Here is a 54,436-nt window from a genome sequence, read left to right as displayed (position 1 = left end):
CCACTGGTTCGGCACCGACGGTGCTGGTGCAGATGTTTTCAGCCGGGTCATCGATGCGGCCCGGATGGACCTGTCGCTGGCGCTGGGCGGCACGCTGCTGTCGTTGCTCCTCGGCGTCGTGCTCGGCCTGGCGGCCAGTACCAAGGGTCGCGGCAGCGAGTGGTTGGTGCGTGGCTTGGATGCCTTCCAGGCCTTCCCGCTGTTGATCCTGGCTCTGGCTCTGGTGTCGTTGTCCGGCAACAAGCTGTACATGGTGGTGGTGGCGATCGCCTTGATCAACATCCCTCGTTACATGCGTCTGCTCCGGAGCGAGGTGTTGGCGCTGCGCGAGTCCCGCTTCATCGAGGCGGCGATCGCGATGGGCGCCTCGACGCCGCGGATCACCTTCCGCCACCTGCTTCCCAATGTCTGGGGCGTGATCCTGGTCCAGACGACGTTGACCATCGCCAACGCCATCGTCGTCATCTCGTCGCTCTCCTTCCTCGGGGTTGGGGTGAGCGCGGACAAGTCGTCGTGGGGCGGCATGATCCGCGCGGGCTCCGGCAACATGTCCTCGGGTGAGTGGTGGATCGCGACCTTCCCGGGCCTGGCGGTTCTGCTCTGCGTCCTTGCTTTCAACCAACTCGCCGACGCGATCGGCGACACCACCTCCAGGAGCCACCGATGAGTGATCTGGTGCTCGACGTCGAGAACCTTGCGGTCTCGATCAATACCCCCGACGGCGTGGTGAACCCGGTCAAGGGGATCGACCTCCAGGTCCGACGAGGCGAGATCGTCGGCATCATGGGGGAGTCGGGATGCGGGAAGTCCACCACCATCAAGGCGATCCTGCGGCTGCTCGGTGCGAACAGCACGGTGACCGCTGACCGGATCGACCTTGTCGGTCAGGCCGATCTGACCGCGGTCAGCAAGAAGCAGATCCGTGCGATTCGAGGTCGACACATCGGCTTCGTGGCGCAGAACCCGTTCGGGTCGCTGAATCCGATCTACTCGATCGAGCGCCAGTTCTACGAGTTGCAGAAGGCGCACCGGACGGGAGTCTCGAAGCGGGAGTCACGTGCGATCGCTCTGGAGATGCTCGCCGGCGTCGGCATCGTCGCGCCCGAGCGGGTGCTGGATGGTTACGCCCACCAACTCTCCGGTGGGATGGCGCAGCGCGTGGTGATCGCACTGGCGACGACGCTGGGCCCTGGTCTGCTCTTCGCCGATGAACCGACCACCGGACTGGACGCCACCGTGCAGGCGCAGATCCTCGACCTGATCTCCGGGCTGGTCGCTAGCGAGAACCGGTCGATGGTGCTGGTCACCCACGATCTCGGCGTGATCGCCCAGTACTGCCACAAGGCGGTGGTGATGTACGCCGGCGAGGTGGTCGAGGCCGGCGATGTCCTCGACGTCATGGTCGATCCGCAACACCCGTACACCCAGAAGTTGATCGGGTCCGTGCCCAAGCAAGGGGAGAAGCTCCGTGTCGCTCGTTGAGGTCGAAGCAGCAGTCAAGACGTTCGCCCCGCGGCAACGCGGTGGCGACCCGGTAGGCGCCTTGCGGGAGGTGTCGCTCCAGATCGAGGAGGGGGAGACCCTCGCCGTGATCGGCGAGAGCGGTTCTGGGAAGTCGACATTGGGCCGGGCCGTGCTTCGGCTGCTCGACCTGGATGCCGGGGCCGTCCGGTTCGACGGGGTCGACCTCGGCGGGTTGGATACCCGCCAGCTCCGGGCGCGACGAGCCGACATGCAGATCGTCTTCCAGGAGCCCTACGAATCGCTGAACCCGCGGCTCGCGGTGGGGGCCATCGTTGCCGAACCCCTGGAGATCCATCAGCCGAAGCTCGGCACGACCGCTACCCGCAAGCTGGTCCACGAGACCCTCGATCGAGTGGGTCTGCCGGCGGACGCAGCGCGTCGGCTGCCGGGCGAGCTTTCGGGCGGGCAGCAGCAACGGGTGGGGATCGCGAGGGCGATCATCAACCGGCCGCGGTTCATGGTGCTCGACGAGCCGACGTCGTCGTTGGATCTCTCCGTACGTGCTCAGGTGCTGGCCCTGCTGGCGGAGCTGCAGGAGGACTACAACATCGCGTACCTGTTCGTCTCCCACGACATGCACACGGTCGAATGGGTCAGCGACAGGATCGCGGTGATGTACCTGGGCGAGATCGTTGAAACGGCGCCTACCCGCGAGCTGTTCGACACGCCCGGGCACGCCTACACCCGGACCTTGCTCTCGGCGCGGCTCTCTGCCGACCCACGGGAGAAGCACGCCTACCTCGAGTTCGGACAGCGATGAGGGTGCGCGCCGGGTACGTCGATACCCAGTGGGGTCAGGTGCACTACCGGGCAGTCGGTGGCGAGGGGCCGATGGTGGCGCTGTTCCACGAGTCGCCGCTCTCCTCGATGGTCTACCGCGACGTACTCGAACTGCTCGGCGGCGAGGTTCGGGTGGTCGCCTTCGACACGCCTGGTTACGGGAACTCTGCGCCTCCGCCTCGGGACGGCTTCGAGATCCCTGACTATGCCGCCATCCTGGCGGAGGCGATCAGTCACTTCGAGCCCACCGACCTGGTGGTCGCGGGGGTCCATACCGGGGCTTCTCTGGCCGTCGAGGTGGCACGGTTGCTGCCTGCGCAGACCCGCGGTGTGGTGGCCAGCGGGATCGCCCTGTTCACCCCTGAGGAACGGGCCGAGTACCTGCGCAGTTGGGCACCGCAGCCGGAGATCGATGCCGACGCCTCCCAGTTCGCTTGGGCTATCGAGCGCTACCGGCGGATCTGGCCAGGTCTGAGCCCGCAGATGTTGCACGACGCAGTCCTTCAGGTGAATGCGGTGCTGCCGCGTTACGCCTGGGGGTACCACGCCGCCTTCCGGCACGATCCGGCTCCGGCGCTGGCCGAGCTTCAGGTTCCGGTGTTGCTTCTGGACGCCGAACATGACCTGTTGGCCGAGAAGGATGCCGTGGCGCTCCAGATCGCTCAGGACGCCCGTTTGGTAGTGCTCGAAGGACTGGCCGGCCAACCTCATCTGCGGACGCCGCAGCGCTACGCGGCTGAACTGCTCGCCTTCGTCGCCGAGGTCGCTCAGTGACCGAGGTGCAGCACCTGGCGGTGGATCAGGTCCTCTACGTCGTCCTGGACGGCGAGGCGCAGATGAACAGTCTCACCCCGCAGGCGCTCGACGGTCTGGAGGCAGCGATCACCAGCGCCGAGCAGAGCGACGATCTGCGTGCGATGGTGATCACCGGAAGCGGTGACAAAGCCTTCTCCGTGGGCATCGACATCACCTACCTCGGTGCCTGCTTCGCGAGCCCAGGTGAGGTCTTCCTGCCGTTCATCGACCGGCTCCATCGGGTCCTGCGGCGGCTGGAGGAGCTGCCGATCCCGGTGATCGCGCGGGTCAACGGACTCGCCCGGGCCGGCGGTTTCGAGCTGATCCTGGCGTGTGACCTGGTCGTGGTGGCGACCGAGGCCCGGGTCGGTGACATCCACCTGGAGTTCGGTGTGCCGCCCGGTGCCGGTGCCAGTCAAAGGGCCGCGCGCAAACTCGGTGATCAGCGGGCGAAGGCACTGATGCTGCTGTCGCGGTGGCTGGTCGGTGCGGAGCTGGTGGAGTGGGGGTTGGCCATCGCCGCCGTCCCCCGAGCGGATCTCGACGGCGAGATCGAGTCGATGCTTGCCCTGCTTCGCGGACGCTCGCGACCGGCGATAGCGGTGACGAAGCGGACCATTTCGGCTGCCGCGCAGTTGCCCCTCGCCGAAGGGCTGGCCTACGAGCGTGCGTTGTTCGCGCAGCATCTCGTGGAGACGGAGTCGCCGGCCGAGGGGTATCTGGCCTTCGTGGAGAAGCGTTCGCCGAGTTGGGGGAGGGCCGATGTCGACCATCTTCGTTGAGACGGACGCCGTCGAACTGACCAGCGATGTGGTCAGCGGACTGATCACCGTCGGCGGCTTCACCCATCCGCTCTTCCGGCAGCCGGATGGGCTCGTGGTTGAGGATCCCCCGTTGCCCGGGCAGGCGGTCCTGTTGCTGGCTGGCGGCCTGGTCGAGCAGTGCGGCGTCCTCGACGACGCGGTAGCGATGGTCGAGATGCGTTCGGCGCGCTTCCACCGGATGGTGCGTGCGGGATCGAGGTTGCGGGTCCGCGTCGAGCCGGGCGAGGCGCGGGCAACGCGATCCCAACGATGGGTACAAGAGTTCGTTTGGCAGGTGCTGGACGATGCGGGCGCACTGGTAGCGACCGTTGATGTGGTGATGCTGATGCAGACGAAGGTGGAGGGTTCGACGTGGGAACCAAGCTGAACATGGCGAGTGGGATCCGGGAGTTCGCACGGGCAACGCCGCAGGCGATCGCAGCTGTGGACGGTGAGCGGTCGTTGACCTTCGCGGCGATGGACGAGCGCTCGGATCGGTTGGCTGCGGGGCTGATCGCCGCAGGTCTTGGGTTCGGGGACCCGGTTGCTGTGCTGTCGGGAAACCGGATCGAGTACTTCGAGATCGCGACGGCGCTGGCGAAGGTCGGGATGCCGATGGTCCCGCTGAACTCGCGCAACTCTGCAACCGACAACGCCTACATCCTTGGGCATTCTCAGGCCCGCGCGATCATCGTGGACCCGGTGTTGGCGCCCAACGTCGACCTGTCGTCGGGCGGCTTGGGGCTGGTGCTGTGCCTCGATGTGGCTCCGTTCGGCGAGGACTACGAGCACTTCCTGAGCAGTCACGCGCCGTACCCCGAGCACCCTGACGTCGGTGGCGATGACACCTTCTGTATTACCTACACCTCGGGCACCACGGGGCGACCGAAGGGCGTCGAACTGAGCCACACGGGCCGGGTACTGACGGCGTACGGAGCGGCGATCGATTATGGGCTGGGGCCGGGCAAGGTCACGATGGCGGTCGCACCGCTCTACCACGGCGCCGGGTTCTCCTTCGGCTTCGCGGGACCGCAGTTGGGAGGTCAGGTCCACGTGATGCGTTCGTGGGACCCCGAGCTCTTCCTGCGGATGCTGGAGGAGTCACGGACCAACACGGTCTTCCTGGTGCCGACCCACGCTCAGCAGATCCGGCGGGTCGTCGACTCTCCCGCCGACTCCTATGACCTGTCGGCGTTGGAGACGCTCTACTTCAACGCCGCGGCGCTTCCCGTGGAGCTGAAGGAATGGGTACACCGAGCTTTCCCCGGGGTGGGGATCCACGAGCTCTACGGTTCTACCGAGTGTTCGATCGTGACGGATCTGCGCCCGGGGTACTCCTTGGCCAAGGCCGGAAGCGTCGGGCACCCCTGGTTCATGACCGAGGTGCGGTTGCTAGATGACGCCGGCCAGGATGTTGCGGCAGGTGTCCCCGGTGAGCTCTTCGCCCGTTCGCCCTTGCTGATGAAGGGCTACCTGAACGATCCCGAAGCTACGGCGGAGGCCACCACCGCGGACGGTTTTGTCACGGTGGGCGACATCGCGGTCCGCGACGACGAAGGTTTTATCTCGATCGTGGACCGCAAGAAGGACATGATCATCGCCGGTGGGGTCAACATCTTCCCGCGGGAGATCGAGGAGGTGGCCGCGCGGCACGACGACGTGGATGAGGTCGCCGTCGTCGGCGTTCCGGACGCTACCTATGGCGAACGGATTGCGGCATTCGTCGTACCTCGTAAGGGGGCTACGGTGGACACTGGTCTCTTGGAGGAGCATGTGCGTTCCTCCGTGGCGCGCTATAAGGTGCCGCGCGAGTGGCACGTGGTGGAAGCGCTGCCGCGTAACGCAGGTGGCAAGATCTTGAAACGTCAGATCCGAGACGACTATGTACGTGTGGCACGTGGCGCCACCGAGGCAGGGGGCACGGCATGACCGAGCGGCTCACGAGTGACTTGACTGCCCGCCGTCGTGGTTCGTCCACCGACGCTCTGGCGGTGAGCAGAGTGCGCCCGGCCTATCAGCAGGTTGCCGATCAACTCCGCGAGCTGATCCTCAGCGGCTCCTTGACCTCGGGCGATCGCCTTCCGCCGGAGGCTGAGCTGGCCGCGACGTTCGGGGTGAGCCGGAGCACGGTGCGCGAGGCGCTGCGGGTGCTGGCGTCGCGGGATCTGATCCACACGACCCGAGGAACGACCGGAGGCACCTTCGTCAGCGAGGTTCAGCCGGGGAAGGTCAGCGACTACCTGGAGACCAGTATCGGTCTGCTCAGCGGCAGTGCTGGGGTGACGGTCACCGAGATGTTGGAGACGCGGGAGGTCTTGGAGGTGCCGGCCGCTCGGCTGGCCGCGCTCCGCCGCGGCGATGAGCACCTGGTCGCGATGCGGGAGGCGATCGAGCGGGAGACGTCGTCGCGTGGGCGGGCGGGCAGGTTCACCGAGCACCGTTCGTTCCATCAGGCGATCGTCGAGGCGTCCGGCAACGGCCTGCTGGCGATCGTGACCGAACCCGTCTACCGCGTGCTCCAGAACAAGTTCCTCTCCCCGGATGTCCCGGATTCGTTCTGGGCCGGTGTCGACCACGACCACGAGGAGATCCTCGCGGCGATCGAGGCCGGAGACGCCGATCGAGCGGCTGCGGCGATGCAGGAGCATCTGACCGGACTCCGCGGGGCCTACACCGACTAACGGTCCCGACGGCGTCTTGCGACGCCGCCAGGACCCGCCAGCCGCGTGCGCTGACATCCCTCCACGGCGAGGGAGGTCAGCGCAGCGCGGCTTCTCGGCGTTGTCGCGCGACGTCGAAAACTCGCCCGCCTACATTGGTCCAACCTTTCAGTCAAAGCGAGAAAAGATCTCCACTTTCACGCTTGACATCTCATATGTCTGACTTTTAGGGTCGTGGTGATGGGAGCCGAGTTGTTCGGCACTGGAGACGGTGGAGAGGCGGGCGCATGCCAGCGAAGGCAGGATGGACGGGGCGGTTCTTTGAGGACTTCGAGGTGGGCGACCTCTACCAACATCCGCTGGGGCGCACCATCACGGAGTACGACAACATCTCGTTCACGTTGCTGACGATGAATACGAACCAGATGCACTTCAACTCGGCCTACGCGGAGAAGTCCGAGTTCGGCAAGCCGCTGGTCGTCTCGACACTGACCCTCGCGATCGCGGTGGGGCAGAGCGTCACTGATCTGACCCAGAACGCCTTCGCCAATCTGGGCTGGGACGACATCAAGATGACCCACCCGGTCTTCGCCGGCGACACGATCTACAGCGAGTCGATCGTGCTGGAGAAGCGCGAGTCCTCGACCCGCCCGCACGCCGGCATCGTCACCGTCCGGACCCGGAGCCTCAACCAGAACGGTGACGAGGTCTGCGCCTTCAAGCGCACCTTCTACGTCTACAAGCACGGTGCGGCCCAGTTGGAAGGGATCTTCCCCGAGGCGAAGGAGCCGCTCACCCTTGAGGCCGAGGCGACTCGATGAGGATCACCTACCAACCCTGGGGAGAGACACTCGCGGAGTTGGTCGACGCCGGGCGGCGCGCGGAGCAGGCCGGCGCCGATGTGCTCTGGGTCTCCGAACTGCACCGTAGTGCCACGATCACCGCCGCGGCGCTCGCGCACGGCACCGAGACCGCCAGGATCGGCACGTCGATCGCGCTCGCCTTCACCCGTAGCCCGATGACGACGGCGCTGGAGGCCCTCGATCTCGACGAGATCGCCGACGGCCGCTTCATTCTCGGCCTCGGTACCGGGGTGCAGCGACTGAACGAGGACTGGCACAACGCCCGCTGGGGCAAGCCGGTCGGCCATATCCGCGAAACCGTCCGCAACGTCCGGCACTTCGTGGCGAACGCGACCTCGGGAGCGGAGATGTCGCTCGACGGGGAGTTCGAGCCGATGCGAATTCGCGGCTACGAGCGCCCCTTCGCCGTACGCCGGACCGAGATCCCGATCTATCTCGCCGCGATGGGTCCCGCGATGACCCGGTTGGCCGGGCGCATCGCCGATGGCTGGATCAGCCACGAGCTCTGCTCGCCGCGCTACCTGGCGGACCGGGTCCTGCCCGAACTGGAGAGTGGCCTGACGGCCGCGGAGCGTAGCCGTAGCGAGATCGACGCCGTCGTCTCGGCCTGTTGCTCGGTCGACAACGATCCTGCCGAGGCCCGCCGCCGGATCGCCGGACTGGTCGGCTTCTACGCAAGCGTTCGGACCTATGCCGACTTCTTCGCCTTCCACGACCTTGCCGAGGAGCAGCAGGCGGTGATCGAGGCGTTCCGTTCCGGGCGCGGAGCCGACTACCTCGCCGACGCGGTCTCGGATCGCATGATCGAGGCGCTGACGATGACCGGGGACCGGGACCAGGTCGCTGCGCAGATCCTGGGCTATCAAGGCCTCGCTGACGCCGTGAAGTTGAGTCCGCCGACCCATGGCATCTCGGCCGCCGACACCCGACAAGCACAGGACCAGATCATCGCGATGATCGCTGAGGTCAAGGAGAACGTGGCATGAATCCGCTCGCAGACATCCGGATCATCTCCCTCGAGCAGTACGGGGCAGGCCCCTTCGGCAGCGTGCACCTGGCAGATCTCGGCGCCGAGGTGATCAAGGTCGAGGACCCGCGCGTCGGCGGAGACGTCGGCCGGTACGTGCCGCCCTACGGCGAGGGTGAGGACTCCCTCTTCTTCGAGACCTTCAACCGCAACAAGCAGTCGATCTCGCTCGACATCTCGACGCCGGCGGGGCGCGAGGTCTTCGAGGAACTGGTCAAGAACGCAGACGCCGTCTACTCCAACCTGCGCGGCGACGTCCCGGAGAAGATCGGGATCACCTACGACCAGCTCAAGCACCTCAATCCGGCGATCGTCTGCTGTTCGTTGACCGGCTTCGGAATGACCGGTCCGCGTAAGAACGAGCCGGGCTACGACTATGTCCTGCAAGGGCTTGCCGGGTGGATGGATCTGACCGGCGAGCCGGACGGGCCACCTACCAAGTCCGGCCTCTCCTTGGTCGACTTCTCCGGCGGTTACGTGGCGGCGCTGGCGTTGATGGCGGGTCTCCACGCGGCCCGCCGCGACGGCGTCGGGATGGACTGCGACGTTTCGCTCTACGACACGGCGATGTCGATGCTGACCTACCCTGCGACCTGGCACCTCAACGCCGGCTACACGCCGACGCGGACCCGCCACTCCGCGCACCCGTCGTTGGTCCCCTTCCAGGCGTTCGAGGCCAAGGATGGTTGGTTCGTCGTCGGGTGCGCCAAGGAGAAGTTCTGGGCGCGGCTGGCCGCTACTGTGGGCCACCCGGAGTGGGCGGAGGAGGGGTCTCGCTTTGCGACGTTCGCGCTGCGTCAACAGCACCAGGCGGAGCTCACCGCCCTGCTGGAAGAGATCTTCGTGACCCGCACGGTCGACGACTGGCTTTCGCAGTTCTACCCGGCGGGCGTCCCGTGCGGGCCGATCAACGACGTGCCCTCCGCGTTGAAGGAGCCGCACACCGTGGCCCGCGACCTGCTGGTCACCACCGAGCACCCGCGCTTCGGCCAGCTGACCCAGGTCGCCTCACCGGTTCGGGTGGGCAGCGAGAAGCCGAGCTACGTCCGGGCTCCGCTGCGCAACGAACATGCGCAGCGGGTACTCCGTGAGGTGGCTGGCTTCGACGCCGAGAAGATCGCGCAGTTGCAGGCGGCCGGTGCTTTCGGTGCCGCCGCGCTCGACCCACACCCCGACGGCACCGAGACCGTCGCCGCAGCACGATGATTGCTCGGCGGCTGGCGGAATGGGTCACCGAACCGGGGCCGATTCCCGAAGCGGTGGATCGCGCGGCCAGCCGGCACCTCGCCGACGGCCTTGCGACCGCGCTGGGCGCGGTACGCCGGAGTCAGGGCGGGCCAGCGGTCACGGTGGCATCCGGGCTCGGTGGCCCGCCCGAGGCGACGGTCCTCGCCGGCGGAGCGAAACTGTCGGCACCCGCTGCGGCTCTGGCCAACGGCACGCTGATGCATGCGTTGGACTTCGACGACACGCATGCCGGCGGGCTGGTGCATGCGACCTCGGTCGTGGCACCTGCGGCGTTCGCCGTCGGCGAGCAGGTCGGCGCCACCGGCCGTGAGGTGTTGAGTGCCGCCGTGGTCGGCTACGAGGTGGTCTGCCGGATCGCGGCCGCTGCCCCGAACGGCTTCCACGCTCGCGGGGTCCACGCAACGATGGCGGCCGGCGTCTTCTCGTCCGCTGCGGTCGCGGCCCGGCTGATGGCGCTCGATGCCGAGACCACGACCCACGCGCTGGGCATCGCCGGTAGCCAAGCAGGCGGCCTCCTCGCCTTCCTTGCGACAGGGGCCAGCACCAAGCAACTGCACCCGGGCTTCGCCTCGCAATCGGGCATTCTGGCAGCACGTCTGGCCGCCGCGGGAGCGACCGGACCCGACACCGTTCTCGACGGCCCAGCGGGCCTCTTCGACGTGCTCACCGACGGCACTGCCGCACCTGAGTCGGTGGTCGCCGAGTTGGGAGAGCGCTGGGAGACGACCAGGATCGGGATCAAGCCCTACCCTGCCTGCCAGTTGTCCCATGCCACACTCGATGCGGTTCTTGCCGCCCGGGCGGCGAACCCCTTCAGCGTCGAGGAGATCGTCGCGGTTCGGGCTGACGTACATCCGGACTCGGCGGCTGTGGTCTGCGATCCGAACCGGGACCTGAGCCGTCCCGCCAGTGACTATGCGGCCAAGTTCTCGCTGCCCTGGAGCGTTGCGGCGTTGATCGTGGACGGCCACCTGGGTCTGGACAGCTTCACCACCGCGTCGATCGCCCGTTCCGATGTGGCCGACCTGGCAGCGCGGGTACAGGTGCGGGTCACCGGGGCCGGAGGCTTCGCGGCTGCAGATGCGATCGGCCGCGTCGAGCTGCAGTTGTCGGACGGACGGACCATCCACGGAGAGGTACCGCGCAGTGCCGGCGGGCCCCAGAACCCACTCAGCGACGAGGCACTGACCGCCAAGGCGAGCGGCTTGCTCGGGCAGGACGCGACCCGCTTGTTCGAGCTCGCCCGCGACCTGCCTACTGCTCCTGATCTTGAAGCCCTGTTGGGCGCGATCGCCACCACCCTTGATTGAGAACGAGGTTTCTAACGTGACCCTGGACGCCATTCGCCCGGCCGAGTTCCCGTGGTTCCCCTATGAAGGCTTCACCTTCTGCCTGGGGCTGACGGAAGGCGACAACGCCTGGACCTCCGGCCATACCGCTGCGCGCTTCGACCCGGCGGTGGGCAAGATGACCGTGGCCGGCTCGATGGAGCAGCAGGCTCGGATCGCCTACCAGAAGTGCCTGGCCATCCTGGCCGGTGCCGGATTCGGGCCCGAGGACGTCACCCGGGTCAGTGAGAACATCACGGTCGCAGGCCTGCACGCCTATGAGGACGCGGCCGGGGTGCGCCAGGAGTTGTTGGGGGACCGGCCGACCGTCCGCACCGTGATCGTGGAACGCCTGGTCCGTCGAGCGGCTTGGATCGAAGTGGAGTTGCACGCCGTCAAGGGCGGCGGAAGTCAGCTCCGGGCCGCTTCCGAAGCACGCGAAGCGGGCACCTGGCAGGCGTCCGCCATCACCGAGGGCCAGGACGGCACGGTCTATCTGCCGACGGTCACCCCGATCGACGATCAGGGGGAGGTGGTCTTCCCCGGCGACTTCGTGGCGCAGTACCGCTATGTTCTGGAGAAGGCCGACTCGCTCCTCGAGTCGGTGGGCCTGACGCTCGGGAACGCCGTCACCACCTACGACTACTCGACGCCCGAGACCCGGGAGGTGTACCGCGGGACGCACCGGGTCCGCAAGGAGTTGCTGGGTAACAACGACGCTGGCGTCTACCCGGGTGCCGGCGGCATCCTGATGAGCAACCTGCACGCCCCCGGTGCGCTGGTGGCGATCGATGTGACCGCCTCGCGGCACCCGCTCGAGCTGGTGAACCCGGGCTGGTCGCGGTACGACACCCTGACCTACGCCCCGGGCGTGAAGGCCGGGCGCACGCTGTTCATGTCGGGGTTCGCGGCACTCGATATGGAGTCGCAGCAGGCCGTCCACGCCGGAGATCTCGGGGCGCAGGCGGAGGTCACCTTCGCCTCGATCCTGCAGTTGCTCGCCCATGCCGGGCTCGGCCCGGCGGACCTGCTGGAGACGACCGAGTACTGCGTGGAGTCGGCTGTCGGCGACTACAAGGCGGTTGCCGAGGTGCGGGAACGTCTCCTCGGCCCGCCGTGGCCGGCATCGACGGGCGCGCTGTGCCACAGCCTGCTGCGGCCCGAGTTCCTGCTTGAGGTGTTCCCGACGGCGCTGTACCCGGCCCAGGCGGATCAGGCATGAGTGAGAACTCCTTGTTGACCGAGGAGGTGCTCGCCCTCAAGGGGCGCAGCGCCACCTATCTCGCACCCGAACCGGCCGGCGCTGCCTCCGGACGGTACTTCGGACTCGCGATCGGCGACGACAACCCGCTCTACTCGGACGCGGAGTACGCGCGCTCCGTCGGCCTGGCGGGGGTCACCTGGCCGCCGACCTTGATCTGCGAGACGAACCAGTACGCCGGGCTGCCGATCGACGCGGACGGCTACGCCGGCCACACCTGGGGCCTGGAGATCCCCGGTACCCGGCAGGTGCGTGGCGGCAACGCCTACACGTTCCATCGCCGGGTGCGTCCGGAGGACCGGATCGTCGCGGTCTGGTCGATCGACGACGTCGTCGGCAAGGTCAACGGCGCGGGCCAGGAGATGGTGATCATCACCTCGACGGCGCGTTACGCGACCGACACCGGAGAGCCGTTGGCCGAGAACACCGAGACGATCATCTTCGTCGGACTGGAGAGGCGCGGATGAACGCCATCGAGGAGCAGGCCGGCCACCCGGCGATCGCGGTCGGCGACGCCGTCCCCGTGCTGGAGCGCACGATCACGTTGGTCGACATGATCGCCTACGCCGGCGCGACGTGGGACTTCTACAAGTCTCACTACGACCCCGCCTTCGTGGCCGAGGCGAAGCTCCCCGCTCCGATCGTGGACGGACAGGTCTTCGGTGCGCTGCTGGTCGAGCAGTTGCAGGATTGGCTCGGCGCGCGCAGCTTCGTGCACCAGTTGGCCTTCACCTTCAAGAACCTGGTCTTCGCTGGGGAGACGGTGCGCTGTGAAGGCACGGTCACCGCGGTCTCCGATGGAGAAGTGAGCGTAGACCTTCAGGTCGTCGTCTGTGATCCGCAGGGCGCCGTCGACCGGGTCGCGGTGAGCGGCGGCCGGGCAGTGGTGCTGCTCGGCCAGGCTGACGGCCCCGGTGCTGCCGGGGTTCCGCGATGAGCACCGGCGTGGCGATCGTCGGCGTCGCCGAGAGCGATCTGGGGGTGACCGGCAAGTCGATCCTCACCTTGCAGAGCCAAGCCGTCACCCGCGCGCTCGCCGATGCCGGACTGACCCTTGCGGACGTCGACGGGATCGCCACCACGGGCATCTCCCGGTTCTCCGCGACCCAGTTGGCCGATTACTTCGCGATCACTCCGCGCTGGTGCGACTCCACCTTCGCCGGGGGATCGGCCTACGAGATGATGGTGGCTCGGGCGAGCCAGGCGATCCAGGCCGGGCAGGCCTCGGTGGTGGTGATCTCCTTCGCCTCAAACCAGCGTTCGGCGAACTCGCGCAAACTCGGCGGCGTCCATGAACCGTGGATCCCCGAGGCCCAGTTCGAAGAACCGTACGACATGCTCTACCCGTTGTCGTACTACGCCATGACGGCGCAGGCCTATCTGCACCGTTACGCCAAGACGCACGAGCAGTTGGCCGAGATCGCTGTGGCAGCCCGCGAGTGGGCATTGCTCAATCCCAAGGCGTTCCGCTACGGCAAGGGATCGATCACGGCTGCCGACGTGGTCGGCGCGGCCCCGATCTCCTCGCCGCTCACCGCCGCGGACTGCTGCCTGGTCACCGATGGCGGAGGCGCCGTCGTGCTGACCTCGATGGAGCGCGCCCGGGACCTGGCCAAGGCTCCGATCGAGGTCCTGGGCTACGGCGAACGGAGCACCAACACCTCCTTCACGGTGCGCGATGACCTCACGGTGCCCGGAGCGGAGGAGGCTGCAGCCGACGCCTACGCCCGGGCCGGAGTCGCTCCGGCCGACATCGACGTCGTACAGGTCTACGACTCGTTCACGATCACCGCCGCGCTCAGCGTGGAGGCGCTCGGGTTCTGCGCTCGCGGTGAGGCGCTGGACCTCATCGCCGACGGCACGATCCGCCCCGGTGGTGCGCTGCCGTTGAACACCAACGGCGGCGGTCTCTCGTACTGCCATCCCGGGCAGTACGGGGTGCTGCTCCTGGTCGAGGCGGTGCATCAACTGCGCGGCGAGTGTGGTCCGCGCCAGGTGCTGGGCGCGGAGATCGCTGTGGCGCACGGTACCGGCGGCATCCTCTCCACCCACGCCACTGTCGTTCTGGGGGCATCGCGATGAATCTCGACAACGTGCCCGAACCCGACGACGTGACGGGGGACTGGTGGGCAGCGACCCGCGAACACCGACTGCTGGTGCAGCGCTGCCGTGCCTGCGCCCACCTGCAGCACCCGCCACGAGCATTGTGTACCGGTTGCGGCTCGATGGCCGACCTGGAGTTCGTGCCAGGAAGTGGTCACGGCACCGTCGATGCCTGCACCGTGGTGCACCGCGCCCCGCGCCCCGACGCGACGGCGCCCTACGTGGTCGCCCGGGTCCGGCTCGCTGAGGGCCCGATCCTGCTGACCCAGTTGCATGGCAGCGATCCGGCCTCGTGGCAGATCGGCGCCCCGGTGAGTGTGGCCTGGGTGGATCTGCCCGATGGCCGCGCGCTGCCGGTCTTTACCTCCCCAACGTCGTCATCGAATCGACAGGACAGCTGAGATGGATTTCAACCTCAACGAGGATCAAGCCGAGTTCAAGGCGCTGCTGCGCCAGTTCGTGGACAAGGAGATCGTTCCGGTCGCCCGCGAATGGGAGCAGGCCGGCCGCTACCCGACGGAGATCGTTGCCGGGATGGCAGAGATGGGCCTGTTCGGGATCACGGTGCCTGAGGAGTACGGCGGTCTCGATCTCGACCCGGTCTCCTTCGCCTTGGTCTTCGAGGAGATCGCACGGGGCTGGATGGGCATCGCCGGCATCCTGGGCTCGCACTCGCTGGCCTGCCGTCTGATCGCGATGCACGGTACCGAGGAGCAGAAGCAGAAGTACCTGCCGGAGCTGGCCACCGGACAACGACGCACCGGTATCGGTCTCACCGAGCCGGACGCGGGGACCGATCTGCAGGGTATTCGCACCACGGCCCGCCTCGACGGCGATCACTACGTCGTCAACGGCGCGAAGATGTGGATCACCAACGCCCGCTACGCGAACCCGTTGCCTGTGCTGGTGAAGACGGATCCCTCCGCCTCGCCGGCGCATCGAGGGATGAGTGTCCTGCTGATCGAGTCCGATACGCCCGGGTTCGAGGTCACCAAGGACATTCCCAAGCTCGGCTACAAGGGCACGGAGTCCTGTGAGATCTTGCTCGACAACGTCCGCGTGCCGGTTTCGCAACTGGTGGGTGGCGTCGAGGGCAAGGGCATGCAGCAGGTGCTCTCAGCCCTGGAGTGGGGCCGGGTCAACATTGCCGCCCGCTCGGTAGGTATCGCGCAGCGTGCCCACGATGAGGCGCTGGCCTATTCCCAACAGCGCAGGGCGTTCGGGCAGCCGATCTCCGATTTCCAAGCGATCCAGCTCAAGCTCGGCGAGCTCGGTACCCAGGTCCAGGCGGCCCGGCTGATGGCCTACTGGGCGGCCGACGCCGTCCGCACCGGTCGCGCCGACGGCGCCACCGGGATGGCCAAGATCTTCTGCTCCGAGGTTGCGCTGCAAGCCGCCATCGATGCCATGAAGGTGCACGGCGGCTACGGCTACTCCACCGAGTTCGAGGTGGAACGCCTCTATCGGGACTCCATCTTGATGAGCATCGGCGAGGGCACCAACGACGTGTTGCGGACCGTGGTTGCCAAGTCGCTGATCAAGGGCGAGACGGTCGTTCGATGACCGAGCGGGTTCTGCCGCGAAGCTACCTCTACGTTCCCGGCAACGCTGCTGAGAAGTTGGCGAGGGCCGCCCAGCTCGGTGCGGACGCGCTGATCGTGGACCTGGAGGACGCCGTGCCTCTCGCGGAGAAGGATGCTGCGTTGGAGGCTGTGTGCCGCTGGCTGTCGGCGCAGCCGATCGCTGAGGGCCCCGAGATCTGGGTGCGGATCAACTCCGGTTCGCGACGACGCCAGGAAGTCCGCGCGTTGGCGGGAGTCGCAGCCCTACGGGGGCTCGCCGTCGCCAAGGCCGAGTCCGAGGTCGAGCTTGCGGAGATAGACGCGGAACTGTCCGCGGCGGGCGACCACGAGACCCTGTTGATGCCGTTGTTGGAGTCGGCGGCCGCGGTCCTCGCCGCGCCTGCGCTGGCGGCTTCGGCACGGGTATGCCAGCTCCAGATCGGCGAGGTGGATCTTGCCGGTGACGTGGGACTGGAACCGGGGAGCGACGAGGCGGAGCTTGCTCCGCTCCGGGCGATGGCGGTGCTGGCCAGCGCGGCGGCAGGGATCCAGCCGCCGCCCGCACCGGTCTCGGTGATCACGAAGGACCCGGACGCCTTCCTCACCTCGACGCGACAAGCTCGCCGTCAGGGCTTCGTTGGGCGCTGTTGTATCCACCCGGCCCAGGTGGCCCTGGTGCACGAGGTGTTCGCCCCGACCGAGGCCGAGGTCGCCGAGGCGGAGAGCGTGATCGCGTTGCTGGCCAAGGCAGAGGCGGAGGGCAGCGGCGTGGTCCTGGACGCTGCGGGGCGGATGATCGATGCCGCCGTGCTCCGCCGAGCGCGCAAGATCCTGGCACTGCACGCGCAGGCGGTCGGCTGATGGCGCGGCCGGAGGCGGTTCACCTGCATGACGGTGACCTCAGGTGGCGGAGCGTGCCGATGCCGGGCGCCAACCGTGGCATCGACGTTGTGCCCCTGGCCTCGGCGCAGGGCCGGACCACCATGGTTGCCCGGTTCCCGGCGGGCTTCGAACGCGCCACCCCCGGCGGGTATCTGGCGGCGGAGGAAGTGGTGCTGCTCGATGGCTTCCTCGAGTTGGAAGGCGTCCGGTACGGGGCCGGTAGCTGGCTTCACATCCCGGCCGGCTTCCGACGCACTGAGATGCGCTCGGCCGACGGCGCCACCGCGCTCGCCTGGTTCGGTGGCGCGGTCGACTTCCTGACGCCGGAGGAGTTGCCGGAGGTCGTCGACCCGATCACCTCACGCGATCTCGGCTCACTCGCGGTCGGTGCTTCCTGGCAGACGCCGGAGTCAACGTGGCGGCTCGGTACCGCCGCGGATCGTGGCCAGGACGAGGAGTATCTCGACGTCCAAGGTGCGGGTTGGGCCCGCGCTGCCACCGTGGTTGCTGACTCCGATCGGCTCCTGTTCCGGACACCGCGGTGACGTTCAGCCCCGCCTGGGCGGGATTCGCCGGGGTCTTCGGTGGTCGGGTGATCGCCGAGTTGGGGGCTGCCGCCGTCGCGGACCCGCGGCTCGGCGAAATGTCGCTGGTCTCGCTGGTGGCGCAGTTCAGCGCGGCGATCGACGTGGGACGTGGCGACGTCGAGGTTGAGGTCACGCATGTCGGTCGGGCCTCTGCCAGCGTTTCGGTGCGACTCGTCCAGGAGCGGCTGCGAGCTTCGGCCGAGGCGAAACTGGTGCGCAGTGGTGATCCATCGGTGCAGCAGCCGTGGGTGGTCAACGATCGTCCGGAGCCTGACGAGATCGCCGAGTTCGAGCCGCCCTACGGCGAGATGGCCTACGCAGACCTGGTACGGATCAGGGTGATCGACCATAAGGTGCGCGACGGCCTACCGAGCACCCGCTGTTGGGTGAGTTTCGACGAAGCCGCGGCTGCGGTGGGCGAACTCGACCCAGCCGGCCGGGCGGCGGCGCTGCTCGATGTAGTGCCGCCGGGACCGTTCTTCACCGAGCCGCGTCCATCGTTCGTGCCGACCATCGACTTCGCTCTCAACCTCGCGCCGAGCCCGCCGGTCTCTGCGGACGGCTGGTACTACACCGAGGCCACCACCCTGTGGCGGAACTCTGGCTACTGCGCCGAGTCCACCACGCCGTGGACCTCCTCGGGTGAGTTCGTGGCTCGGGGGACCCAGAACCGCCGCATCGTTGGTTAGGCGGCTAGGCCGATAGCCGATAGGCGGCGAGTTGGCTAGGCCGCTAGCGGCGGCCCGCGAGTAGTTGTCGTCGAAGGAGTGGGTCTAGCGCGGTCGGGTCTAGCGCGGTCGGGTCGCGTGCGCCCGGAACGCTGCTCAGGCGCGCCGCAGCCTCCGGTGACCGTGGGGTTCCGGAGGGTGCGGCGTTGTGGGGTTAGTCGAGTTGGATGGTGCCGAGGGCGGTGACCAGCCAGGCGTTGTGGTGGTGGTCGGTCCAGAGGTAGTTGCCGTCTCGGGTGCGTTGGTATTTCCATCTGCCGTGGGTCTTGGTGAGGTGGTGGCGTCTACAGAGCGGGGCGAGGTTCTCGGGTGTGGTTTGGCCCGGTGGTCCCGTCTTGTCGTAGGCCGTGATGTGGTCGAGGTCCGCGTCCGCGGCTGAGCGGGTGCAGTGCGGGAAGACGCAGTGCGGGTCGCGTTGGCGGACCTGCTCGACCATCCAGGCCGGTGGGTCGTGGCGGTCGACGGCACCGGTGCGGTTCAGATCGATCACAGGGGTAATGCTCGCGATCGAGCCGTGGCGCTTGAGCCAGTCTTCAAGCTGGGTTACGAGGATCGGGCCGAGGCGGTCCGCGTCGGCGATCCGAAGTTGGTCGTCGTTCGCTGCATCTTCACCGGAGTGGGTGGTGCCAGCAGCGTCGCGGGCCTCGGGTGCGATCAGGGCGTCCAGTGCGAAGAGGTCCGCGAGCGTGGTGTGCACGAAGATCCGCAGCCCGCGCCTGCCACGACGGGAGCTACGACCCGCGGCGTCCGCGCTGCCTGCGTGGTCGGCTGCCTCGAAGTCGAGGGTGTCGTGGGTTTCGGCGATCGAGCCGAGCGCCTTGGCCTTCCGCTGGCCGAGGGTGTCCGCATCCCCAGCGCGACGGAGCTTCTCGGCTTCTTCACAGACCAGGTCGTGGAACCGAGCCAGGTCAAGCGAGTCACCGACCACATCCAACGTGGACGTGCCGGACGCGGTGCCCTCGGGCCCGTACTTGTGGGTGAGCGTCACATCCCAATCGGTCTTGGACAACGGACCCGTCTTGTCGCGGATCAGGTCGGGGCGGAACTTCGCGACCGCCATCGCCAGCGTCCGCTCGATGGTGGGCCAGCCGTAGCGTTCACCGGTAGCTAACTGCTGGTCGAACCAGGCAGCGGCCTCGGCGGAGAGTTTCCTTGTCAGTTCGGCGACTCGACGGGCTTTCCAGCCCGGCACGTCCAGGAGTTCGACCTTCGCCCAGAGCCGCGGCAGCCGGTGGTGCAGATCCAACGCGTCGGCCAACAGTGACAACGCGCCGAACCGCGAGATGCCGGAGGCGGCGGCGAACTCTTCGGCCGCGAACGCAGCAACAGCTGGAGTGCCTGCGCCGCCGATCACGTCGTCCAACTCCAGGGACGCCAGAGCCGGGTCGTCGCACCACGAAGCCGCGCTACCGCCGTCCACTACCGGGTTCAAGACACACCATTGGTGCGCCAACCGCAGTTGGCGCCGTGCCGCGACCAAGGCTCGTTCCTTGTTCTCCGAGATCACCGCAAGCAAGCAGCCCGCATCGAGGTCGGTGACCTCATACGGGACGTGCCGGGCGTCGATCTCGATCATGAGAACAGTCCATCACCACCCTCCGACAGTTCGAACCCTGTCGCGGTCGAGCGGCTGGTGCTGGAACAGCGCCACCTACAGCGCGGCGAGGAAACTCGCCGCCCAGTGGCTGACGTCGTTGCCGTGCAGGTAGCGGCGCATCGCGGCCATCCGGCGGGCACGTTCCTCGGGCGGAGACTGGACGGCCGCGAGGATCGCTGCTTTCATGCCGTCGATGTCGTAGGGATTCACCTGCCAGGCTTGGCGGAACTCTGCCGCCGCGCCGGCGAACTCCGAGAGCACCAGTGCCCCGTCGTTGTCGAGGCGGCAGGCGACGTACTCCTTGGCGACCAGATTCATTCCGTCCCGGTACGGAGTCACCACCATGATGTCGGCGGCCAGGTAGAGCGCCGCCATCTCGTGCTGTGGATACGACGAGTGCAGGTAGGCGATCGCCGGCGAACCGATCTGGCCGAGGTCGCCGTTGATCCGGCCCACCAGGCGGTCGACGTCGTCACGTAGCAGGCGGTACTGCTCGACGCGCTCGCGTGATGGCGTGGCGACCTGGACGAAGACGGTGTCGGTCACGTTGAAGTGGCCCTCGGCCAGAAGCTCCGAGTAGGCGCGCAACCGGGGATAGATGCCCTTGGTGTAGTCGAGCCGATCGATGCCGAGCAGCACCTGTTTCGGATTGCCCAGTGCGACGCGGATCTCGGCGGCCCGGGCGATCACCGACGGCGACTCGGCGAGCGCCTGGAACGCTCCGACGTCGATGGAGATCGGGAAGGCGGCCGCCCGTGAGACCCGGCCGTCGGGCAGGTGGACCGAGTTGCCCTCGGTGTGGTGCCCGACCCGCTGCTTGACCAGGCGGACGAAGTTGTGGGCTCCTCCGGAGAGTTGAAAGCCGACCAGGTCGGCGCCCAGGAGACCCTCCAAGAGTTGTCGCCGCCACGGCAACTGGCCGAAGAGTTCCGTGGGCGGGAACGGAATGTGTAGGAAGAACCCGATCTGGAGATCGGGGCGGAGTTCGCGGAGCATCGCCGGGACGAGCTGCAGCTGATAGTCGTGCACCCAGACCGTGGCGTCGGGCGCCGCCACCTCTGCAGTCTTGACGGCGAAGCGCTGGTTGACCTCGACATAAGCCTCCCACCACTCACGGTGGAACTCCGGCTTGGCGACAAGGTCGTGGTACAGCGGCCATAGGGTGCCGTTGGAGAAACCCTCGTAGAAGCCCTCGATCTCCGCCGCGTTCAGATTGATCGGGACCAGGGTCAGCCCGTCGACCTGGAACGGGTCGCCGTCGGGCTCCGCGGACTCGACGCCCGGCCAACCGATCCAGGCGCCGTCATGGCTGCGCATCACCGGCTCCAAGGCGGAGACCAGGCCACCGGGGGAGCGGCGCCAGGTGAGCGAGCCGTCGGGTGCGGTGACCTGGTCGACGGGCAAGCGGTTGGCGACGATCACGAGATTCGCGTGGCCTGGCACGTCTTCGACCCTAGCCGGGTCCGGGTGGGGAGGACCAGCGTTCATCGGTTCACTCGCGCGCGGGTCGGGGCCGTCGCAGCGACCAGGCCTCGAGCCGGGTGTAGCCCTTCACCGGAACGATCCGCCACCGGCGGACCCGGAGCTGGTCGTGGTCGACGACGTCCGCGAGTGCGCGGTTGATCAGCACCCGACCGGGCCGGGCCAGCGAAGTGAGCCGGGCCGCGATGTTGACCGGCTCGCCGAAGACGTCGCCGTACCGCTCCAGCACCTCGCCGTGACCGAGGCCGCAGCGCACCTGGGGGAACTCCTCGTCGGTGTCGTGGCGTTCGGCCAGAGCGAGCGCGATCTGGGCGGCGCCGTCGGGGTCGTCGCAGACGAAGAGGACCTCGTCCCCGATCGTCTTGATCACCCGACCGCCGTGCTCCACGACGGTGGCGGTGGTGACCTGCTCGAAGACCTCGACCATCCGTTCCAACTCGTCGGTGCTCATCGACCGGGTACGCCGGGTGTAGCCGACGACGTCGACGAACCCGACGCTGAGCGGCACCGACTCCTCGGGGCTGCCCCGGACCAGCAACCTGCCCGCGGCACTGACCAGGTGGCGTCGCCAGATGTGGCTGTGCACCTGCTCCATCACCGGGAGGAGTTCGTCGGCGACCGCCTGCAGCAGCGTCAGGTCCACCTCGGGGGCGTCCTTGAGCACGGTGTCGGCGAGCTCCGCGATCTCCCACTCGGCGAGCCGGGCGAAGGTCCGGCCCACCGTGCGGGAGATAGCGCTCTCGGCCTGCTGGTCGATCATCCCGAGGTTGAGCAGTTTCTCCAGCGCACGCAGGGCCTCGACGTCGGCGTCGACGAAGAGCACGGCGTCCTCGTCGGTGGCCGGCGGGAAACCGAGTGACTGCCACAACTCGCGCGCGCGATCGGAGTCCACCCCGCTCAGTGCGCTGACGTCACTCCGGCTCAGGTGCGGTTCCTGGCCGAGCAGCGTCAGCAGGAGGCCGGCATAGAGCTCCTCCGCCGGCAGCTCACGGAAGTCGTTCACGAGTGGTTTGTTCCAGGGCGTCGCGGAAGCGCGGCGAGGCGTCGATCAGTTCCCGGACGGAGTCGGCGGTGAAGTGGAGCACCTGCAGGGCGGTCAGCGACACCACGCTGGCGTTGCGGAGCTTGTGTGCCACGATCGCGGCCTCGCCGACGGTGTCACCCGGGCCGAGGCGGGCGATCTCCACACCTTCGCGGCGGACCGAGACCTCGCCGTCGAGGATCAGGTACGCCTTGTCGGCCGGCGTCTTCTCCCAGATCAGCGACCAGCCCTCGGGGATGGTGACGGCGGTGCCGGCGTTGGCGATCATCGCGACGTCGGCGTCGCTGAGGTCATCGAAGCGCGAGAGCTGGTGCAGGCGGTCGGTGGTGGTGGGCATCGGGATCCTCATCGTCGAAAAGCGGGCTCCCCTCCCGCACGCATCTTCGCATGCGGGGGACTCGCCGGGGAACGAATGACAACGATGTGGTTCGGGTGCGTAGACTGACCGGAGCCAGAGGCTGTCGAGAGCACAGAGGGGTCGAGCCAGATGGACGCTGCAGAGTCGATCACCACCAACCAGGTGACGAACGACGGCACGCTGTCGGAGCGGGACGCCGACATCTTGGAGTTCGAGCGTCAGTGGTGGAAGTACGCCGGGGCCAAGGAGCAGGCGATCCGCGAGCGGTTCGACATGTCCTCCACCCGGTACTACCAGGTGCTCAACGCGCTGATCGACAAGCCGGAGGCGCTCGCGGCCGACCCGCTGCTGGTCCGTCGCCTGCGCCGTCTGCGCGCCGCGCGCCAGCGTCAGCGCTCGGCTCGCCGTCTCGGCTTCGAGGTCTGAGCATGCGGTTCCTCCCCGCCAAGCCCCGCGATGAGGCGGGTGTCGCGCTGCCGTCCCCGGTGGTCCTGCTGAGCGTGGTCGCCGTCGCGATGGCGGCGGTCGCCTTCGTCGTCACCGGCGACAACGAGCCCGACGCCGCCGTCAACGTGGCCAAGGAGCCGACCTCGTCTCCGAGCGTGGAGGCCCCGGTGACGCCGGAGCCCACGCCGGTCAAGAAGAAGCCCGCGATCAAGCGTGGCGAGGTCTACGTCGAGGTCTACAACAACTCGAACATCTCGGGTCTTGCCGGCCGGGTCGCCAGCAAGGTCGACGGCGCTGGATGGAAGGTCGTCGGGTCGGACAACTGGCGCGGCAGCATCCCTGCCTCGACCATCTACTACCCCGAGCGGCTCGCCCGCGCGGCGAAGGTGCTCGGCAAGGACCTCGGGATCAAGCGGCTGAAGCCCGCCGTCGCGCCGATGCGGCTCGACCGGCTCACCGTGATCCTGACGCCCGACTACACCGACTGAGCGACGACGTCGCTGACGAAGCGGCGGAGGAACTCGATCACGCCATCCGGCCCGGCGACGCAGAGGTCGGCGCGCTCGCGCAGCGCGCTCTGCTCGGCTGAGGTCGAGCAGACCAGGAGCGTGGCCAGGCCGGCCGCGCGCAGCTCGTCGACCGCGTCGTAGGCGGCCAGATCACCCAGGTCGTCGCCGGCGAAGAGGAACCCCTCGGCGGCACTGGTCGCGGCCAACGAGCGGACCGCATCGCCCTTGTCGACGCCGGGTGCCCTGACCTCCAGGACGTTGCGTCCCGGCTCGACCACGAGGTGGTGCCGATCGGCGAGCGTGGTGACCGGCCCGGCCAGGCGGCTGAGCGCCTCTGCCGGATCGCTCATCCGGCGGGTGTGCAGCGCAACGCCCAGCCCCTTCTCCTCGACGAACGCCTCTTGGGCGCCGGCGGTCCTCAGTAGAGCCGGAATCTCGGCGAGGAACGAGGCGAGCCCGCTCGGCGGACGGGGCGCGATCACCCGGCGTGCCGTCGAGGACCAACGCTCGGCGCCGTACTGGCCGAACACCTGCAACTCGCGATCCCGGCCGGCCAGCACATCCCCGACGGCGTCGAAGCCGCCGAGCGCGACGGCTTGGCGAGCCGGGCGGCCGGTGATCACCGCGACGGTGCCCACGGCGCTGGCGAGCTCAACCAGGAGGGCCGGTGCGTCGGGGTGGATGCGGGCCTGTGCCGGGTCGTCGACGATCGGGGAGAGCGTGCCGTCCATGTCCAGGCCGACCACGCTGCGGGCAGCCGCGCGGACCAGGGCGGTGTAGCGCTGGTGGCCTGCGGGGGAGATGAACTCCATGGTCCTACCCAACCAGAAGTCGGTGCTGTCCGAATCGCGGGCCGGGTGTACGCATGTTGAGACAGTGCCGTACTGTGGGGAGCAGCTCATCGAGAGGGACTGAGGGATACGGCCCGAAGAAGTCCCGGCAACCGCCACGAATACCCCTGGATCGCACCTGCGGACCAGTCGTGGAAACGGTGCCAATTCCGTCCTGGTTGCGAGAGTCGCTCCAGGGAAGATGAGGAGGAGGACTCATGAGCGCTGTGACCACTGAACCAGCTACCGCCGACGCAGGTCTGCGCCCGGGAGCGTTCGGCAACGCCGTCGCCCTCTCCTGCCGCGAGTGCGGCCACCGCCTCGACCTCGGCCCGTTCTACGCGTGTCCGGAGTGTTTCGGCCCCCTAGAGATCGCCTACGAGTTCCCCTCCGTCACCCGCGAGGAGATCGAGGCCGGCCCGGCCAACATCTGGCGCTACAAGGCGCTGCTGCCGGTGCCGAGCGACATCGAGCAGAGCCCCAACATGGAGCCCGGTTTCACCCGGCTGCTCAAGGCCCACAACCTTGGTGCCAGCCTCGGTATCGAGAACCTGTGGGTCAAGGACGACTCCACGAACCCGACCAACTCCTTCAAGGACCGGGTCGTCGCCTGCGCGCTGAGCGCCGCCCGCGAGCTGGGCGCCAAGGTCTTCGCCTGTCCCTCGACCGGCAACCTGGCCAACGCCGTCGCCGCTGCCGGTGCCCGGGCCGGCATCAAGACCGTGGTCTTCATCCCGGCCAACCTGGAGAAGCCCAAGCAGGTCAACTCCGCGGTCTACACCGACTCGTTGGTCGCCGTCGACGGCAACTACGACGACGTCAACAAGCTTGCGCAGGAGATCGCTGCCGAGGAGGACGGCTGGGCGTTCGTCAACGTCAACGTCCGCCCGTACTACGCGGAGGGCTCCAAGACCCTCGGCTACGAGATCGCCGAGCAGCTCGGTTGGCGTCTGCCCGACCAGGTCGTCATCCCGGTCGCCTCCGGTTCGCAGCTGACCAAGGTGCACAAGGCTTTCCAGGAGCTGATCAAGCTCGGCCTCGTCGAGGACAAGCCGGTCAAGATCTTCGGTGCCCAGGCCACCGGCTGCTCGCCGGTCTCGGTCGCCTACAAGGCCGGCGTCGACGCGATCCGCCCGGTCAAGCCCGACACCATCGCGAAGTCGCTGGCGATCGGCAACCCCGCCGACGGCATCTATGTGCTCGACATCTGCCGGGAGACCGGTGGAGCGGTGGAGGACATCACCGACGACGAGGTGCGCGCCGGCATCCTGCTGCTCGCCCGCACCGAGGGCATCTTCACCGAGACCGCCGGCGGTACCACCGTCGGTGTGTTGAAGAAGCTCGTCGAGACCGGCCAGCTGGACACCTCGCTCGAGACCGTCGTGATCAACACCGGCATGGGCCTCAAGACCCTGGACGCCGTCTCCGACCAGGTCGGTCCGGCTGCCACCATCGCCGCGAACTACGACGCGTTCGTGGAATCCGGCATCGTCTGACAGCCGGTCAGCCGACTGCGTGCCACCCCTCGGGGATGGGCTCGCCCTTGCGCACGCAGTCGGTCCGCGGGTCGTTCGGGTCGCCGCGCACCGGCTCGACCTCGACCCAGCCCCATCGGTCGGTGCAGGACAGCGGCCGATTGCCGAACGGATCCCAGTGGGCGCCCTCGGGTAGTGGGGAGCCCTCCTTCGCACAGGCACTGCCCCCTTCGTCGTAGACGTAGGGGGCTTCGCCGTCCGAGCACTGCCATTCGTCCAGAAATGGTGTTCCGCTGACGGCGAGGTAGCCGACGTAGCCACCGATGAGCAGGAGCGGCGAGGCGAGCACGGTGATCAGGCCGACCCACCACCAGGTGGAGTGTCCTCGTCGTGGCGGCTGCGACGGGTGCGACGGCGCGGGGAACGGCGGCGGGGTGCTCATACCTACATCCTGCTGGGTGTCGCGCATCGAGGGCATGAGCCCTGCTACTCATCCGCCCCGGTTGGCGAGGAACCGCTTGGGGCTGGAACCGAACTCCTTGCTGAAGGCGGCGATGTAGGCCGACGGACTGCCGTAGCCGACCCGGTGCGCCGTCTCGGTGACCGAGGCGTGCGGCAGCAGTGCCAAGGAGGCGTGCAGTCGGGTCCGGGTGCGCCAGTCGCTGAACGAGGCGCCGAAGCTTCCTTGGAAGCTTCGCTGGAGGGTCTTGGTGCTGACATGCATCCGGTCCGCCCAGGTGGCCAGGTCGGTGTTGTCGGCGGGATCGTGCAGGATCGCCCGAGCCACCTCGCGGGCCGGTCCTTTCGGAGCCGTGGCATGTGTGAGGGTGCCGCGGCGGTCGGCGTTGGCCGCCAACCGGCTCAGGATCTGCTGCCGCGCCTCAAGCCCTGCCGCCGAGGAGAGGCCGGGGCGGGAGACCTTCTCGAGCAGGCCTCCCAGTTCGGCGTCGACGTCGAGGACCGCCGCGCTGTGCGCGGTCAGTTCGTCGGGGGCGCGGCGGATGCAGACCCGGATCACCGTCTGTACGTCGAAGCCGCTCACCTCGGCGACCACCCCTTTACGTACCCAGATGCACTGATCGGCGGCGGCGAAGTGGGTGGCGCCGCCGCGGCGCACGCTGAGCGCGCCATTGGGGGAGTGGAAGAGCTGGTGGACGAGATCGTCGCGGTACTCGGGGAAGTCGGGAACCGCGCGTCCGGTCGGGTAGCGCAGTACCAGCATGCCGTCGGGCTCGCCGAGGCCGTAGCCCTGGTCTTCGACGACGATCTCGCCGAGTTCGCTGGCAGTGTGCCCTGTCACCGACATCTTCTGTCCCTCTCTCGACACCTCCGTTGCATTGGCAAGGCTTACCTTACTTGCATGCGACTTTCACCTGTACTCCGTCGTGCCCTGGCCGGTTCTGCGGCTCTCGTTCTGGCCGGGTCACTGAGTGCCTGCTGGGCCGATGACGACGACAAGGCCGACTCCCAGAGCGGCGAAACCCGGGTCGTCGTCGACGACACCGGCAAGGAGATCACCATCCCGGCCACTCCGGAGAAGGTGATCGCCACCGGGTACGCGGTCCCGGCGCTGCTCGAGGTCGACGCGCCACTGGTCGGCATCTCGGAGTGGTCGCGCGGTCTCAACCTGATGACCGACGAAGATCGCACCAGCTACGACGAGCTCGACAAGGTCGCCGGCGAGAGTGCCGCGTCCACCAACTACGACGCCATCGCCGAGCTCGAACCGGACCTGATCATCATCGGTGTTCCGCAGCCCGCCGTGGTCGACCTCAACCTCGACCGGCTCAAGCAGATCGCCCCGGTCGTCCAGCTCGGCCCGTCGCGACCCGACAAGTGGAAGGAGCTCAACGCCAAGCAGGCTGATGCCGCCGGCATGAGCGCCAACCTCGAAGAGAACAAGGCCGCTTACGAGGCCAAGGCCGCCGAGCTCACCGCGAAGTACACCGACGTCCTCGACGGCGTCCGGTTCGGTCACGTCGGCGGATACGGCGACGTCTCGGCAGGTAACTTCCAGCGTGAGTTCGCCGGCTCGTGGGGCACCAATATCGCCACCGACATCGGCGTCACCTACTACGGCGAGGTGAAGAAGGCCGAGGGCGGCAGCAGCGACGTCTCGGAGTACCCCGCGATCGAAGAGCTCCCCGCCAGCCTCGGCGAGGCCGATGTGATCACCTACTCCGTCGAGGACTCCGGCAAGCCGGGCGCCGCGGTGCAGTACGTGCTCGACTCGCCGCTGTTCAAGAACCTGGCCGCCGCGAAGAGCGGGCTCACCGTGCCGTTCAAGTTCACCGAGGCGGCCACCTACGCCACCGCGATGACCACCCTCGACGAGATCGACAAGGCGTTCGCCCAGGCCTTCGCCGAGGACCTCAAGTGACCGACCGCACCAACCCCGGGCCCAAGGTCGCCGCCCACCAGGACGGCGGCCGAGGGACCACCCGGGTTCCCTACCCTGTCGGTATCAACCGCGGAGTGGTCACCCGTCGTGAGCTGGTGACGCCGCACATGCTGCGGATCACCATCGCCGGCGAGGAACTGCGCCGGATGATCAGCCACCAGGCCGACGACCACGTCAAGGTGCTCTTCGCCTTCCCGGACGGGAGCCGCAACGATCCCGCGCAGAACGCCGAGCTCTCCCTCGACTGGGTCAAGCCCATCCCGCCCAGCCGGAAGTACACCCTGCGCCGTGTCGACACCGCGGCCGGTGAGATCGACCTCGACTTCGTGGTGCACGACGGTGGCTTCGCAGCCGAATGGGCGCGCGCCGTCCAGGTGGGCGACGAGGCGGTCGTCGCCGGGCCGCCCGGGTCGGTCGTCTTCCCCCACACCTACCGGCACTACGTGCTGGTGGCCGACCCGACCGGTCTGCCCGCGCTGGCCCGTTGGCTGGACGAGGCAGACTGGATCGCGGCTCGCGGCGTCACCGTGCAGGTGATCGTCGAGATCGACCATGCCGAGGAGGCGCAGTACCCGCTCGCCCAGTCGGCCGGCGTCAGTGTCCGCTGGCTCCCGCGCGCCGAAGGCAGCCAGCTCGACGCGGCCCTGCGGGAGTTGGAACTCGGCGACATCGCTGCCGAGGACGTCTTCGTCTTCGCCGCCGGTGAGGCCACCGATCTCAAGGCAGTCCGCCGGTTCGCCAAGGAACGCGGCTATGACGCCCTGGTCACCGGCTACTGGAAGCGCGGCGTCGCCGACCTCGACGAGTGATGGGCTCCACCGCAACCGAGGCACCGACCGTCTCACCGCTGCGCGGCGTCACCGTGCTGGCCGGTGGGCTGGTGCTGTTGGCGATCTGCGCCGCCGTCAGTCTGCTGGTGGGCAAGGGAGACGTCTCGCTCCCGCAGGCGTGGGCGGCGCTGGTCGCCCCTGATCCTGCCGACTCGGCACACATCTCGGTGCGCACGATCCGGGTGCCGCGCACCTGGCTGGCGATCCTGGTCGGTGCCGCACTCGCGGTCTCCGGGGCGTTGATCCAGGTGTTGACCCGCAACGCTCTGGCCGAGCCCGGTCTGCTCGGGGTCAGCGCCGGGGCGTCGTTCGGTGTGGTGGTGATCAGCATGGTGACCAGTCCCGGACAGACCTGGGTGCTCGTCGCCGCCCTCGCCGGGGCGACGGCGGCCGCGCTGATCGTGCTGACCGTGGGCCGGGGCGACCCTCTACGGCTGATCCTGGCCGGTACCGCACTCAGCGCGGTGCTGATGGGCTGGAGCCTGGCGATCCGGATCCGCAGCACCAGCGCTTTGGACGCACACCGGTACTGGTCGGTCGGCTCGCTCGCCGGGCGCGAGCAGACGGCGCTGCTGCTCCCGTCGGTGGTGCTGTTGCTCGCCTTGGTGGTCGCGGCGCTGCTGGTCCGACCGCTCTCCGCGCTGAGCCTGGGCGACGACGTCGCCAGCGGCCTCGGCGTCCCGGTGGCGCGGACCCGGGTGGCCACCGCGGTGACCGCGACAGCTCTGGCAGCTGTCGCCACGGCGGTTGCTGGCCCGATCGTCTTCGTCGGCCTGATCGTTCCGCACCTGGTCCGCCAGGTGGTGCCGGCCTCGGTCGGCTGGTTGGTCGGGCTCTCCGCGCTGCTCGGACCGGCTCTGCTGCTGGTCTCCGACATCCTCGCTCGGGTGGTGCTCCCGACCGGTGACATGCCGGTCGCGGTGGTGACCGCGGTGATCGGGGGACCCGTGCTGATCTGGGTCGTGCGCCGCTACGGGGTGAGCGAACTATGAGGACGCTCGCCGTACCGGTGGCGCCCGGCCGCTCGGTGCTCGTGGAGCGCCGGTCCGTACTGATCTCGGTGCTGCTCGCGGCGCTGGTGGTGCTCACCGGCTTCGCCGGGCTCTGCTTCGGCAACGGCTGGGACCGACCCGCCGACGTCTGGTCGGCCCTCTCCGGGGGAGGGCCGATCCAGATCTCCGTCACCCAATGGCGGATGCCACGGGTGGTGGCGGCGGTGGTCTTCGGCGCCGGGCTCGGAGCGGCCGGTGCGATCTTCCAGAACCTGACCCGGAACCCGCTCGGCTCACCCGACGTGATCGGACTGGACGCAGGTGCCTACACCGGTGTCCTGGTCGCGATGACGGTGATCGGCGTGACCGGCGAGGGCGCGGTGATGGTCGGCGCGCTGATCGGCGGCCTCTCCGCGGCGCTGCTCATCCAGCTGTTCGCCTGGGGGCGAAGCTTCTCCGGGCTGCGGCTGATCGTGATCGGGATCGCCGTCGGCGCGGTGCTGGCCGCGGTCAACTCCTGGCTGGTGCTGCGCGCCGAACTCGACGTCGCGATCGCGGCGACCTTCTGGAATGCCGGCTCCCTGGCCGGACTCGACTGGGTCGACATCGACACACCCGTCTCTCTCATCCTGGTGCTCTTGGCGGCGTTGGTCGTGGTGGCCCGGCCGATGCATCAACTCGCCTTCGGCGACGACCTGGCACGGACGACGGGCGTCTCGATGCGGCCGGTGCAGATCCTGCTCGTCGGGATCGGCGTCACCTTGACCGCCACGGTCACCTCGGTGGCCGGACCGATCGTCTTCATCGCCTTGGCCGCGCCGCAGATCGGACGACGGCTGGTCGGTGTGGCCGGGGTGCCGCTGCTGCCCGCAGCGCTCACCGGCGCCCTGCTGCTCTGCGGCTCCGACCTGGTGGCGCAATGGATCTTCGCGCCCGTCGCGCTTCCGGTCGGCGTCGTCACCACCGCCGTCGGCGGTGCCTATCTCTTGTGGTTACTCGTCAAGGAGGTCCGCTGATGACGCGGCTCGAAGCCCGCGGACTCACCCTGGGCTATCAGGACACCACGGTCGTCGAAGGGCTGGACCTGACCATCCCGGACGGTGCCTTCACCGCTGTGGTCGGTGCCAACGCCTGCGGTAAGTCGACCCTGCTCCGCGCCCTGGCCCGGTTGCTGGAGCCACGCGCCGGGGAGGTGCTCCTCGACGGACGGCCGCTGCGCTCGTGGAAGGCGCGGGAGTTCGCTCGGGAGGTCGGCTTCCTGCCTCAGTCGGCGACGGCCCCCGAGGGGATCCGGGTCGAGGCGCTGGTGCGGCGGGGGCGCTACCCGCATCAGTCCCTGCTCGGCATGTGGTCCTCAGGTGACGCCGACGCGGTCGCAGCGGCGCTGGCCGACGCCGGGGTCGGTGACCTCGCCGACCGCGCGGTCTCGGACCTATCGGGCGGTCAACGCCAGCGGGTCTGGATCGCGATGGTGCTGGCCCAGCAGACTCCCTACCTGCTGCTGGACGAACCCACCACGTTCCTCGACATCGCCCACCAGTATGAGCTGCTTCGGCTCTTGCGACGCCTCGCCGACCAGGGCCGGACCGTCGTGGCGGTGTTGCACGACCTGAACCAGGCCTGTCGCTTCGCCGACCACGTGGTGGCCATGCGAGCCGGCCGGATCGTCGCCTCGGGCGCACCGGGGGAGGTGGTCACCGCCGCCCTGGTCGAGGAGGTCTTCACGATGCCGTCGGTCGTGGTCCCGGACCCGGTCAGCGGGACGCCGATGGTGGTGCCGGGGCTGTGACGCCGGTGCCGGGGCTGTGACGCGGGGTGCCGGGAATGCCGCGCCGGGCACGTAGGTTGACTCTCCGTGACTGGATTGATCGTGCTGGTGGTGACCCTCGCCGTCGTGGCGCTCTTCGCGGCCTGGCGGGCGAAGACCGACGGACGGTTCCGCAGCCGTGCCTCGGGCGCCCCGACCGCCGCTGTCGAACCGAGCCCGGATCCGAACGAGTTCGAGGTGCCGACTGCCGTGCCGAGCCTGCTCGCCGAGACCTCGTTCGACGCCTCCCGCGGTGAGCGGGCGACCCTGGTCCAGTTCTCGACCGCCTTCTGTGCCCCGTGCCGGAGCACTCGCCGGATCCTCGACGAGGTGACCGAACTGGTCCCCGGCGTGGCTCATGTCGAGATCGACGCCGAGTACCACCTGGAGCTGGTCCGCAAACTCGGTATCGTCCGCACACCCACCACGATCGTGCTCGACGCGGACGGCGCCGAGCACACCCGTGCGGTCGGGGCACCGACCAAGGCCCACGTCCTCGCCGCGCTCGGCGAGGTGGTCTGAGCTCTCCGCGGAGCTCGCTTCAGCCGCGCTGGACGAAGACCATCAAGGTCGGTGCCAACGCCGGCGGGGTCAACCGGTCCAGCAACTGCGCCGCCCGCCAGGCCGGCACCGACGAACCGAAGTAGGTCGGCTCGGAGGCGTGCCCGTAGACGACCACCTTGTGCGGCGGCGCGAACAGCCGACGCAGCTCGCGGCGGGTGTTCATGTGGTACTCGACCGGGAACACATCCATCGCTTTGCGGCCGGGCTGAAGACGCGACAAGACCTTCGTGTGCAGGTGATTGGGCACCGCCCGCGCACCCAATCCGATCAGGCCCCACTTGTTCGGCGTCCGGGCTGCCAGCCAGCCGCCGGGCTTGAGAACCCGCATCATCTCCGCAGCCACGCCCGGGGCGTCCGCCTCGGTGATGTGCTCCAGCACGTAGTCGGCAAGGACCAGGTCGTAGGTGGCGTCCGGCCAGGGCAGCGGTTCACCCGGGGCGAGCACCTTGGCCTCGGCCAGGGTCGGGTTGGTGGTGACCACCGGGTCGACGTCGACGCCGTCCACCTGAGCCACCCGCTCGTGGAACGAGCGGAGTCGGCGCGACGCCTCCGGGAGCGGTTCATGCGCCCACTGGCCGCGGCCGGCACCGAAGTCGAGGACCCGTGAATCCTCGTCCAGTAAGGCGTTCAGCCGGGTATAGAACTCGACGAATCCGTCGTAACGGCTGAATCCACCGACGGTCGACTCGGGGTAAAGCCGGGCCAGCGTGGGCTGGGGCTCGAAGCTGGCTGGAGACACAGGGTGGACCCTAGGGCTGGCTGCGCGCGGTTGGCAAGGAGTTCGGCGAACCCCGTAGCGGCTGACGGTTGACGTCGTTGGTTCGAGCAGGGGCGCACCTGGTGCCCGGCGAGCGAGGTGGCGACGGTGAGCAGGACAGCGGGACGGCGCCTCTCCGTCGTTGCTGCCGACCAGGCGGTCTCGGCCGCCTCCAGCCTGCTGGTCACCTTGATCGCGGCGCAGTTGCTCGACGTCGCGGCGTTCGGTCTCTTCGGCCTGATCTTCATCTGCTTCGTCGCGGCGCAGGGCGTCCTCCGTGCCTGGGTCGGCGAGCCGACTCTGCTGCACCACGACGACGCCGTCGCAGCGCCCGGACCGATGCTGAGCGCCGCTGTCGCTCTGGCCGGATGCGTCGGTGTGGTACTCGCCGCGGTCGGCGCGGCTACCTGGAGTTGGCATGCGGAGGTCGGCCAGAGCCTGGTCCTGATCGGCGTCCTGATGCCGGCCCTCACCTTGCAGGACTACGGCCGCTTCCTGGGCTTCGCCCAGCATCGGCCACAGCAGGCTCTGGCGCTCGACCTGCTCCGGGTGGCGCTTCTGGTGGTTGCCGCGTTCGCCGTCTGGCGGGCCGAGGCCGGTGTGGTCTGGCTGGTCGCGGCCTGGGCGGGTTCCGGCGCTGGTGCCGGACTCTTGACCCTGGTCCACCAGCGCGTCCACCTGGCTCGACCTTCGCTGCGTTGGCTGCGGAGCAGTTGGTCGTTCTCCTGGCGCTACCTCTTGTCGTTCGCGGCGACCCAGGGTGCGGCGTTGGCGACCACGGTGGCGATCGCCGGGATCGGTGGGGCCGCAGATCTCGGCGCGGTGCGCGGCGTGCTGCTGCTGACCGGCCTCTTCACCATGGTGCAGGCAGCCTTCATGGCGGCCGGGGTCGCCGAGGTGGCGGCGTCGCCGGAGGATCGGGGGCTGGTCCGCGGCACGGTGCGCAAAGGCACCTTGCTGATGGGTGTGATCGCGGCGCTCAACGGCGTTGTCCTGTTGAGCATTCCCACCGGCATCGGCGAGCTCATCCTTGCCGATACCTGGGCCAGCGCCGAGCGTCTCTTCGTCCCTGCCGCGCTGCACCTGCTCGCGCTCGGCATGATCACCGGCGTCCGCTCCGCCCTGATGGGGCGGCGCGCGATCCGGGTGACGATGGTGATCGACGTGGTGAGCACCATCGCGATGCTGGCCGCGGTGATCGTCGGCGTCACCGTGAACGGTGCCCTTGGTGCCTGGTGGGCGTTGGCCTGGGTCCAGGTCGCCGTGGCCGCCGCCTGGTGGCTGATCTATCTCGCCCATATCCGGAGCTTCGCTCCGGTACCGCCGCTCGACGCGGCGGCCGCACGACCGACGACCGCGGTTCGATCCGAACCGGTCGAACCGGCAATGACCTCATCGATAGGAGACCACTAGTGGTGCGTTCGTTCCTCCGCTTCGTCTACTACCTGCTGCGTCGGGTGCACGACGAGGCGATCGGCATGCACAACGCTGAGTTCAAGCGGATGGAGAAGGCCGGTCGGGTCACCGTCGGCCCGCACACCCGGGCGTATCAGGTGCCGATGATCAAGAGCTTCATCCACGACGACACGAAGCTGACCCTGGGGGACTACTCCTCGCTCTCGTCGGAGGCGGTGGTCTATCTCGGCGGTAAGCACAAGATCGACGCCGTCACCACCTATCCGCACCGCATCCTGTGGGGTATGGACGGCGCCGGGCAGGACGGTTTCCCGACCCCGACCGGCGACACCTTCATCGGCGCGGACGTCTGGCTCTGCCCGGGCTCCCACGTGATCTCCGGCGTCCGGATCGGCCACGGCGCGATCATCGGAGCCGGCTCGGTGATCACCCGTGACGTCCCCGACTACGCGGTCGTCGGCGGCAACCCGGCGAAGGTGATCCGCTACCGGTTCAGCGAGGAGCAGATCCAAGCCCTGCTGGAGATCCGCTGGTGGGACTGGCCCCGCGCCGAGGTGGAGAAGGCCGTCCCGTACCTGGCCAGCCAGGACATCGACGCCTTCATCGGCTACGCCCGCGACGTGCTCGCCAAGCGCCCCGAGATCCTGCCTCCGGCCACCCCCGAACCCCGCCGCACCGAGGCCGAACACATCGCGGAAGCCCTCGCCCGGCACGGTGGATAACTCGAACACCACTTCGTGACTCACAGATAGTCCCTGACGAAAAGCCCCTGAAAACGACGTTTTCAGGGGCTTTTCGTTCGGGACTATCTCGACGGGGCTGTGGAAAAGGCTTCAGAAAGCCTTGCGCCAGTAGGCGCCGAAGTCGTCGATCGGGACGATCTCCTCGGTGATGTTGTGCTGGGCGCGGTAGTCGTGGATCGCCTGGCCGGCCTGGGACGCATGGCTGCCGAAGTCGTCGATGATCAGGAAGCCGCCGGGGGAGAGCTTCGGGTAGAGCACCTCGATCGCCTGGATCGTCGACTCGTACATGTCGCCGTCCAGGCGGGCGACGGCGAGCTGGTTCAGCGGAGCCACCGGGAGGGTGTCCTTGAACCAGCCGACCAGGAACTCCACCTGGTCGTCGAGCAGGCCGTAGCGCTCGAAGTTGTGTCGGACCTGCTGCACGCCGACCGCCAGACCGTCCCACAGGTGGTGGGTGTCGCCGGCGTCGGCGGCGTAGACGGCCGCGTTGGGCTTCGGCAGGCCCTCGAACGAGTCGGCCACCCAGACCTTGCGGTCGGTGACCTCGTGCGCCTTCAGGATCGAACGCATGAAGATGCAGGCGCCACCGCGCCAGACACCGGTCTCGATCAGGTCGCCCGGGACGCCGTCAGCGATCACGGTCTCGACGCAATGTTGGATGTTGTCCATCCGGCGCAACCCGATCATCGACTCCGCACGCGACGGCCAGTCCAGGCCGTTGGCCCGCTGCTGAGCGTCGTAAGGGCGTTTGTAGGCGACCTCCAGGTTGAACCGAGACGCCAGGCGACCGGCAGTATGGCCGGCTCGTTTGAGCACGGAGCCGGTTCCTCGGCTACGTGCCCCGCCCAGCACCGTGTCGTTGTCTTCCGCCAGGGCGCCCGTGAGGCTGCGCTTGATCAGGTCCAAGTACAGGTCTCGCGCCGCGGTCATCGCCGCTTCATTGGTTGGCACGGCGCTGAGGCTAGCAGCGAAGAAACCAGCATGGGGAGGGTTTTGCTGGGTAGTCTTCCCACGCATCGCATCGGATGACGCACCTGCCCCTGCGTAAGGATCGAAGATGACAGAAACCGCCTACTGCACGATTCTGTCGACGAACTACCTGCCGAAGGCGCTGGCGCTGGCTGAGAGCCTGCGCCGCCACGAAGGCGAGTTCTCGTTGACGATTCTGCTCACCGACGCCCGGTCCGCCGACCAGCTCCCGGTGATCCCCGCTCTGCCCGGAGTCGAGGTGGTCGGAACCGATGTCCTGGGCCTCCCCGAACGGGAGTTGCTCCACCTCGCCACCATCTACGACCTGGTCGAGTTCGCGACGGCGGTCAAGCCGTTGCTGCTCAAGAGACTGCTCCAGACCAGTGGGGCCGCTGCCTACCTCGATCCGGACACCTACCTGACCGCGCCGATGGTCGAGCTGCCGATCGACCTCGCCGCCACCGAGGGCGGGATCCTGCTGACGCCGCACTTCCTGGAGCCGGTCACCGACCCCAACGCCATGCTGCAGGAGGGCCACCTGCTCAACGTCGGCGTCTTCAACCTCGGGTTCTGCGCCGTCGACCGGCGGGCGATCGGCTTCCTCGACTGGTGGTGGGGGCACCTGGAGCGCGAATGCCTCTGGGACCCGATCTCCGGGCTCTTCGTCGACCAGAAGTGGGTCGACATCGGCGCCACGCTCTTCCGCGCCGGTGCCTGGCGCCACGCGGGCTACAACGTCAGCGTCGCCAACCTGCACGAGCGCCCTATCGCGGTCGACGACGAGGGGCTCTTCGTCTCGAGCACCAAGGACCGGCTCCGGCTCTTCCACTTCCACGCCTTCGACACCGCGCACCCCGAAGAGCTCTCCACCCGGTTGATCGGTTCCACCTCGCACCTGCGCGAGCAGTCGCGCACCCTGGACGCGCTCTGCCGGGAGTACGCCGAGATCGTGATGCGGTACGAGGCCCAACTGGCCAAGGCTCCGCGCTACGCCTACGCCGCGGACACTGCCGGCAAGCCGCTGTCACGGCAGTTGCGCCGGGCCTACCGCCTCAATCTCGAGGACGACGCATCGTTGCCGGTGCCGTTCTTGGCGCAGGAGGCAGAGGCCTGGGCCGCGTGGCGTCGGGGCGCCTGGCGGACCGAGGCCAAGGAGCTCGCCGGCGACGCCGTCAAGTCGATCCGGTTGGTGCTGCCCGAGGAGTACGGGCGGATCAAGAAGCGGCTACCGGGTGTCTCGTCGAAGCTGAAGGCGAAGCTGGTCCGCAACCAGGGGATCTGGCACTGATCAACGCCCGAGCGTGGCTCGGGTCTGCTCGACGGTGCGCTGCCAGGTGAAGCTGGCGGCGTGCCGTCGAGCACTTTCCAGGTGCTGCACGTCGTAGGCACAGGCGCGCTGGACGGCGTCGAGTAGTTCGGCGGCTGACCAGCCTTCGGCGACCGCGGCCCAACCGCCAGCGACCTCCTGGGTGGCGGGCTCCGGGCCGATCACCACCGGTACCGAGGCCAACATCCCTTCCAGGACAGGGAGCCCGAACCCCTCGAACGAGGAGGGGAAGACGATCGCGGAGGCGTCAGCGAGTGCGTCGGCGAAGGCGGCGTCGTCGAGGTAGGGAGCCATCGTCACCTGGTCGCCGACGCCGTGCTCGACGGCGCGCGCAGTCAGCCGTTCCCGGTCGCTGCCGGTGCCGACGAGCAGCAGCTCAGGAACCTCGACCCCGGTGGCGGTGGCCAACGCCCACGCGGCGAGCACCAGGTCGGGGTTCTTGTTGGTGTGGTGGGCGAAGGCGACCGCCGGACCACGGTGGGGACGAAACTCCTGCTGAGGCACGTGGTCGGCCCCGTGGTGCACCACGCTGCTCGGCGTGGCGGTCATCTGCGGGTGCAGGCGGTGCAGGTCGTCGAGGCTCCGCTGGGAGACCGAGACGATGTGGTCGGCGAGCCGGTAGGCACGTCCGTAGGCGAGCGCGCGGACCAGTCGGCGTCCGCGGCTGAACTGCTCGGGGCGGAGTTCGTGGCGCAGGTCGTGGACCACGACGGTCAACGGCACGCCGGGATGGCGCAGACTGGTGTTCGGCAGGGTGGCCAGGACGGCGTCGGCGCCGGTCTCGGCGACCAGGCGCCGGATCGCCAGCGTGTGCACCAACGGTCGGGCCACGATGTCGGGGCCGGGGATGGCCAGTTCCCGGCGTCGGTGGCTGCCGGTGGGCAGGTCGCTGCCCACGGGGACGAGCACGGTCAGCTCGTCGTCCGGGTAGGCGATCTCCCAGGCGGCGAGGAGCTGTTCGACGTAGGTGCGGATGCCCCCGAACTCCGCGGCCAGGGCTTCGACGAGCACCTTCATGGCCCGGAGTTTAGCCACGTCGCCGGTTGCTATGTGCAGGGAAAACCAGATCGGATCGGCGATTGCCACACGGCATGGCCGTGCCGGGTGTCACACTGTCGCGCGTGAGTGACGAACGACAGGTGGTCAAGGCGCAGGACGATGCGCACGGGGTTGGTCACGACTACGTGAAGGGCTCGCCGCACCTGCGGCACGCCGCTTTGCGTGGCGACATCGAGGCCCGGCTGGAGCGGCTGGTCAAAGCCGCGATCGCCCGGACCGGCCGGTGCCACGTACTGGAGATCGGCGCCGGACACGGCACCTTCACCCAGACCCTGGTCGACGCCGGCGCGGAGGTCACCGTGACCGAGGCGAGCCAGGCGAGCGCCGACCATCTCCGCCAGGCCTTCGCCGGCGACAACCGGGTCGAGGTCGTCTACGACGAGGTCGGCGACGGCGTCCTGTCCGGGACGGGGAGCTGGGACCTGGTCGTGATGATCAGCGTCATCCACCACATCCCGGACTACCTGGACTTCCTGCGTCGGCTGCAACCGCGGATCAGCGAGGGTGGCGCCTTCTTCTCGGTCCAGGACCCGCTCTTCTACCCGCGCCGGAGCAAGCTGTCGCACCTCGCCAGCCGCGGCTCCTACTTCGCGTGGCGCCTGGCCCAGGGCGACTACCGGCGCGGCATCGCGACCCGGGTCCGCCGACTGCGCGGCGTCTACGACGAGACTGCCGAGTCGGATCTGGTCGAGTACCACGTGGTGCGCGAAGGCTGCGACGAGGAGGCGATCCGCCGTCAGCTCGCCGAGCACTTCGACGTCGAGATCTTCACCTACTGGTCGAGTCAGGGCCCGTTCTTCCAGCGGCTCTTCGCCGGCACCGGTCTGCGTTCTGACTTCGGCGTCGAGGCTGTCGCCAACCGCGCCTGAGCCATTGGCGATGCGCCGGTTCGGCGCGTGCGCCTGACGGTTCGGCGCGTGCTAGTGACGGTTCGGCGCGTGCTAGTGACGGTTCGGGAGGTAGCTGGGGGACTCCTCGACGCCGCTCTCCAGACGGGTGAGGTCGGCCATCACCATCTGGTCGATCACGGTCGCCAGCGGTGTGGAGGCGCGCCAGCCCAGGGCCTGTTCGGTCCGGGCCAGCTCGGCGGGCGGCGCGGCCAGGACCGAGGTGTCGCTGGGCCGGACCAAGGTCGCGTCGTGGGTCAGGTACTGCGTGGCGTCGCCGAGACCCGCAGCCGTGAAGGCCAGCTCCAGGACGTCGTGCAGGGTGTGCAGGACACCGCTCGCGAGGACCAGGTCGGTGGGCTGGTCGGCGTCGAGCATCAGCGCCATCGCCGCCACCAGGTCGGCGGCGGCCGACCAGTCGCGGGTCACCTCCAGGTTGCCCAGGGTCACGCTCTCGGCTCGGCCGAGCGCGATCTCGGCGGCGGCGCGGGTGATCTTGCGGACCACGAACCCGCGACGGCGCAGCGGGCTCTCGTGCGGGTGCAGGACGCCGGCGCAGGCGAAGAGCCCGTGCTGTTCACGCGCGTCCATCACCGCGGCGGTGGCGGCGGCCTTCGCCAGCGCGTAGGGGCTGTCGGTGGCGTGACCGTGCTCCTCGGCCGACGAGGCCTGGAAGTAGCGGGTATCGGTGCCGGTCCGCGCGCGGTGGACCAGGACGGCGTCGAGTTGGGCGAGCACCGCGTCCTGGTTGAAGGCGCGGGTCCGTTCCGGGTCGGCCCAGCTCGAGCCGACCGACGTGTGTGCGGCGAGGTTGTAGATCCGGTCGGGGGCGACACTCGCCAGCAGCGCGGCGAACCCCGCGGCGTCGGTCAGCTCGTGCTCCACCACCTCGACGCCGTCGAGGTAGACCGTCATCGCGGCACGCTGCGGGCTCTGCGGACGGACCGTGCCGACGACGCGGTCGCCGCGAGCGAGCAGCGCCCGGGCCAACAGGACGCCGTCCTGCCCGGTGACGCCGGTGATCAGGTGGGTCGTCACCGCTGGATCAGACGACCGAGTTGCTCGATGTCGGTGTCCACCATGATCCGGGCCAGTTCGGGGGCGTGCACCTTCGCCTCCCAGCCCAGCACCTCTCGGGCCCGGGACGGATCGCCGATCAGGGCGTCGACCTCGGTCGGCCGCTCGTACTGCTGGTCGTAGGTGACGTGCTCCTCCCAGTTCAGGCCGGCGTGGGCGAAGGCGGCGGCGCAGAACTCCCGCACCGTGGTGCCGACGCCGGTGGCAAGAACGTAGTCCTGCGGCTCGTCGTGTTGGAGCATCCGCCACATGCCTTCGACGTACTCCGGCGCGTAGCCCCAGTCCCGGACGGCTTCGAGGTTGCCGAGCACCAGCTTGTCGGTGACGCCGTGCACGATCGCCGCGACCCCGAGGGTGATCTTGCGGGTCACGAAGCTCTCGCCGCGGCGCGGCGACTCGTGGTTGAACAGGATCCCGGAGACGGCATAGAGGTCGTAGGCCTCGCGGTAGTTGACGGTCACCCAGTGCGAGTACAGCTTCGCGGCACCGTAGGGCGAACGCGGGTAGAACGCGGTGCCTTCGCTCTGCGGCGGCGGGGTCGCGCCGAACATCTCGGAGGTGGACGCCTGGTAGAAGCGGCAGTCGATGTTGGCGGCACGGATCGCCTCGAGCAGTCGCAAGGTGCCTACCGCGTCGGTCGAGGCGGTGTACTCCGGCATCTCGAAGGAGACCTTGACGTGGCTCTGCGCGCCGAGGTTGTAGACCTCGTGCGGCTCGATCGCGCGGACCAGGTTCACCAGGCTGACGCCGTCGGTGAGGTCGCCGTAGTGCAGGTGCAGGTTCGGGTCCTGGTGCAGGTGGTCGATCCGGCTCCGGTTGAGCGTCGAGGAACGCCGGACTAGACCATGTACCTCGTAACCCTTCGCGAGCAGAAGCTCGGTCAGATATGAGCCGTCTTGACCGGTGATCCCGGTGATGAACGCGCGCTTCACGTGCTCTGCTCCTTGCTCCCCGGCCGCCCTGTGCCGCCCTGCAAACCTGGTGAGCATAGCCGTTCGTGACTTTCCTAACGCCGGGTTCGTGACCCCCCGCCATTTCCGTCGTTTGTCCTGCAGTGAGGCGCCCGTCGAGGAACGGGGCTCGGTGACGATTCTGGAGGTGCGCAGTGGGAGTCGACGTTCTGGTAGCCGGTGGCGGCGGATTCATCGGTGGGCACCTGGTCGCTGACCTGCTGCGTCAGGGCAAGAGTGTGCGTTCGGTCGACGTCAAGCCGACCTCGGAGTGGTACCAGGTTCACCCCGACGCCGAGAACGTCGTCGCCGACCTGTCCCTGCTGGACAACGCGATGGCACAGACCCGCGGAGCCGGTGAGGTCTACATGCTCGCCGCCGACATGGGCGGGATGGGGTTCATCGAGAACAACAAGGCGTTGTGCATGCTCACGGTGCTGACCAGCACCCACATGCTGCAGGCCGCTCGCGAGCACGACGTGCAGCGTTACTTCTACTCCTCCAGCGCCTGTGTCTACGCGGCCGACAAGCAGACCGACACCGACATCACCGCTCTGCGTGAGGCCGACGCCTACCCGGCGATGCCCGAGGACGGCTACGGCTGGGAGAAGCTCTTCACCGAGCGGATGTGTCGCCACTTCGAAGAGGACTTCGGGCTGACCACGCGGATCGCCCGCTACCATAACGTCTACGGGCCGAACGGCACCTGGACCGGCGGCCGGGAGAAGGCGCCGGCGGCGGTCTGCCGCAAGGTGGCCACGGCGGTACTGACCGGCGACTACAAGGTCGACATCTGGGGCGACGGTGAACAGACCCGCAGCTTCATGTACATCGACGACTGTGTCCAGGGCAGCCAGATGATCCTGCGCGGCGACTCCAACGCCCCGGTCAACCTGGGCAGCGACGAACTGGTGAGCATCAACCAGCTCTACTCGATCGTCGAGGAGATCGCCGGAATCTCCTGTGAGCGCACGTACCTGCTCGACGCGCCGCAGGGGGTCCGCGGCCGGAACTCCGACAACACCCAGATCCTCGACACCTACGGGTGGGCGCCCTCGATCTCCCTGGCAGATGGCTTGGCGAAGACCTACGCGTGGGTCTACGACGAGGTCAAGCGGTCGATCGGCTGATGGCGTGAAGATCCTCGTCCACGACTACTCGGGCCACCCGTTCCAGGTCGAGCTCAGCCGCGAGCTCTCGCAGCGCGGCCACGACGTCACGCACTCCTGGTGCGAGGCGCACGTCTCCGGCAAGGGACACCTGCGCGCCGAGGCGGGGGAGTCGCTGACCTTCTCGCCGATCGGCGTGGGCGAGGTGATCGACAAGCTCTCCTTCGGTTCCCGGCTGATCCAGGAGTTGCGCTACGGCGTCCAGTTGGCCCGGCAGACCCGGAAGCTGCGCCCCGACGTCGTCCTGGTCGGGAACGTGCCGATCCCGATGCTGGTGGTCTTCGCCGCCTTCCTGATGGTTGCCCGGGTGCCGTGGGTGCACTGGCAGCAGGACGTCCAGTCTGTTGCGGTGCGTTCGTTCGCGGGACGTCAGCTCTCCCGGGCCTTCATCCTGGTCGCCGCAGTGCTGGCCGCCGGTGAGCGGTGGTGCACCCGCAGGGCGCGGCACACCGTGGTGATCGCCGACTCCTTCATCGACGTCCACCGGCAGTGGGGCACCGAGCAGAAGGCGACGGTGATCTCGAACTGGGCGCCGCTCGACGAACTGGTGCCGACGGCGCGGGACAACGCCTGGGCCAAGGAGCACGGCACCGATGGTGTCCCGACGCTGCTCTACTCGGGAACGCTCGGCCTCAAGCACAACCCGGCGCTGTTGGTGGCGTTGGCCGCCCAGGTGCGGTCTGCCGGAACACCGGTCCAGCTCTGTGTGGTGACCGAAGGCCCGGCCGGCGAGGTGCTGCGCAGCGAGTCCGAGCGGCTCGACGTTCCCCTTACCCTGCTTGAGTTCCAGCCCTATGAACGTCTCTCCGAGGTACTCGGGGCCGGCGACATCCTGGTGGTGCTGCTGGAGAAGGACGCCGGTGCCTTCTCGGTGCCGTCGAAGACGCTCTCCTACCTGTGCGCCGGCCGCCCGGTGCTGGGCGTGATGCCGGGCGAGAACCTGGCCGCCCACCTGATCGACCAGGCTTCCGGGTGCGTCGTCGCACCCGAGGAGTCCGCGCTGGGTGAGGCAGCCGAGTGGGCGGCCTCGATGCTGGCCGATCCCGAGCATGCCGCGAAGGTCGGTGAACTGTCCCGGCAGTTGGCCGAGCGCGAGTTCGCCCTGGCCGGATGTGCCGACCGGTTCGAGCGGATCCTGTTCGGCGCCGCCGGCCGGACCGGCGAGCTGGTGGTCCGGCCGCGTGGCGAGGCTGGCAACGTCGCGGTGGCGATCGAGCAGACCGTCGCCAAGGTGCGGGCATGAACAGTGCCTGCCTCATCCCTGGCCGGAGGAGGGGATGAGGTCAGCGCTGCAGGTCCTGCTGGTGCTGCTCCCGGGTTCGCTGAAGCGGCTGGTCGCCCAACGCCTGCTGGGCTGGGAGATCCACCCGTCCGCCCACCTGGGCCGGAGTCTGATCCGGGTCGGGCGGTTGACGATGGGGCCGAACTCCAGCATCGGTCCGTGGAACGTGATCCAAGGGCTCGACGAGTTGCACCTCGCCGAGGGGGCCGCGATCGCGACCCGCAACTCGATCACCGGCATCCCGGGTACCTCGGGGATCTTCACCCACTCACCGAACCGTCGACCGGCTCTGGTGATGGGGCGGTTCTCGATGATCACCAATGCCCATGAGATCGACTGTTCGGACCTGGTCGAGTTCGCGGACTACGCGGTGCTGGCGGGGTTCCGTTCCCAGATCCTGACGCACAGCCTCAACCTGGTGCAGGACCGGTTCGTGACCGGCCCGGTCCAGCTCGGTGAGCACTGTGCGGTGATGTCGGGATGCACCATCCTGAGCGGGATGCAGGTCCCGCCCCGGACGATCATCTCGGCGGGTTCGGTGATCACCACCAAGCTCACTGCCGAGCACACCTTCTATCGCGGCAATCCGGCCGAGGCCGTCCGGGAGTTGCCGCCCACCTTGAAGTACTTCCACCGCGAAGGGCTGCAGCACCAGGTCGCCGCCGAGATCGAGGCCTGGAGCGCGGCCCGGGAGAGCAAGCGCCGGTGACGCAGTGCCAGCCGAACGAGACGAGCCGAGAGGTCGAAGGATGACGAGTACCAGCCACGGCACGCAGCCGGTGATCAACACCGAGCCGTCGCACCACTACGACCGGGTCCACGAGGCCTGGGAACTGTTGATGGGTGCGGAGTTCCACTACGGCTTCTTCGCCGATGCCCGGACCCCGTTGGCGGCAGCGACCGCCGCGCTGACCGAAGAGATGATCCGCCGCGCTCGCTTCGCGCCCGGCGATCGAGTGCTCGACGTCGGCTGTGGCACCGGGCGTCAGGCATGCGACCTCGCCGAACGTTTCGACGTCGAGTTGGTCGGCATCACCACCAGCGAGACCGGCGTGGACGCGGGGCTCCACCAGGCCGCCAACCGTGGCCTGGTCCAGGTCAGCTTCGAACAGCGCGACGGCACCGACAACAAGTTCCCCGACGCCTCCTTCGACGTGGTCTGGGTACTGGAGTCCTCACACCTGATGCGTGACCGCCGCGCGTTGCTCAGCGAGTGCGTCCGGGTCCTGCGCCCCGGTGGCCGGCTGGTGCTGTGCGACATCATCCGGCGCCGGGAGATCCCGTTCCTGGAAGTGCGTTCGCGGCGTCGTGAGTTCGGTGTTCTGCGGGCCGCCTTCGGCGACGCCCACATGGAGCCGCTCGCCGACTACGCGGAGACCCTGCGCGGCCTGGGGATGACCGTCCACGACGCCACCGACATCAGCGCCGAGACCCTGGGCACCTTCGCTGCCTGGCGGGCCAACGCGGAGACCTACCGCGACCAGGTGATCCAACTGATCGGTCTGGACAGCCTGGACGAGTTCGTCGAGGCGACCGAGATCTTGGAGCGGTTCTGGGGCGACGAGACGCTCGGATACGGCATCCTCTCCGCAACCCGTTGATCTGCTTCTGCCATCCCCATTGAGAAAAGGACCTGACGTGACCGCACAGCCCGAGAACATCCTCGCCCTGATCGGCGACTTCCTGCTCCGAGCCAGCAAGCCGCAGGAGGAGCTCTCCGCAACCACCAGCCTGTGGGCCGACGGCCTGGAGCTGGACTCGCTCGAGGCCGCCGAGCTCTCGGCGATGCTGGAGGACGCCTACGGCTCCGACCCGTTCTCGGTCGGTGCGACGATGCCAGAGACGGTCGCCGACGTGCTCGCCTTCTACGAGGCTCCTGCCACCGCATGATCGATCTGCTCGCGCGGGCGGCTGCCGCGACCCCCGACCAGGTGGCCGTGGTCACCGATCGCGGCGCCGCCACCTACGCCGAGCTTGCCGCCGACGCAGCCGCGGTCAGCGCGGCACTGACAGCGTTGGGGGTCGACCGGGTCGCGGTCGTGGAGTCGGATGCCCGGTTGGTCCTGGCGCTGTTGGCAGGTGCTGCCGCAGCAGGCGTCGAGGCATGCCAGTACCAACCCGATCTGGACCCCGACGAGTTCGCCGGTCAGGCGACGTCCAACGGGCATGTCCTCGTGTTGACCCGGCGCACCGACCTGGCCGGTCACCTGATCGACCCCGAGCAACTGGTCGATGCCCGCCCGCCGAGCACCGCCGACGTCGCGGGCTCAGCCGCTCAGTATCTGGTGATCCTGACCACCGGCAGTACCGGACGCCCGAAGGCGGCGCGTCACGACTGGCGGGTACTGGCGAGCCGCTTCGACGGCGCCCAGGCGGCTCCGGCGCAACGCTGGCTGCTGGCCTACGGGCTGCACCAGTTCGCCGGCATCCAGGTGCTGCTCCATGTCTTGGCCACCGGCGGCACCCTGGTCGCGCCGTTCCCGCGTCAGCCGCGCGACGGACTGCGGGCGCTGGCCGAACTCGGTGTCGACGCGGTCAGCGCCACCCCGACCTACTGGCGGTTCCTGCTGGCTCAGGCCCGCGCCGAGGCGGTGCAGATTCCGCCACTGAGCCAGATCACCCTGGGCGGTGAGGCGGCTCCGGCCGCGCTGCTGGCCCAACTGGGTGAGCTGTTCCCCGCGGCCCGGATCACTCACGTCTATGCGTCGACCGAACTCGGCTCGATCCTGGCGGTCAACGATGGTCAGGCAGGCTTCGCGGCGTCGTTGCTGCTGACGCCGGAGCGACCCGAGGCCCGGTTCAAGATCGTCGACGGCGAACTCTGGGTGCGGGGGAGTGCCGGCATGATCGGCTACCTCGACGACGCCGCCCAGGCTGTCGTCGCCGACGGGCCCTGGCGGGCGACCGGCGACCTGGTCGAGATCGTCGCCGACCGGGTGCATTTCCGTGGACGGGACTCCGAAGTGATCAACGTCGGCGGGGTGAAGGTGCATCCGCTGCCGGTCGAGGAGCGGGTCGGCGCCGTCGCCGGCGTGGCGATGGTCCGGGTCTACGGACGCGCCAACAAACTGACCGGCGCCATCGTGGCGGCCGAGCTGGTGCTCAGCGAAGGGGCGTCGGAGGACGACGTCCGGGCCGGGGTGCGGGACGCCGTCGCGGATCTTCCGCGGGCCTGGCAGCCGCGCAACCTGCAGTTCGTCGAGCAGATCAAAACAGTCGGATCGAAGACCATCAGAAGGGTGGAGGCGTGAGCGCAGGAACCGAGGCCCGGGTGGCCCTGATCACGGGCGGAAGCAAGGGCTTGGGCGCCGGGTTGGTGGACGCCTTCCTGGCCGCGGGTTACGTGGTGGAGAGCTGTTCCCGCTCCCGCACCGATCGGGTCGCGGCCTGGGAGAAGGAGTTCGGCGACCGGTTCGGCTTCGTCGAGGCCGACGTCTCGGTCTCCGCGGAGGCCGACGCCTTCGTGAAGCAGGCGGCTGCCCGCCGGGGCCGGATCGACGTCCTGGTGAACAACGCCGGGGTGGCGCCCGAGGGCGTGATCGGCCTCTTCAACGACGATGCGATCGACCGGGTGGTCGACCTCAACCTCAAGGGCAGTGTCTATGTGGCCCGGGCTGCGAGCCGGGTGATGTTGGCCCGGCGATCGGGCGCGATCGTCAACATCTCCTCGGTGGTGGGTCTATCGGGTTACCGCGGGCTCTCCGTCTACGGTGCGACCAAGGGCGCGCTCGACTCCTTCACCCGCGCGCTGGCCCGTGAGCTGGGCTCGCGGGGGATCACCGTGAACAGCGTCGCTCCGGGCTATCTGCGGACCGAGATGAGCCACGGGTTGGACCCGGAGCAGCTGGGCCAGATCACCCGGCGCACCCCGGTCGGTCGGCTCGGTGAAGCTGCTGACGTAGCGAGAGCGGTGCTCTTTCTTGTTGACCCCGCAAACACCTATGTGACCGGGCAGGTCCTGGTCGTCGACGGCGGCCTCACCTGCTGATCTCATTATTTGGGCGGGGTGTCCGAACTGCGAGACGGTGGTTTCGTGTTCGTGCACCCCGCCCTCTAATGTTTGCAGCATGTTCTCGACCATGCTGACCAAGCGACGCGCAGTGGATCACTGCCGCGTGCGTTCGGCGCTGTGTCGAATGTCCTGATCGGACACCCCTCTTAGGATCCAGCCTGCCCTAGCGCCCGCTAGGTGCTCTCGGCATGATCCGCCGCTCGTCGGTCCGGGTGTGTCCCAACCTCGCCATGCGAGGAGCTCGGTAACGCCAGGACATCGAAGGAGCAGTAATGAGTGCGCAAGGCATCGACCCACGTGGTCCGCGGTTCGCCGCAGGGGTGACCGCGGTCGTGCTGGCCGTCGTCCTGTTGACGGCACCGGCACCCTTCGGTGTCGCGTTGCTCGCTGTGCAGGCCGTGCTGTTCGCCGTGGGCGCGCTGCTCGGGCTGAACCGCACGCCGTTGGCGTGGGTCTACCGCACGGTCGTCCGGCCGCGGTTGGCGCCGCCGGTGGAGTTCGAGGACCCGACCCCGCCGCGCTTCGCGCAGACGGTCGGCCTGGTCTTCGCCCTGGTCGGTCTGGCCGGCTACGGAGCGGGCGTCGAGGTGGTCGGTGCGATCGCCGTCGGCTTCGGCCTGGCCGCCGCGTTGCTCAACGCAGTCATCGGCTTCTGCCTGGGCTGCGAGATGTACCTGTTGGGTAAGCGCTTCGTGGCGCGAACCCCTGCTCCAGCCCGCTGAACCCCCTTACTTCAACAAGCTTTCCCATCACACTGAAAGAGAGAGAAATGAGCCGCGAGAACGTACTCGTCACCGCCCAGTGGGTCGAGGACAACCTGGACACTGACGGCGTCGTGGTGATCGAGGTCGACGAGGACACCGCGTCCTACGACCGCAGCCACATCCGTGGCGCGATCAAGCTCGACTGGACCACCGACCTGCAGGACCAGGTCGTCCGCGACTTCGTGAACAAGGCCCAGTTCGAGGCTCTGCTCTCCAAGCGTGGCGTCGCCAACGACGACCTCGTCGTCCTCTACGGCGGTAACAACAACTGGTTCGCCGCCTACGCCTACTGGTACTTCAAGCTCTACGGTCACAAGAACGTGAAGCTGCTCGACGGTGGCCGTAAGAAGTGGGAGCTCGACGCTCGCGAGCTGGTCGCTGAGGTTCCGACCCGCGCCGAGACCACCTACGTGGCGACCGAGCAGGACCAGTCCATCCGCGCCTACCGCGACGACGTCGTGGCCGCGATCGGCACCCAGAACCTGGTCGACGTGCGCAGCCCCGACGAGTTCGCCGGCCGCCTGTTGGCTCCGGCTCACCTCCCGCAGGAGCAGGCTCAGCGCGCTGGCCACATTCCCACCTCGGTCAACGTGCCGTGGAGCAAGAACGCCAACGACGACGGCACCTTCAAGTCCGACGCCGAGCTGCAGGAGCTGTACGCGGGCGTCGGCTTCGACGAGGACAAGGACACCATCGCGCTGTGCCGCATCGGTGAGCGTTCCTCGATCACCTGGTTCGTTCTGCAGGAGCTGCTGGGCAAGAAGAACGTCAAGAACTACGACGGTTCCTGGACCGAGTACGGCTCGCTCGTCGGCGTGCCGGTCGTTCTGGGCGACGAGCCCGGGGAGGCCTGAGCATGTGCGGTGCAACTGAGGGCGGTCTGCCGCTCGATGGCGTGAACGTGGCCAAGGAGGCCGTGGTCCAGGGTCAGGTCGTGCGGGACGGCGAGCCGGTCGGCAACGCCTACGTGCGCCTGCTCGACAAGACCGGCGAGTTCACCGCCGAGGTGCCCACCTCGGCAACCGGTCACTTCCGGTTCTTCGCCGGTGACGGCGAGTGGACCCTGCGGACGTTGGCTCCCAAGGCCGACACCGTCGACAAGAAGGTCGTTGCCGCCACCGGTTCGGTCGCCGAGGTCCTGATCAGCATCTGATCGCCTCGGCCGGCCGGCTAGCGGATCCGAACGCCTCCAACTCCTCCGAGTTGGGGGCGTTCGTCGTTCTCCTCGACCTGCTGACGCTGTGCGTTCGGGTTCGCCGAGACCACCAACGCGAGAACCACCGCCACCCAGATGTAGCGGTCCCACATCAGCGAGGTGAGCAGGGCCGTCATCGCGTAGCCGATGGCGGGGTAGGCGATCCGGTGCAGCGGGCGGCGTGCGGTGATCAGGGGTTGGCAGGTGGCCATCAGGATCAACACCCAGCCGACCAGGCCGAAGATGCCGACGCAGACCGCCACCTGGAGATAGACGTTGTGGGCGTGCAACGCATCGGCGAACCCGTTGCCCAGCAGGGGATGTTCGAGGAACGCCTTGATGCCCTTGTCCAACGCCTGCTCGCGCTCGATGTCGGAGTTGGATGCGCTACCGCCGCCGAGCAGCCGACCGAGCGCGTTGTCGCTCTGCGTGAGCAGACGTTCGGCGAAGGCGAGCACGACCACAGCCCCGGCCATCAGCCAGCCGACCGCCTTCGTGGAGCGCTCGACCACGACATACAAGCCGATCAGCGCGATGATCACCAGCAGTGAGGCGCGGGAGCCACTGATCCAGATCGTGAACAGGTGGGTGGCGCCGACGCCCCACCAGAACCACTGCTGCGACGGCTTGGTGTGGCTGACGATGAACGGGATCAGTGCGGCCGCCAGCACCCCGGTCAGGCCGAGGGCGTTGGGGTGCTCGGTCAGGCCGATGTAGCGGCCGGTGTCGGCCGCCGTCCCTTTCATCAGTCCCCAGCCGGTGCTGAAGACCGTGCCCAGGCAGTAGGCGCGCGCCAGATTGACGCAGATCGGGATCGACGGGGCCCACATCATGAAGGCGATCGGCAGGATCACCACCGAGGCGATGAAGCGGGCGAACAGGTTGGCGCTGGTCAGCGGATCCTCGGCGTTGAGGGTGGCCAGGATGCCGAGCAGGACGACCAAGGTGACGCCGGCCAGGTAGAGCGGAGGCAGGCGGAACCGGTGCACGAAGAAGCCGGGCGCCAGCAGGGTGAAGCCGATCACCAAGAAGATGTCGGTGAAGGTGACGAAGGTGGCCCCCGGGATCGGGGTGGCGCCGCCCATCGGCCCACAGAACAGGGCGATCGTGACGAAGAAGGTGCCGGCCCGCTCGGGGCCGAGTTGCACGCAGATCACGAAGGTGAGTGCCGCCGCCGCGCTGACTGCGCCCATGATCAACGAGTCGCGGGCGGCCAGAACCAGGCCCAGCAGCAGGACGACGCCGACCAGGTAGGTCGCCAGCGACTTCGCGATCGTCATCGGGCCGTACGCAGCGTCTCTTCCTCGCTGTCTCCGTAGTAGTAGTAATAGTGGCTGGTGGCGCGGCGCGGAGCACGGTTGATCACGACGCCGAACATCCGCGCGTCCACCTGCTGCAGTCGGCCGGTGGCCTGCTCCAACTGGTCACGGGTGGTCTTGCCGTAGCGGACCACCATGATCGCGCCGTCCGCGGCGCGGGCCAGGATGGCCGCGTCGGCCACCGGCAGCAGCGGGGGAGCGTCGATGATGACGACGTCGAACATCGAGCGCAGCCGACCGATCAGGTCCTTGGTCGCCTGCGACTGCAGCACCTCGGTCGGGTTCGGCGGCAACGGCCCACCGGCAAGGAACGAGACCCCGCTGGACTGGTGGATCTGGATGCTCTCGGCCAACGTCGACTTGCCGACCAGCACGGTGGTCAGGCCGACGGAGGCTTCGAGGCCGAGCAGGTCGGCGATCCGAGGACGGCGCAGGTCGCCGTCGACCAGCAGGACGCGCTGTCCGGCCTGGGCCAGCGCGATGGCCAGGTTGGTCGAGGTGGAGGTCTTGCCTTCGCCCGGGATCGCCGAGGTGATCACGAAGGAACGCGGCTGGTTGTCCAGGTCCAGGAACTGCAGGTTGGTCCGCAGCACGCGGAACGCCTCGGCCCGCGGCGCGTAGCCGGAGAGGTCCGAGAAGAGCGGGTGCTTGGCCATCTCCGGGTCGTGGGCCAGGTGGGCGATCACGCCCGCGCCGCCGCTGTACTTGTCGACGTGCTCGACCGTCTTCACGGTGTTGTCGATGACCTCGCGGAGCAGTGCGACACCGATACCGATGATCAGGCCGATCACGCCGGCGATGATCACGTTGAGCACCGTGCGCGGTGCCACCGGGTCGGGGTTGTACGACGCGGGGTCGGCGACGGTGGCCCGGATCGGGGTGACGGCGCCCTTCGGGGCGTCGATCTTGCCGATGTACTCGGTCATCGCCTCGGAGTGGACACGGGCGATCTGCTGGGCGACCGCGGCGTCCGGATCGGTCACGGTGATGTTGATGATCACCGTGAGCGGCTCGACCTCGGCCTTGATCTGGTCCGCGAGCTCGTTGGGGCCGCGGTTCAGGTTGAGCTCATCGATCACCAGTTGCATGAGCTCGTTGTTGGTCGCCAGATCGGCGTACGAGGCCACGCGGCCGGTCGAGATGAAGTTGGCCGCGATCGCTTCAGTGGGATCGTCGACGTCGGTCGAGATGAAGATCCTCGCCTTCGACTCGTACTGCGGGGTCGCTAGGAACGAGTAGACGCCGGAGGCGACAACTGCCAGAAGGAAGAGCGACACGATGGTCTTCCAACGGCGCCCGAGAACATGCAGGAGGTCCTTGAGATCCACACCAGGCCTTAAAGATCAGTGAAAGAGGTGATGCGCAGTCAACGAAGCCTAGAGGCATCCGTTACTCCGGCGAGGCTGTTTGGGGTCAAAGAGTGGGTGGTGTTTCCAAGATCAGGGTGATCGGTCCGTCGTTGACCAGCTGCACAGCCATGTCGGCGCCGAAGACCCCTTGTGAGACAGGGGTTCCCAGCGCTTCGAGCTCGGCGCAGAACGCCTCGTAGAGAGGTTCGCTGACACTGCCCGGAGCAGCTGCCTGCCAGGTCGGACGGCGTCCCTTGCGAGCGTCTCCGTAGAGGGTGAACTGGCTGACCACCAGGATCGGTGCGTCGAGCTCGCCGGCCGAACGTTCGTCGCGCAGGATCCGCAGGTCCCGGACCTTGCGGGCCAGCCAGCGGCACTCGGCCGGACCGTCGTCGTGGGTGATGCCGAGCAGGACCAGGAGCCCAGGAGCGTCGATCTTGCCGACAATTTTCCCGTCAACGGAGACTGAAGCTTCTGAAACTCTCTGAACTACGGCGCGCATCGAGAAAATCTTTCACTCTAGGGGTGGAGGTGGGCGGCGTGATTCTGCCACGATGCCGGGTATGGAGAACCCTGCCGCACACCAGGTGATGATCACCGTCGCGCCGACCGGCGCGGAGACCAGCAAACTGGCCTGCCCCGCGCTGCCGACCACCCTTGCCGAGTTGGTGCAGACCGCCCAGGAGTGCGAGGCCGCCGGCGCGGCGATGATCCACGTCCACATCCGCGACGCCGCGCACCAACCGAGCCTTGATCCGGCCGCGCTGCGGGAGACGGTGATCGCGCTGCGTGAGAGCACCGGGCTGTTGGTCCAGCTCTCCACCGGGGGCTCGGTCCACGACGGCTTCGCGGCCAGACTCGCGGTCCTGGATGCCGAGCCGGACTCCTGTTCGCTGACCATGGGCACCACCAACTTCGGCGACGACGTCTTCGCCAACCCGTGGCCCTTCATCGTCGATCTCTACCGGCTCAGTCAGGAGCGCCAGGTGGTTCCCGAGTTCGAGCTCTTCGACCTGGGCCAGGTGCACTCCTTGGCGCGCCTGCTGCGGGAGCACGGGCTGCCGTTCGGGGGACAGGTCCACGTCGACCTGGTGATGGGGGTGCCCGGTGGCATGCCGGGTGACGTCCCGACGATGGTGGCGGCGGTGGCGGCGTTGCCGGGCGAGGTCACCAGCTGGTCGGCGACCGGCGTCGGCCGCAGCACGTTGCCGGTCGCGCTGGCTGCGCTGGCGATGGGCGGACACCTGCGGGTCGGGATGGAGGACGTGCTGACCCTGTCCCGTGGCGTGCCGGTGGAGAGCAATGCCCAGTTGGTGAGCCGGGCCGCCGAGTTGGCTCGGTTGGCGCAGCGTCCGCCGATGGCCCCGGAGCAGGCGCGGCGGTTGTTGGGGTGCGCTCCGCGCTGATCGCGCAACTGGTCCAGACCGATTTACCCGCTCTTGGGTAATGCCGTTCTCGGGGTGTGACCTCACCGAAGTTGGGTCGTTGAACCCACGTCCAGCACGCAGGCCGTGACTTCTCGGTCGGTGCCCAACGGTGAGGACGTGAGCGATGAGCGAGTTGACCCGCGAGGCGGTATTCGGCGCTGCTCCGGTGCCTGTCCCCGCTGCTCGGCGTGAGCTCCGCCCCGCCTCGGCACCGGATCAGATCGTCGCCCCGGCCGGCTCGCTCTCGCG

Annotated in this window: 61 protein-coding genes and 1 riboswitch (2 of these 62 cut by a window edge); of the genes, 46 read left to right on the top strand and 15 right to left on the bottom strand. The window is 68.3% G+C overall.

The annotated features are described in order from the left end of the window. The 21 genes from ACLM5J_RS00600 to ACLM5J_RS00500 form a co-directional block, all read left to right on the top strand. A protein-coding gene (locus tag ACLM5J_RS00600) for an ABC transporter permease (RefSeq protein WP_413654062.1) crosses the window boundary here: on the top strand, positions 1-667 show its 3' portion. 182 nt of this gene lie to the left of the window's left edge; 667 of the gene's 849 nt are visible here — the last part of the coding sequence; its start codon lies beyond the left edge, outside the window; the stop codon is at positions 665-667. After that, positions 664-1,482 carry an ABC transporter ATP-binding protein gene (locus tag ACLM5J_RS00595; protein ID WP_413654061.1) on the top strand — a complete coding sequence of 273 codons (819 nt, stop codon included), beginning with the start codon at positions 664-666 and terminating at the stop codon, positions 1,480-1,482. Before ACLM5J_RS00600 ends, ACLM5J_RS00595 begins: the two co-directional genes overlap by 4 nt. Further along, the gene (locus ACLM5J_RS00590; protein ID WP_413654060.1) at positions 1,469-2,284 is read left to right on the top strand and encodes an ATP-binding cassette domain-containing protein; all 816 of its coding nucleotides are present in this window, start codon (positions 1,469-1,471) and stop codon (positions 2,282-2,284) included. The genes ACLM5J_RS00595 and ACLM5J_RS00590 overlap by 14 nt, the downstream gene beginning before the upstream one ends. Continuing rightward, positions 2,281-3,078, top strand: a complete 798-nt coding sequence (locus ACLM5J_RS00585) for an alpha/beta fold hydrolase (RefSeq protein ID WP_413654059.1) — start codon at positions 2,281-2,283, stop codon at positions 3,076-3,078. Before ACLM5J_RS00590 ends, ACLM5J_RS00585 begins: the two co-directional genes overlap by 4 nt. Next, positions 3,075-3,881 (top strand): enoyl-CoA hydratase/isomerase family protein, encoded by an 807-nt coding sequence (locus ACLM5J_RS00580; protein WP_413654058.1) that lies wholly within the window; start codon positions 3,075-3,077, stop codon positions 3,879-3,881. Before ACLM5J_RS00585 ends, ACLM5J_RS00580 begins: the two co-directional genes overlap by 4 nt. Then, complete coding sequence (locus ACLM5J_RS00575; protein WP_413654057.1) at positions 3,862-4,290, top strand: hypothetical protein; 429 nt, start codon at positions 3,862-3,864, stop codon at positions 4,288-4,290. Before ACLM5J_RS00580 ends, ACLM5J_RS00575 begins: the two co-directional genes overlap by 20 nt. Beyond that, on the top strand, positions 4,275-5,831 hold the full coding sequence (locus tag ACLM5J_RS00570; RefSeq protein WP_413654056.1) for a class I adenylate-forming enzyme family protein: 1,557 nt from the start codon (positions 4,275-4,277) through the stop codon (positions 5,829-5,831). The genes ACLM5J_RS00575 and ACLM5J_RS00570 overlap by 16 nt, the downstream gene beginning before the upstream one ends. A gap of 62 nt (positions 5,832-5,893) precedes the next feature. Next, the gene (locus tag ACLM5J_RS00565) at positions 5,894-6,583 is read left to right on the top strand and encodes a FadR/GntR family transcriptional regulator (protein WP_413654055.1); all 690 of its coding nucleotides are present in this window, start codon (positions 5,894-5,896) and stop codon (positions 6,581-6,583) included. Between the two features lie 266 nt (positions 6,584-6,849). Then, positions 6,850-7,383, top strand: a complete 534-nt coding sequence (locus tag ACLM5J_RS00560) for a MaoC family dehydratase (RefSeq protein ID WP_413654054.1) — start codon at positions 6,850-6,852, stop codon at positions 7,381-7,383. Then, positions 7,380-8,411, top strand: a complete 1,032-nt coding sequence (locus tag ACLM5J_RS00555) for an LLM class flavin-dependent oxidoreductase (RefSeq protein WP_413654053.1) — start codon at positions 7,380-7,382, stop codon at positions 8,409-8,411. Before ACLM5J_RS00560 ends, ACLM5J_RS00555 begins: the two co-directional genes overlap by 4 nt. Then, positions 8,408-9,658: a CaiB/BaiF CoA transferase family protein gene (locus tag ACLM5J_RS00550; RefSeq protein WP_413654052.1), complete on the top strand. Its 1,251-nt coding sequence runs from the start codon at positions 8,408-8,410 to the stop codon at positions 9,656-9,658. The genes ACLM5J_RS00555 and ACLM5J_RS00550 overlap by 4 nt, the downstream gene beginning before the upstream one ends. Continuing rightward, positions 9,655-11,010, top strand: coding sequence for an MmgE/PrpD family protein (locus ACLM5J_RS00545; RefSeq protein ID WP_413654051.1), 1,356 nt, complete (start codon positions 9,655-9,657; stop codon positions 11,008-11,010). The genes ACLM5J_RS00550 and ACLM5J_RS00545 overlap by 4 nt, the downstream gene beginning before the upstream one ends. 16 nt (positions 11,011-11,026) lie before the next feature. After that, positions 11,027-12,250, top strand: coding sequence for a Rid family hydrolase (locus tag ACLM5J_RS00540; protein ID WP_413654050.1), 1,224 nt, complete (start codon positions 11,027-11,029; stop codon positions 12,248-12,250). Continuing rightward, positions 12,247-12,756, top strand: coding sequence for a MaoC family dehydratase N-terminal domain-containing protein (locus tag ACLM5J_RS00535; protein ID WP_413654049.1), 510 nt, complete (start codon positions 12,247-12,249; stop codon positions 12,754-12,756). The genes ACLM5J_RS00540 and ACLM5J_RS00535 overlap by 4 nt, the downstream gene beginning before the upstream one ends. Continuing rightward, the gene (locus tag ACLM5J_RS00530; protein WP_413654048.1) at positions 12,753-13,226 is read left to right on the top strand and encodes a MaoC/PaaZ C-terminal domain-containing protein; all 474 of its coding nucleotides are present in this window, start codon (positions 12,753-12,755) and stop codon (positions 13,224-13,226) included. The genes ACLM5J_RS00535 and ACLM5J_RS00530 overlap by 4 nt, the downstream gene beginning before the upstream one ends. Next, entirely contained in the window at positions 13,223-14,371 is a 1,149-nt protein-coding gene (locus tag ACLM5J_RS00525; RefSeq protein ID WP_413654047.1) for an acetyl-CoA acetyltransferase, read from the top strand. Before ACLM5J_RS00530 ends, ACLM5J_RS00525 begins: the two co-directional genes overlap by 4 nt. Beyond that, positions 14,368-14,793: a Zn-ribbon domain-containing OB-fold protein gene (locus tag ACLM5J_RS00520; protein ID WP_413654046.1), complete on the top strand. Its 426-nt coding sequence runs from the start codon at positions 14,368-14,370 to the stop codon at positions 14,791-14,793. The genes ACLM5J_RS00525 and ACLM5J_RS00520 overlap by 4 nt, the downstream gene beginning before the upstream one ends. Before the next feature lies 1 nt (position 14,794). Then, positions 14,795-15,955, top strand: coding sequence for an acyl-CoA dehydrogenase family protein (locus ACLM5J_RS00515; RefSeq protein WP_413654045.1), 1,161 nt, complete (start codon positions 14,795-14,797; stop codon positions 15,953-15,955). Then, entirely contained in the window at positions 15,952-16,815 is an 864-nt protein-coding gene (locus ACLM5J_RS00510) for an HpcH/HpaI aldolase/citrate lyase family protein (RefSeq protein ID WP_413654044.1), read from the top strand. The genes ACLM5J_RS00515 and ACLM5J_RS00510 overlap by 4 nt, the downstream gene beginning before the upstream one ends. Further along, positions 16,815-17,381: a cupin domain-containing protein gene (locus tag ACLM5J_RS00505; protein WP_413654043.1), complete on the top strand. Its 567-nt coding sequence runs from the start codon at positions 16,815-16,817 to the stop codon at positions 17,379-17,381. The genes ACLM5J_RS00510 and ACLM5J_RS00505 overlap by 1 nt, the downstream gene beginning before the upstream one ends. Next, positions 17,378-18,112: a thioesterase family protein gene (locus tag ACLM5J_RS00500; protein WP_413654042.1), complete on the top strand. Its 735-nt coding sequence runs from the start codon at positions 17,378-17,380 to the stop codon at positions 18,110-18,112. Before ACLM5J_RS00505 ends, ACLM5J_RS00500 begins: the two co-directional genes overlap by 4 nt. Before the next feature lie 193 nt (positions 18,113-18,305). Here the strand turns inward: ACLM5J_RS00500 and ACLM5J_RS00495 are convergent, their stop codons facing one another. The 4 genes from ACLM5J_RS00495 to ACLM5J_RS00480 form a co-directional block, all read right to left on the bottom strand. Further along, positions 18,306-19,727: an HNH endonuclease signature motif containing protein gene (locus ACLM5J_RS00495; RefSeq protein ID WP_413654041.1), complete on the bottom strand. Its 1,422-nt coding sequence runs from the start codon at positions 19,725-19,727 to the stop codon at positions 18,306-18,308. Positions 19,728-19,802: 75 nt separating this feature from the next. After that, complete coding sequence (locus ACLM5J_RS00490) at positions 19,803-21,236, bottom strand: alpha,alpha-trehalose-phosphate synthase (UDP-forming) (RefSeq protein WP_413654040.1); 1,434 nt, start codon at positions 21,234-21,236, stop codon at positions 19,803-19,805. Between the two features lie 4 nt (positions 21,237-21,240). Beyond that, the gene (locus ACLM5J_RS00485) at positions 21,241-22,233 is read right to left on the bottom strand and encodes an adenylate/guanylate cyclase domain-containing protein (RefSeq protein ID WP_413654039.1); all 993 of its coding nucleotides are present in this window, start codon (positions 22,231-22,233) and stop codon (positions 21,241-21,243) included. Beyond that, the gene (locus tag ACLM5J_RS00480) at positions 22,217-22,609 is read right to left on the bottom strand and encodes a Crp/Fnr family transcriptional regulator (RefSeq protein WP_413654038.1); all 393 of its coding nucleotides are present in this window, start codon (positions 22,607-22,609) and stop codon (positions 22,217-22,219) included. Before ACLM5J_RS00480 ends, ACLM5J_RS00485 begins: the two co-directional genes overlap by 17 nt. A gap of 150 nt (positions 22,610-22,759) precedes the next feature. Here ACLM5J_RS00480 and ACLM5J_RS00475 point away from each other — a divergent pair, with 150 nt between their 5' ends. Beyond that, positions 22,760-23,056 carry a DUF3263 domain-containing protein gene (locus ACLM5J_RS00475; RefSeq protein WP_413654037.1) on the top strand — a complete coding sequence of 99 codons (297 nt, stop codon included), beginning with the start codon at positions 22,760-22,762 and terminating at the stop codon, positions 23,054-23,056. 2 nt (positions 23,057-23,058) lie between these two features. Beyond that, entirely contained in the window at positions 23,059-23,565 is a 507-nt protein-coding gene (locus tag ACLM5J_RS00470; protein ID WP_413654036.1) for a LytR C-terminal domain-containing protein, read from the top strand. Here ACLM5J_RS00470 and otsB read toward each other — a convergent pair. Continuing rightward, positions 23,553-24,398 (bottom strand): trehalose-phosphatase, encoded by an 846-nt coding sequence (gene otsB / locus ACLM5J_RS00465; RefSeq protein WP_413654035.1) that lies wholly within the window; start codon positions 24,396-24,398, stop codon positions 23,553-23,555. The genes ACLM5J_RS00470 and otsB overlap by 13 nt on opposite strands. An 83-nt stretch (positions 24,399-24,481) precedes the next feature. After that, a riboswitch (SAM riboswitch) is annotated at positions 24,482-24,625 on the top strand. A 9-nt stretch (positions 24,626-24,634) separates the two neighbouring features. Here otsB and thrC point away from each other — a divergent pair. Continuing rightward, entirely contained in the window at positions 24,635-25,912 is a 1,278-nt protein-coding gene (gene thrC / locus ACLM5J_RS00460; RefSeq protein WP_413654034.1) for a threonine synthase, read from the top strand. Between the two features lie 7 nt (positions 25,913-25,919). Here thrC and ACLM5J_RS00455 read toward each other — a convergent pair whose 3' ends face one another. Next, positions 25,920-26,333: a hypothetical protein gene (locus tag ACLM5J_RS00455; protein WP_413654033.1), complete on the bottom strand. Its 414-nt coding sequence runs from the start codon at positions 26,331-26,333 to the stop codon at positions 25,920-25,922. A 48-nt stretch (positions 26,334-26,381) separates the two neighbouring features. Continuing rightward, entirely contained in the window at positions 26,382-27,191 is an 810-nt protein-coding gene (locus tag ACLM5J_RS00450) for a helix-turn-helix transcriptional regulator (protein WP_413654032.1), read from the bottom strand. A gap of 60 nt (positions 27,192-27,251) precedes the next feature. On the opposite strand from ACLM5J_RS00450, the gene ACLM5J_RS00445 reads away from it, so the two are divergent. The 6 genes from ACLM5J_RS00445 to ACLM5J_RS00420 all read left to right on the top strand — a co-directional run bounded on the left by ACLM5J_RS00445 (position 27,252) and on the right by ACLM5J_RS00420 (position 32,443). Beyond that, positions 27,252-28,271: an ABC transporter substrate-binding protein gene (locus ACLM5J_RS00445; protein WP_413654031.1), complete on the top strand. Its 1,020-nt coding sequence runs from the start codon at positions 27,252-27,254 to the stop codon at positions 28,269-28,271. Then, positions 28,268-29,101 carry a siderophore-interacting protein gene (locus tag ACLM5J_RS00440; protein WP_413654030.1) on the top strand — a complete coding sequence of 278 codons (834 nt, stop codon included), beginning with the start codon at positions 28,268-28,270 and terminating at the stop codon, positions 29,099-29,101. The genes ACLM5J_RS00445 and ACLM5J_RS00440 overlap by 4 nt, the downstream gene beginning before the upstream one ends. Beyond that, positions 29,101-30,114 (top strand): FecCD family ABC transporter permease, encoded by a 1,014-nt coding sequence (locus ACLM5J_RS00435; RefSeq protein ID WP_413654029.1) that lies wholly within the window; start codon positions 29,101-29,103, stop codon positions 30,112-30,114. The genes ACLM5J_RS00440 and ACLM5J_RS00435 overlap by 1 nt, the downstream gene beginning before the upstream one ends. Then, the gene (locus ACLM5J_RS00430) at positions 30,111-31,130 is read left to right on the top strand and encodes a FecCD family ABC transporter permease (RefSeq protein ID WP_413654028.1); all 1,020 of its coding nucleotides are present in this window, start codon (positions 30,111-30,113) and stop codon (positions 31,128-31,130) included. Before ACLM5J_RS00435 ends, ACLM5J_RS00430 begins: the two co-directional genes overlap by 4 nt. Continuing rightward, positions 31,130-31,903, top strand: coding sequence for an ABC transporter ATP-binding protein (locus ACLM5J_RS00425; protein ID WP_413654027.1), 774 nt, complete (start codon positions 31,130-31,132; stop codon positions 31,901-31,903). The genes ACLM5J_RS00430 and ACLM5J_RS00425 overlap by 1 nt, the downstream gene beginning before the upstream one ends. Positions 31,904-31,969: 66 nt before the next feature. Then, a complete protein-coding gene (locus ACLM5J_RS00420) occupies positions 31,970-32,443 on the top strand; it encodes a TlpA family protein disulfide reductase (protein WP_413654026.1) in 474 nt (157 codons plus the stop codon). 19 nt (positions 32,444-32,462) lie between these two features. Here the strand turns inward: ACLM5J_RS00420 and ACLM5J_RS00415 are convergent, their stop codons facing one another. Then, a complete protein-coding gene (locus tag ACLM5J_RS00415; RefSeq protein ID WP_413654025.1) occupies positions 32,463-33,224 on the bottom strand; it encodes a class I SAM-dependent methyltransferase in 762 nt (253 codons plus the stop codon). A 126-nt stretch (positions 33,225-33,350) separates the two neighbouring features. Between ACLM5J_RS00415 and ACLM5J_RS00410 the strand changes: the two genes are divergently transcribed. Both ACLM5J_RS00410 and ACLM5J_RS00405 read left to right on the top strand, forming a co-directional pair. Further along, positions 33,351-34,655, top strand: coding sequence for a hypothetical protein (locus tag ACLM5J_RS00410; protein WP_413654024.1), 1,305 nt, complete (start codon positions 33,351-33,353; stop codon positions 34,653-34,655). A gap of 2 nt (positions 34,656-34,657) precedes the next feature. After that, complete coding sequence (locus tag ACLM5J_RS00405) at positions 34,658-35,380, top strand: CatB-related O-acetyltransferase (protein WP_413654023.1); 723 nt, start codon at positions 34,658-34,660, stop codon at positions 35,378-35,380. Between the two features lie 111 nt (positions 35,381-35,491). Here ACLM5J_RS00405 and ACLM5J_RS00400 read toward each other — a convergent pair whose 3' ends face one another. Next, complete coding sequence (locus tag ACLM5J_RS00400) at positions 35,492-36,352, bottom strand: TylF/MycF family methyltransferase (protein WP_413654022.1); 861 nt, start codon at positions 36,350-36,352, stop codon at positions 35,492-35,494. 106 nt (positions 36,353-36,458) lie between these two features. Here ACLM5J_RS00400 and ACLM5J_RS00395 point away from each other — a divergent pair, with 106 nt between their 5' ends. Beyond that, the gene (locus ACLM5J_RS00395; RefSeq protein ID WP_413654021.1) at positions 36,459-37,658 is read left to right on the top strand and encodes a hypothetical protein; all 1,200 of its coding nucleotides are present in this window, start codon (positions 36,459-36,461) and stop codon (positions 37,656-37,658) included. On the opposite strand, the gene ACLM5J_RS00390 is transcribed toward ACLM5J_RS00395, so the two are convergent. Continuing rightward, positions 37,659-38,714, bottom strand: a complete 1,056-nt coding sequence (locus ACLM5J_RS00390; protein ID WP_413654020.1) for a glycosyltransferase — start codon at positions 38,712-38,714, stop codon at positions 37,659-37,661. Between the two features lie 104 nt (positions 38,715-38,818). Here ACLM5J_RS00390 and ACLM5J_RS00385 point away from each other — a divergent pair, with 104 nt between their 5' ends. Continuing rightward, complete coding sequence (locus ACLM5J_RS00385; protein WP_413654019.1) at positions 38,819-39,625, top strand: class I SAM-dependent methyltransferase; 807 nt, start codon at positions 38,819-38,821, stop codon at positions 39,623-39,625. 72 nt (positions 39,626-39,697) lie between these two features. On the opposite strand, the gene ACLM5J_RS00380 is transcribed toward ACLM5J_RS00385, so the two are convergent. Further along, on the bottom strand, positions 39,698-40,681 hold the full coding sequence (locus tag ACLM5J_RS00380; protein WP_413654018.1) for a GDP-mannose 4,6-dehydratase: 984 nt from the start codon (positions 40,679-40,681) through the stop codon (positions 39,698-39,700). Further along, the gene (gmd, locus tag ACLM5J_RS00375) at positions 40,678-41,652 is read right to left on the bottom strand and encodes a GDP-mannose 4,6-dehydratase (protein ID WP_413654017.1); all 975 of its coding nucleotides are present in this window, start codon (positions 41,650-41,652) and stop codon (positions 40,678-40,680) included. Before gmd ends, ACLM5J_RS00380 begins: the two co-directional genes overlap by 4 nt. 173 nt (positions 41,653-41,825) lie before the next feature. Here gmd and ACLM5J_RS00370 point away from each other — a divergent pair, with 173 nt between their 5' ends. From ACLM5J_RS00370 to ACLM5J_RS00325, 10 genes are all read left to right on the top strand, one after another. Further along, positions 41,826-42,800, top strand: coding sequence for an NAD-dependent epimerase/dehydratase family protein (locus ACLM5J_RS00370; protein WP_413654016.1), 975 nt, complete (start codon positions 41,826-41,828; stop codon positions 42,798-42,800). Positions 42,801-42,804: 4 nt separating this feature from the next. Beyond that, positions 42,805-44,082, top strand: coding sequence for a glycosyltransferase family 4 protein (locus ACLM5J_RS00365; protein ID WP_413654015.1), 1,278 nt, complete (start codon positions 42,805-42,807; stop codon positions 44,080-44,082). 34 nt (positions 44,083-44,116) lie between these two features. Next, entirely contained in the window at positions 44,117-44,830 is a 714-nt protein-coding gene (locus tag ACLM5J_RS00360; RefSeq protein ID WP_413654014.1) for an acyltransferase, read from the top strand. 40 nt (positions 44,831-44,870) lie between these two features. Then, positions 44,871-45,722: an SAM-dependent methyltransferase gene (locus ACLM5J_RS00355; protein ID WP_413654013.1), complete on the top strand. Its 852-nt coding sequence runs from the start codon at positions 44,871-44,873 to the stop codon at positions 45,720-45,722. Between the two features lie 37 nt (positions 45,723-45,759). Then, a complete protein-coding gene (locus tag ACLM5J_RS00350; RefSeq protein ID WP_413654012.1) occupies positions 45,760-46,011 on the top strand; it encodes a phosphopantetheine-binding protein in 252 nt (83 codons plus the stop codon). Next, complete coding sequence (locus ACLM5J_RS00345) at positions 46,008-47,372, top strand: AMP-binding protein (protein ID WP_413654011.1); 1,365 nt, start codon at positions 46,008-46,010, stop codon at positions 47,370-47,372. Before ACLM5J_RS00350 ends, ACLM5J_RS00345 begins: the two co-directional genes overlap by 4 nt. Next, positions 47,369-48,109, top strand: coding sequence for an SDR family NAD(P)-dependent oxidoreductase (locus ACLM5J_RS00340; RefSeq protein WP_413654010.1), 741 nt, complete (start codon positions 47,369-47,371; stop codon positions 48,107-48,109). Before ACLM5J_RS00345 ends, ACLM5J_RS00340 begins: the two co-directional genes overlap by 4 nt. A gap of 296 nt (positions 48,110-48,405) precedes the next feature. Then, positions 48,406-48,855, top strand: coding sequence for a DUF4395 domain-containing protein (locus ACLM5J_RS00335; RefSeq protein WP_413654009.1), 450 nt, complete (start codon positions 48,406-48,408; stop codon positions 48,853-48,855). 47 nt (positions 48,856-48,902) lie between these two features. Then, complete coding sequence (locus ACLM5J_RS00330) at positions 48,903-49,751, top strand: sulfurtransferase (protein ID WP_413654008.1); 849 nt, start codon at positions 48,903-48,905, stop codon at positions 49,749-49,751. Between the two features lie 2 nt (positions 49,752-49,753). After that, positions 49,754-50,050 carry a DUF1416 domain-containing protein gene (locus ACLM5J_RS00325; protein ID WP_413654007.1) on the top strand — a complete coding sequence of 99 codons (297 nt, stop codon included), beginning with the start codon at positions 49,754-49,756 and terminating at the stop codon, positions 50,048-50,050. A 17-nt stretch (positions 50,051-50,067) separates the two neighbouring features. Here ACLM5J_RS00325 and ACLM5J_RS00320 read toward each other — a convergent pair whose 3' ends face one another. From ACLM5J_RS00320 to dtd, 3 genes are all read right to left on the bottom strand, one after another. Beyond that, positions 50,068-51,372, bottom strand: a complete 1,305-nt coding sequence (locus ACLM5J_RS00320; RefSeq protein WP_413654006.1) for an O-antigen ligase family protein — start codon at positions 51,370-51,372, stop codon at positions 50,068-50,070. Next, on the bottom strand, positions 51,369-52,739 hold the full coding sequence (locus tag ACLM5J_RS00315) for a polysaccharide biosynthesis tyrosine autokinase (RefSeq protein WP_413654005.1): 1,371 nt from the start codon (positions 52,737-52,739) through the stop codon (positions 51,369-51,371). The genes ACLM5J_RS00320 and ACLM5J_RS00315 overlap by 4 nt, the downstream gene beginning before the upstream one ends. Before the next feature lie 85 nt (positions 52,740-52,824). After that, positions 52,825-53,262, bottom strand: coding sequence for a D-aminoacyl-tRNA deacylase (gene dtd, locus ACLM5J_RS00310; RefSeq protein ID WP_413654004.1), 438 nt, complete (start codon positions 53,260-53,262; stop codon positions 52,825-52,827). A 61-nt stretch (positions 53,263-53,323) separates the two neighbouring features. Here dtd and ACLM5J_RS00305 point away from each other — a divergent pair, with 61 nt between their 5' ends. Together ACLM5J_RS00305 and ACLM5J_RS00300 are read left to right on the top strand one after the other, a co-directional pair. Continuing rightward, entirely contained in the window at positions 53,324-54,166 is an 843-nt protein-coding gene (locus tag ACLM5J_RS00305; protein ID WP_413654003.1) for a 3-keto-5-aminohexanoate cleavage protein, read from the top strand. Between the two features lie 145 nt (positions 54,167-54,311). Continuing rightward, positions 54,312-54,436, top strand: the start of a protein-coding gene (locus tag ACLM5J_RS00300) for a sugar transferase (protein ID WP_413654002.1). Its footprint extends 1,423 nt past the window's final position; only the first 125 of its 1,548 coding nucleotides appear in the window; it begins with the start codon at positions 54,312-54,314; its stop codon lies off the right edge, out of view.

Source organism: Nocardioides sp. Bht2 (assembly GCF_047308515.1).
Classification (GTDB): Bacteria; Actinomycetota; Actinomycetes; order Propionibacteriales; family Nocardioidaceae; genus Nocardioides.
Note: the sequence above shows the minus strand (reverse complement) of the source record. Positions and strands in the feature narration are given on the sequence as shown.

What these genes read in the sequence shown, in the direction of transcription:
- ACLM5J_RS00470 (WP_413654036.1), top strand. Translation starts at nt 23,059, where the DNA reads ATGCGGTTCCTCCCCGCCAAGCCCCGCGATGAGGCGGGTGTCGCGCTG.
- ACLM5J_RS00535 (WP_413654049.1), top strand. Translation starts at nt 12,247, where the DNA reads ATGAGTGAGAACTCCTTGTTGACCGAGGAGGTGCTCGCCCTCAAGGGG.
- ACLM5J_RS00345 (WP_413654011.1), top strand. Translation starts at nt 46,008, where the DNA reads ATGATCGATCTGCTCGCGCGGGCGGCTGCCGCGACCCCCGACCAGGTG.
- ACLM5J_RS00495 (WP_413654041.1), bottom strand. Translation starts at nt 19,727, where the DNA reads ATGATCGAGATCGACGCCCGGCACGTCCCGTATGAGGTCACCGACCTC.
- thrC (WP_413654034.1), top strand. Translation starts at nt 24,635, where the DNA reads ATGAGCGCTGTGACCACTGAACCAGCTACCGCCGACGCAGGTCTGCGC.
- ACLM5J_RS00520 (WP_413654046.1), top strand. Translation starts at nt 14,368, where the DNA reads ATGAATCTCGACAACGTGCCCGAACCCGACGACGTGACGGGGGACTGG.
- otsB (WP_413654035.1), bottom strand. Translation starts at nt 24,398, where the DNA reads ATGGAGTTCATCTCCCCCGCAGGCCACCAGCGCTACACCGCCCTGGTC.
- ACLM5J_RS00445 (WP_413654031.1), top strand. Translation starts at nt 27,252, where the DNA reads ATGCGACTTTCACCTGTACTCCGTCGTGCCCTGGCCGGTTCTGCGGCT.
- ACLM5J_RS00480 (WP_413654038.1), bottom strand. Translation starts at nt 22,609, where the DNA reads ATGCCCACCACCACCGACCGCCTGCACCAGCTCTCGCGCTTCGATGAC.
- ACLM5J_RS00335 (WP_413654009.1), top strand. Translation starts at nt 48,406, where the DNA reads ATGAGTGCGCAAGGCATCGACCCACGTGGTCCGCGGTTCGCCGCAGGG.
- ACLM5J_RS00555 (WP_413654053.1), top strand. Translation starts at nt 7,380, where the DNA reads ATGAGGATCACCTACCAACCCTGGGGAGAGACACTCGCGGAGTTGGTC.
- ACLM5J_RS00390 (WP_413654020.1), bottom strand. Translation starts at nt 38,714, where the DNA reads ATGAAGGTGCTCGTCGAAGCCCTGGCCGCGGAGTTCGGGGGCATCCGC.
- ACLM5J_RS00455 (WP_413654033.1), bottom strand. Translation starts at nt 26,333, where the DNA reads ATGAGCACCCCGCCGCCGTTCCCCGCGCCGTCGCACCCGTCGCAGCCG.
- ACLM5J_RS00355 (WP_413654013.1), top strand. Translation starts at nt 44,871, where the DNA reads ATGACGAGTACCAGCCACGGCACGCAGCCGGTGATCAACACCGAGCCG.
- ACLM5J_RS00490 (WP_413654040.1), bottom strand. Translation starts at nt 21,236, where the DNA reads ATGAACGCTGGTCCTCCCCACCCGGACCCGGCTAGGGTCGAAGACGTG.
- ACLM5J_RS00435 (WP_413654029.1), top strand. Translation starts at nt 29,101, where the DNA reads ATGGGCTCCACCGCAACCGAGGCACCGACCGTCTCACCGCTGCGCGGC.
- ACLM5J_RS00305 (WP_413654003.1), top strand. Translation starts at nt 53,324, where the DNA reads ATGGAGAACCCTGCCGCACACCAGGTGATGATCACCGTCGCGCCGACC.
- ACLM5J_RS00360 (WP_413654014.1), top strand. Translation starts at nt 44,117, where the DNA reads ATGAGGTCAGCGCTGCAGGTCCTGCTGGTGCTGCTCCCGGGTTCGCTG.
- ACLM5J_RS00505 (WP_413654043.1), top strand. Translation starts at nt 16,815, where the DNA reads ATGGCGCGGCCGGAGGCGGTTCACCTGCATGACGGTGACCTCAGGTGG.
- dtd (WP_413654004.1), bottom strand. Translation starts at nt 53,262, where the DNA reads ATGCGCGCCGTAGTTCAGAGAGTTTCAGAAGCTTCAGTCTCCGTTGAC.
- ACLM5J_RS00395 (WP_413654021.1), top strand. Translation starts at nt 36,459, where the DNA reads ATGACAGAAACCGCCTACTGCACGATTCTGTCGACGAACTACCTGCCG.
- ACLM5J_RS00515 (WP_413654045.1), top strand. Translation starts at nt 14,795, where the DNA reads ATGGATTTCAACCTCAACGAGGATCAAGCCGAGTTCAAGGCGCTGCTG.
- ACLM5J_RS00575 (WP_413654057.1), top strand. Translation starts at nt 3,862, where the DNA reads ATGTCGACCATCTTCGTTGAGACGGACGCCGTCGAACTGACCAGCGAT.
- ACLM5J_RS00560 (WP_413654054.1), top strand. Translation starts at nt 6,850, where the DNA reads ATGCCAGCGAAGGCAGGATGGACGGGGCGGTTCTTTGAGGACTTCGAG.
- ACLM5J_RS00595 (WP_413654061.1), top strand. Translation starts at nt 664, where the DNA reads ATGAGTGATCTGGTGCTCGACGTCGAGAACCTTGCGGTCTCGATCAAT.
- ACLM5J_RS00320 (WP_413654006.1), bottom strand. Translation starts at nt 51,372, where the DNA reads ATGACGATCGCGAAGTCGCTGGCGACCTACCTGGTCGGCGTCGTCCTG.
- ACLM5J_RS00325 (WP_413654007.1), top strand. Translation starts at nt 49,754, where the DNA reads ATGTGCGGTGCAACTGAGGGCGGTCTGCCGCTCGATGGCGTGAACGTG.
- ACLM5J_RS00545 (WP_413654051.1), top strand. Translation starts at nt 9,655, where the DNA reads ATGATTGCTCGGCGGCTGGCGGAATGGGTCACCGAACCGGGGCCGATT.
- ACLM5J_RS00330 (WP_413654008.1), top strand. Translation starts at nt 48,903, where the DNA reads ATGAGCCGCGAGAACGTACTCGTCACCGCCCAGTGGGTCGAGGACAAC.
- ACLM5J_RS00475 (WP_413654037.1), top strand. Translation starts at nt 22,760, where the DNA reads ATGGACGCTGCAGAGTCGATCACCACCAACCAGGTGACGAACGACGGC.
- ACLM5J_RS00525 (WP_413654047.1), top strand. Translation starts at nt 13,223, where the DNA reads ATGAGCACCGGCGTGGCGATCGTCGGCGTCGCCGAGAGCGATCTGGGG.
- ACLM5J_RS00430 (WP_413654028.1), top strand. Translation starts at nt 30,111, where the DNA reads ATGAGGACGCTCGCCGTACCGGTGGCGCCCGGCCGCTCGGTGCTCGTG.
- ACLM5J_RS00510 (WP_413654044.1), top strand. Translation starts at nt 15,952, where the DNA reads ATGACCGAGCGGGTTCTGCCGCGAAGCTACCTCTACGTTCCCGGCAAC.
- ACLM5J_RS00550 (WP_413654052.1), top strand. Translation starts at nt 8,408, where the DNA reads ATGAATCCGCTCGCAGACATCCGGATCATCTCCCTCGAGCAGTACGGG.
- ACLM5J_RS00530 (WP_413654048.1), top strand. Translation starts at nt 12,753, where the DNA reads ATGAACGCCATCGAGGAGCAGGCCGGCCACCCGGCGATCGCGGTCGGC.
- ACLM5J_RS00425 (WP_413654027.1), top strand. Translation starts at nt 31,130, where the DNA reads ATGACGCGGCTCGAAGCCCGCGGACTCACCCTGGGCTATCAGGACACC.
- ACLM5J_RS00585 (WP_413654059.1), top strand. Translation starts at nt 2,281, where the DNA reads ATGAGGGTGCGCGCCGGGTACGTCGATACCCAGTGGGGTCAGGTGCAC.